This window comes from Billgrantia zhangzhouensis (assembly GCF_021404465.1).
Taxonomy (GTDB): Bacteria; Pseudomonadota; Gammaproteobacteria; order Pseudomonadales; family Halomonadaceae; genus Halomonas; species Halomonas zhangzhouensis.
Genome location: NZ_JABFTT010000009.1, coordinates 164,566 through 218,837 on the forward strand (window position 1 = coordinate 164,566; position 54,272 = coordinate 218,837).

The following is a 54,272-nucleotide window of genomic DNA, read 5'->3' on the forward strand; positions in this document are numbered from 1 at the left end:
TATCTGGTCAATGACCCCTTTCTCATGGGCGCAAACCAGTACCTTTCTGACAAAAGGAGAGGTAGGCGAGTGAAACAATCTTATCTTCATTCTTGAGACCTCTAAATCTTTGTTGTCGATAGGGCTAGCCATATTTCTGATGTTGCAGCAGGTTGGGATCCTCGCGTAGCCGGTCCACAAGCAGTTCTCCAGCGAAGTAGACATGTTCGTGCATCAAGGCGGCGGCTCGTTCACCGTCACCAAGTCGCAGTGCCTTGACGATGCGGCGGTGATCGTCATGGGAACGATAGATTACGTCGAAGTCATCCCACAGGATTACCCTGTCTGAGACCAATGGCACGTTGTGAGATCTGTCCACAAAGTCTTTTAAAAGCGGGTTGTGAGCGGATTCCATGATGGTTTCATGGAAATCGACATTCATCTTGCGATATTCAGGAAGAGCGTCGGGAACCAGCTCTCCTGCGGATAGGATCCTGTCGCCAATTTCTACTAGCTCGTCAAGCCGATCCAAAGTGCTGGCGGCTAATCCGGTCCTGGCAGCGACACGGCATGCTAACGCTTCCAGAGACGAGCGTACTTCAAAAACCCCCCTTATGTTATCCACGGAAAATTGCTTGACCCGGTATCCTCGGTTGGATTCATAGTCGAGCAGGCCGTCCTGGGCAAGGCTTGCCAGTGCCGCGCGCACGGGTGTCCTCGAAAGGCCAAGAACGCTTGAGAGATGATCTTGATGTACGCGTTCACCGGGGCACAGATGCCCTGTCAGGATCATCTCTCGAAGCGCATCCTTAGCCGCATCGGCGACAGTCCCTCCATTCTCGCTCATCGCCGAGCCTCCCCTGTCTGCTGTGTCGTCAGCATGAATCATGCTCCATACCATCTTTTCGTGCAACCCAGGGAAAGCCAGAATTTATCCAAAAATATCGCTAAAGGCCAAATTTTCACGAAATATCTTGACGTATCCGGGTTAATTTATCCAATCTTGGATGTAGACACCTGACGGAGGAAACGCTAGTGATCAATGTGGCTCTCGTGACAGGCGCCAGTGGCGGTATCGGCAAGGCAGTGTGTGAGCGGCTGGCAAGGGATGGATATCGGGTCGTGGCGACCGATCTGTCCGAAGCCGCGGCCGTCGCCTTGGCAGCTCGGCTGCCTGGCGAGGGACACGTGGGCTATGCACTGGATGTTACGGATGATGGTGGTATCGCATCGCTCCTGACAAAGGTCGAGGAGCAGCACGGCCCGATAAGGGCCTTGGTCGCTGCGGCGGGGATCTTGCTGCTCGACGATGACGGACAGAGGCGACCCATAACACAGATTTCGAATGAGGAATGGCAGAAGACGCAGGAGGTGAACAGCAGTGGCACCTTCTACTTGATGCGCGCCTTTCTGCGTCTGAGAGGCGTGCAACGGTTAGAGGGAGCCAGGTTCATCGCCTTTTCTTCTGTGGCGGCACAGCTTGGCGGATATCGCTCGAGTGCTGCTTACATCGCCAGCAAGAGTGCCGTCCTTGGCCTGGTCAAGGCGGGGGCTCGGGAGGGGGCCGAGATGGGTGTGCTGGTCAATGCGGTGGCACCCGGCTTGATAGACGCTCCCATGCTGCGTCTTTCCCTTGATCCTTCTGCTGATCAGGAAGTGCAAAAGACAATTCCGCAGGGACGTATCGGTACACCAGAGGACGTCGCCGGGGCGGTATCGTTTCTTGCGAGTCTCGACAGTGCCTATACCACCGGCAGTGTTATCGACGTCAATGGTGGCTACAGGATGCAATGATGACTAGGCTGGCAAATCATATAAGTTACGCACTTGCCGTGGTGGCAGCACTCTCACTGGGTTTGATGATGCTGCATGTAACGGCGGATGTAATAGGAAAGCATTTTTTTAATAGCCCTATACCGGGGACTACAGAGGTGGTTGCCAGCTATTACATGGTGGCGGTAGTCTTCTTGCCCTTGGCGTGGGTTGAAGTCCGCGAAGGTTCCATCGTCGTAGAACTTCTATATGGGTTGTTCCCGTTGGCGGCAAAGAAAGTACTTCTTGCTGTCGCAACGACTCTTTCTGCATTCTTCTACGGTGGCCTGGCCTGGCTTTCGTGGGCCCCAGCACTGCATGCATGGAAGATTGGTGAAGTGGTGGAAGGAGCTTGGCGAGTCGTTATTTGGCCTACCAAGTTTTTACTTCCTCTAGGCCTGGCACTCGCTTGCCTGGTAATGACCATTCGCTTGATAGATATTTTTCGAGGAAGTTATCAGCCTATCGAAACGTCGCAAGCGGAGGAATAATAAAATGGATCGTCTCGAAATAGGTTTCATGGGGATAATTGCGACGCTGGTCATGATCGGTTTTCGAGTTCCGATCGCGGTTGCAATGGGGGTGGCGTCATTCGCTGGTATCTATTTCATGATGGGGATCATGCCAGCCATAGGCATCAGCAGGGCGATTCCTTATGACCTTATAGGAAACTGGAACCTTTCCGCTGTCCCGATGTTTCTCCTGATGGGCTACATCGCGTCATCTGCGGGATTGAGCAACGGCCTGTTCAAAGCTGCAAGGGTGTTTCTGAATCGAGTACCTGGAGGACTCGCGACTGCGAGTGTAGCATCGAGTGCAATGTTTGCATCAGCCAGTGGGTCGAGTGTGGCAACGGCAGCAGCATTTTCACGAATTGCCATTCCTGAAATGCTGAAAGCCGGTTATGCCCCTTCCTTAGCCGCTGGATCGGTTGCGGCTGCAGGAACCTTGGGCTCGCTGATTCCGCCTAGTGTGCTGTTGATCGTCTATGGGATTACGATGGGTGTATCGATCAACACGTTGTTTATGGCGGCGGTTATTCCAGGCATACTGTCAGGGCTTGTGTTTACAATTATGATAACGGTCCGATGTATGTTGAACCCTAGCTTGGCTCCAAGGGTTGAGGAGAAAACTACCTGGGGACAAAAGCTGAATCTATTGCGGGATATATGGCCGCTTCCAGTGCTGATTGTCGGGGTGCTTGGTGGAATTTTTAGCGGTATATTTACAGCGACTGAAGCCGGTGCGATAGGTGCCTTCCTAGCCTGTATAATAGCGCTATTCCGTCGCGCACTTACTACTGATGTCCTAAAGAGAGCCGTGATTGATACGGCAATAGGAACGGCTTCAATATTTATTATAGTTATGTCAGCAGCCCTTTTTTCCAGCTTTATTGCTTTGTCAACCTTGCCTAACTGGGTAACAGCGCAACTCGCTGGTTTTGATGCCATCTGGGTAATAATATTAATTTGCCTTCTCTACATAGTCCTTGGATGTTTTCTTGAAAGCATTTCAATTATACTTTTGACAGTGCCAGTTCTTGCCCCGCTGCTGATTGGGATGGATATCAATTTGATCTGGTTTGGGGTGTTGGTTATTAAGTTGCTGGAAACGGGGCTTATTACTCCCCCTGTCGGAATGAATGTGTACATAATTAGATCAAGCCTTGGGAGCTCAATGCCATTGGGGACGATTTTCTCAGGTGTCTCGTGGTTCATCCTTGCAGATGCCTTCACCATAGTGCTACTTGTTGCTTTTCCTGTGTTAACGCTTTGGCTGCCAGGAATTGCAGGCTGAGTGGCGCTGTAACTCAGCAATAAAAACAATGCAGTATTTTGTGGCTCATTATAACCAGGAGGCAATAATGAAAAAGATGGCTTGTACTGCTGTGGCACTGGCTGGCGTAGTAGCCCTCCCTGCATTGGGGAATACCTACATCGCTACAAACTGGATGTCACCTGTCCATATCCTTAACGAACAACCATACCAGCGGTTTTCCGAAGATATATCGGAAAGCACCAATGGTGAAATGTCTTTCGAAGTTTATTCCAGTGGATCTCTTGTGCCTGCCCGAACAACCATGCAGGGCATCAGGGACGGAGTGGCACAGTTGGGTGTTGTATATCCTGGCTATACGCCATCTGAACTGCCTGTGAATAACGTGCTGAATGATCTGGTATTTACGTCTGATGACGCCTTGGCTGCCGCTATTGCCTACACGGATATCGGTATCAATAATGAGTTCGTGAGAGAGGAATGGAATGACAATGGAGGGATTTTCGTAGGAGGCTACTCGACTCCTGTTTACCATTTCATCTGCATGGATCCGATTCGCAGCGTAGAGGATGCACGAGGAAAGAGGATCCGCACGGCCGGTGGGGCCCAGACTGACTGGGTGAGAAAACTTGGGGGTGTCCCGGTATCCGTTCCGATTGGGGATGTCTATTCAGGCCTGAGCCGCGGATCAATCGATTGTACTCTTTCGGATCCTACCAACCTGGATAAGGGGAACAAGTTCTGGGAGGTTGCGGAAAGTGTCACCACCTTACCGATGGGGGTGGTGATGGGAGCGACTTACGTCATGAACCCCTCGTTCTGGCAGGGCCTGAATGAAGAGCAAAAGCACACCCTCCTTGATCATCTGGCCTTGGGCATTGCACGTACCCAGGCCACCTATGCTGCCGATGTGGAAGCGGCACTCGAAGGATCTCGCGAGCGGGGCCTTGAAATTCTTTCCCCCGATGAAGACCTCATCGAGGCGCTTGCCGAATTCCAAGCAGGGTTTGTTGATGCGCTTCCCCAAAAGGCCATGGAGGAGCGGGGGGTAGACAACCCTTCCTCTCTCATAGACGAATTCATCGCCAAGCAGGCAGAGTGGAGCGAGCTTCTTGATACTGTCGATCGTACCGACCCTGAAGCCATTGCCCAACTCATTCGCGATGAAATCTATAGTGAGCTTGATCTCGCCAGTTTCGGCCATTGATGTAGCAGGGCCGGCATCATGCTGGCCCTTTATTTTAATCTAGGGGGAAAGCATGTCCATGCCAGGAACAGCAATTGTAACTGGAGGCGGCGCCGGTATTGGGCGAGCTATTTCATTGCGACTATCACGATCTGGTTACAAAGTCATTGTGGTGGACCTGAAAGAGGATATGGCAAACGAAACAGTTCAGCTTGTTGAAGAAGCAGGAGGGCAAGGCGATGCATATGTTCTAGATATAACCGACGGTCGTGAGGTAGAGAAATTTTTTCTTTCCGTTTCGCAAGTGGAGTGCCTTGTCAACAATGCAGGTTCCTTTAGTGTCAAACCATTCACCGAGCTGACTGTTGACGACTTCAGATCCATGTATGAAGTCAATCTGGTTGCCATGTTTGATCTGACCCAAAAGGCTGCCTTCCGAATGCCTGAGGGTGGGGCGATAATCAATATTGCCTCACGCGCCATGCTGGGCGCCAAGCAATATATACATTACTCATCCTCAAAGGCAGCTGTCGTTGGATTTACCAAATCCTTGGCTCTTGAACTGGCCGATAAAGGGATAACGGTGAATGCTGTGGCGCCAGGGGTCATAGAGACGGATATGCTCAAGTCGCGATCGGATACTGATCTGGACGCTCTGAGGAGCATACAGCCAATGGGCAAGCTGGGGTCGGTGGATGACATTGCTGGCGCTGTGAACTTTCTCTCCTCCGACGAAGCCAGGTTCATAACGGGGCAAGTGTTACTTGTGGACGGTGGTCGTTCTCTTGGCGGCGCTACAAGCATATAAGGAGGCTTCGATGATTAACAAGAATCAAGTTGCCATTGTTACCGGTGCAGCATCTGGCATCGGCAGATCGACTGCATTTCTCCTAGCCAATAAAGGAAATATTGTCATTTCAATTGATCGTGACGAGAAGGGGCTGGAGTTCTTGAGAAGGTCATGCGCTTCGAAGATCTTCAGCCTGGTGGCAGATTTGACGGACCCTGACCTGGAAGTCAAGGTTGCTGACGCCTTGCATGCTACAGGCGGAGATCTGTCAGTTCTTGTCAATAATGCAGGGATAGGAGGCGGGAACTGTGTTTCCAGGACTACGGACGAATCGCTCAGGAATTTCTTTGAGATAAATGTTGTATCGCTTTTCAGGCTGAGTCGTCTGGCTGTCACTGAAATGAGGAAACGGTCGTCTGGCGCCATCGTCAATGTGGCTTCCATCTTTGCGGAAGTAGGCGCAACTCATAGTTCCGCCTATTCTTCTTCCAAGGGAGCCGTGGCGTCGTTGACCAGGCAGATGGCCACCGACTATGGCCCCAGTGGAATTCGTGTCAACGCCGTCGCTCCCGGCCTGATCGAGACGCCTCTGACCAAGGAGCGTATTCGTACTGAGCGCTGGCGTCACCAAATCTTTGTCGAGCAGTCGCCACTGCGTCGTGTCGGTCAACCCGATGAGATCGCGCGAGCCATTGCCTTCCTGGCCAGCGAGGATGCCAGCTTCATCAATGGTGAGGTTCTACGCGTCGATGGCGGCTGGGGAATGGGACGATATCCAAGGCCGGAGGCGGAGCTGTGAGCAAGTACCAGGACTCTCCCGACAGTGAATATGATCTGGTAGTGATCGGATCAGGAGCAGCAGGTATGACTGCGGCTCTGGCCGCTCACTGTGGTGGTATGAAAGTTGCCATTTTCGAGAAAGATTCGCACTTTGGTGGATCGACGGCCGTATCAGGTGGGGCTATATGGATACCGGATAATCCCAAGATGCGTGCGGCTGGAATGAATGACAACCGCGATGAAGCCTATGACTATATTGCCAATGAGACCGGTGAACTGCTGAAGCCTGGTATGGTCAGAGCCTTTCTGGAAGCAGGGCCTGAAATGGTGGGCTTCATGGAGGAGAAGACTCACCTGAAATTTGAACATAGAGCATTTTCACCCGATTACCACTCCGACCGACCTGGAGCGGCGCTTGGAGGCAGGGTATTGGATGCCAAGACTTTTGATGGTCGTCTCTTGAAGAATAAATTCACACTTCTTAAACCGCCAATTAGTGACTTTACTCTCTTTGGTGGCATGATGCTCAACCGTTTTGATATCGGTCACTTCATGAACATGACGAGAAGGCCGGCATCGGCATGGCATGCCTTTAAACTTTTTGTAAGGTATGCCCGAGACCGATTGTTTTATTCTCGTGGCACTCGGCTCGTGTTGGGTCAGGCGGTCGCAGGCCGGCTGGCCTACTCAGCTATCGAGAAAGATATTCCAATATTCACGGAAGTGGCACTGGCTTCTCTCAAGGTTGAGGACGGTGGGGTTGTTGGGTTCAATACTAATGATGGCCGGGAAATTCTTGCCAGACATGCCGTGGTGCTTGCCACAGGGGGGTTCCCGGCAAATGACGATTTGAGAAAGATGGTCATGCCGCATATTCATGCTGGATCAAGGCATTACACCATGTCACCCAAGCCGGCGACTGGAGCTGCAATTACTGCTGCCGAGTCCATTGGCGCTCAATTCATCAAAACTAATAGGCATGCCGGATACTGGGCGCCCATATCATTGATACCAGATCGGCGAGGTGAACGGCCCTTTCCTCATCTTTTTTTGGATCGAGCCAAGCCGGGTGTCATTGCTGTGAATTCGGATGGTAGACGCTTTGTTAATGAAGCAGTGTCTTACCATGACTTTGTGACGGGTATGATCGAAGAAGGGGTACATGAAGCCTGGTTGGTGTGTGATCATCAAACTCTTCGAAAGTATGGGCTGGGGCCGGTCCGACCCTTCCCTGCCCCATTCAAGGGACACTTGCGTACCGGTTATTTGAAAAAAGGAGCATCACTCAAAGAGCTGGCCGAGGTGACAGGTATATCTTCAGAATGCTTCATTGAGACTGTCCATCGTTTCAACAATGATGCTCGCGTCGGGACGGACCAGGAGTTCGGCAAGGGCTCTACGGACTATCAAACCTATCTGGGCGATCCTGAGCATAGGCCTAACCCTTGCCTAAAGCCTCTTGAAAAACCCCCATTCTATGCGATCAGAATATATCCGGGGGATATTGGCACTACCATGGGGCTAGCAACCGACGAAAAGGGACGTGTTCTGGATAAGAAAGATAATGTCATCCCCGGGCTCTATGCTTGTGGCAATGATATGAACTCCATCATGGCGGGCGCTTATCCCAGTGCAGGTATTACTTTAGGGCCGGCACTAACATTTGGCTATATCGTGGGTCGCTATGCAGCAGAAGCCGCAGGGGCATCAAAAAATTTGTCAAAGAGTGATAATTCATGAGCCATTTAAGCAGCCCGCTTATGCTTGGAACCCTCAAGCTCCCCAATCGCATTGCTATCTCTCCAATGTGCCAGTACAGCGCTGTCGATGGTATCGCCCAACCATGGCACACTATGCATCTTGGTTCGATGGCAATATCAGGTGCTGGCCTTGTAATTGCCGAAGCGACTGGCGTCACTCCAGAAGGACGTATCAGCCCCCACTGCCTGGGTCTTTACACTGACGAGCAAGAATCTGCACTGACTCGTTTGGTGGCCGATATTCGTAGTTACAGCGCCACACCCTTGGGGATCCAGCTTGGCCATGCTGGGCGAAAGGCATCGGCTGAAGGATTCGATTCCGGCGCCCCCGCCATGCCAGATGTCGGTGGGTGGCAGCCGGTAGGGCCATCCGCCTTCCCCATACAAAATGATTGGCCTGTTCCCAAGCCTCTCAATAGCGCAGATATCGAACAAATTGTTGAAGCTTTCGTCTCTGCAGCTAGGCGGGCCGACCGAGCGGGATTCGATCTCGTAGAGTTACATGGGGCACATGGATACCTACTCAGCTCCTTTCTATCACCCGTCGCTAACCAACGCACCGACTGCTTCGGAGGTTCGCTTGAAAACAGAATGCGGCTGCCGCTTCGTATTGCGCAGGCGGTACGAGAGGCGCTACCAATGCATAAACCTCTTGGCATGAGGATCAACGGGACGGATCATGTAGAAGATGGTATTACTATCGAAGAGGCCGGAATCCTGGCTGCTGCTTTACGAGATATCGGTTGCGACTATGTTAGTGTTTCTTCGGGTGGTAATTCTCATGCGCAAAAAATTCCTTCAACTGTGCCGGGATATCAGGTTAGTTATGCAAGTGATATCCGTAAGTCATCAGGGATAGCAACTATGACTGTTGGAATGATTCTAGAACCACAGCAGGCTGAGGACATTGTTTCGACAGCATCATCTGACATGATAGCGATTGCTAGGGCGGCACTTGATAACCCTCGCTGGCCAATGCATGCACTGACAGAACTTGGCATGACGCCTGAATATCCAAAACCCTACTGGCGTTCAGGCCCAGAAATATGGCGTGGGTACAAGTGGGTTCATCGAAATTGAAGCGCCCACCGAAGACTCCGAGCGCACCGGCGCCAACGTCGTGCGCGGCATGACCGAGCAACTGCTGGTAGCCAGCGTGGACACTGCGCTGATGGCCCAGAACGTGGCCATCGCTGCCGAGTCCGAGGGTCTCGGTATCTGCTACATCGGCGGCATTCGTAATAACCCGCAGGCCATCAGCGACTTGTTGCACCTGCCCGAACACGTCTATCCGGTATTCGGCATATGCCTCGGCTACCCGGCCGCCGATCCGAACGTCAAGCCGCGCCTGCCAGTGGAAGCGATCCTCAAGGAGGACTATTACACCGACGATAGCGAGTTGGTGGCCGCCTTCGATGACGCCATGCAGGACTATTTACAGTGAGCGTCGCGGCGGCACCAAGGATTCCAACTGGTCGAAGAACCTGACCCCGCTGTTCGACAGCAAGCTGCGCGCCCACATGCGTGAGTTCCTCATCCGACAGGGTTTCGAGATGAAGTGAGCCAATCTGCCGCTGCTGCTCAATCAGCCTCGCTGCAGCGGCAGATACGGAACTGCCGGTACCGATATAGACCGAGGGAAGGGCATCGAACATGTCGCGGGCGGTGCGCCCGGTTGGCCGGCAGGAGGCCAAGCAGCATCCATTCAAGCAGCAGACGCCGGTAGGTAGCTCAATGCCCTGCCGGGCGCGGCACGCGCAGCCCTAGCTTGTGCGCCACTTCGAAGGTGACGAAGATAGGGCCGATCAGCAGAAAGACCACATCTTCGATGAACGATGGTTTCTTGCCTTCCACCTTATGCCCCCACACCTGTAACGCCCATGCCGCCACCCAGGTGATCAGCGAGATCCAGAACAGCGACCACCCCGCGTTGAGGATAGCGAGAATGCCCAGCACGGAAAGGGCGAACCAGGCCACCATCATCAAGAACACGCCGAATGAGAGGCGCAGATAGACCAGGCCGGCCAGCACGCCCAGCAGAGTGGCGCCATTGACCCACTCGGCTGCGCCGGGCTCCAGCCCTAGCCAGCGTCCAATCGGCACCAGCCACAGCAGGCCCAGGGTGGAGAAGAAGATGGCCGGCACACAGACGATGTGTACCCACTGGTTTACCGGGTGGCGGTGGCTCTCGCCGTAGGCGTCGAGAAATTGCTGCAGGTTACGCATGGTCATGCCCTCGTTGTTCTTGGTAGGTCAGGGTCACGTTCATGCTAGGCGCGCCAGTGGGTACTGGCTTGTATGTAACTGCTACCGGGCGGGCCAGCGATCACTCAATCCAGCGGTGGGGTGGTGCCCTCAGTCAGCATCAGGCGCAAGCGCGTGCGTCTGCGTTCAAGATCCGCGATCTGCCGCTCTATGGATGCGAGCCGTTTGCGCTGGATCTCGGTCGTATCGGGGCAAGACATCGCGCCTTCGATCATTCGCATGCAATCAGGAAAGCTTTGTATTTCCGCCAGGCTGAAACCTGTCGCGATCAGGCGCTGAATCTGCTTGACCTGCTCGATCGCCGTGGCTGGGAAAACCCGATAACCATTACTGGCGCGAGAAGAAGCGAGCAGGCCATGCCCGTCGTAATGGCGGATCGAGCGTACGCTCGCCCCCGTTTCTCGAGCGAGCGTGCCGATCGACAACATCTTCTGTGGAGCGGGCTTGTTCATATCGCAACAGCATAGCACGGGTGCCGCTTGACTCTTACGCCAGTGTAAGGGTTGAGACTGGGGCTCTCACCCCTCAGGAGTTCCCGTTATGCTTGCAAGCAAAACGCTAGAGATTGTCTGCCGGCTGGTCCTGACCGGCATCCTGCTTACCCTCTCCACTGCGTTGTTCGCGGAAACGAAGCACTATAGCGTCACCGCGCCGGATGGCGTCACGATTGCCGTTCAGGAGACAGGTAATGCGGATGGTCACCCAGTCATCTTTCTCCACGGCCTGTTTGGCAGTCACCTGAACTGGGAAGCGCAGGTGAGTAGGCCGGAGCTACAGCACTACCGCCTGATCACCTACGACCTCCGCGGGCATGGCCTTTCCAGCAAGCCTTCCAGCGCTGAGGCCTATAGTGACGGACGCCGCTGGGCGGATGACCTGGCAGCCGTGATCGAGGCCTTGGACGTTCACGATCCCGTACTTGTCGGATGGTCGCTGGGCGCTGCCGTCATCACGAACTACCTGGCCGCCTACGGGGACGACAAGATCGCGGGCGCAATGTACGTTGGCGGTGTGATAGAGCTGCATCCGGACCAGATAGCGTCGCATCCGGAGGTATATCGTGACCTCAGCTCGCCGGACCTGAGGACACGCCTGGATGCCGAGCGATCGTTCCTGTCGCTGTGCTTCGAGATACAGCCTGACATCGTCACCTTCCAGCGTCTGCTCGCCAACGCGGCCCTGGCCTCGCCGGAGATGCAAACTGCCGTGCCTTCGATGACTATCTCCGCTGCTGAAGGCTTGGGCGCGGCGCGTAAGCCGATTTTGCTTCTCTACGGGGCGCGTGATGCACTAGTACGTCCTGAACCGTCCATTGCTCGAGCGGTGGCTCTGAATTCACTCATCCGCAGCACGCTGTACGCTGAATCGGGCCATGCGCCTTTCCTTGAGGAAGCCGATCGCTTCAACCTCGATCTGGCCGCTTTTGTTGACGCAGTGACGCAGCTCTGAGCCACACTATTGGCAACCGGCGGCCACCTGGCCGTCGGTTGCGCACGTTTTTCACCAACACGAATCCGAGGTGAAGCGATGACCCCCACCGAGCCCCGTATCACCCTGCAACCGCATGATCGCCGGGTGCAAGTCGTGATCGGCGACACCCTGCTTGCCGACACCACCCGTGCCCTTGAGCTACGCGAGCGTGGCTACCCGCCACGGCTTTATCTTCCCCGCGAAGACGTGAGCCTGGACCGGCTGACCCGTTCCGACACCGTGACCCACTGCCCGTTCAAGGGCGATGCCGCCTACTTTTCGTTTGGCGACCAGACCGATGTCGCGTGGAGCTACGAGCAGCCGCTGGAAGGTATGGAGACGATTGCGGAATACCTGGCATTCGATGACGACAAGGCGCTCGTGACGGAAAGCCGCTAGGCGGAAGGCCGCGGCAGCCTGGGCTATGCTTCAGCTCGTTGGACATTCCCCAGGGAGAGGTGAGCCATGGCCAAGCGTTTCAAGGTAGGCGATCACGTGAGCTGGAACTCCGAGGCGGGCCGGGTGAGCGGCAAGGTCATCCGCGTTCACACCCAGGATACGGAGTACAAGGGGCACAAGCGCCACGCCAGCGAAGACGAGCCGCAATACGAGATCAAGAGCGACAAGACAGATCATATCGCCATGCACAAGGACTCGGCGCTCACCAAGCTGGACGACTAGGCCTAGCCAGGAGCCCCGGCGGTATCAAACGATTAGCAAAAAGGCCGCTTTCGGGAAAAGCGGCCTTTTACATTAAGGCTTGCTTATCAAGCAGTCGGCATGACTATCCGGCGTGTTGATGGAATCCTCAATGTCGCACTCTAGGCGGCTCCCGACTCCCGGAAGTGATGCCAGGCATGATGGTAGAGCACGCCGGCATAGCCGTTGCGCTGAATGATCTTGAGGATCTTGGCGGGATTTTCTTCATCCAGGGCCTTGTGCAGTTTCGCTTGCTGCTCTTCGTCGAGGGCCTCATACCAGTGGTAGGGCGTACCCTGGGCATTGCTATCCTCGGCCTTGCGCATCAGGTCCATTTCGATACGTCCGCCATGTCGATACAGAATATCGTAGCCCTCCTGCAGTTGGGACGATGGCACGTCGCACGGTTTTTCGAGACCTTCCAGCACGTTGTAGTAGTAATAGCTCAGCGGTTGCATGTGGCTCCTCCAGCGGTATGCTGTTGCTTGTCTCTACCAACCTGCTTTTCTACCCTCATCCTGCCTGAGGCAAGGCGGCGGGCTCAACGGAAAAAATGTAAGCTTTCCGCGCACCCCTGCGGAACCATGATGAGGCCGCTCTGCCAATCTCATCAGGATCTCTGCAACGCACGATCTTAGCCGCCGAACTTCTCGTTTTCGCCCAGGTTCGGCGTGGCGTCCTTCTTGACGTTGGCCTTGGCGAACTCATAGAGCTGGAACACCTTGCTCTTCTTGGCCTTCCAGTGCTCGCCCATGGTCACCTTGATTTCCAGCAGGGCGAGGTCGGGGTCGTCCTTGCCGTCGGGAAACCAGGCCGCAACGAACGGGTTCCAGTATTTCTCGATCAGCTCACGGTCGACGCTCAGGTTGGCCTTGCCCGAGAGCGAGACGTACACCCCCTCTTCCTGGTCAGAGAAGCTGAGGCAGACGTCGTGGTCGCGGTTAGTTTCGGAAACCTTCTCGGCACTGCGCCGGGTGAAGAACCACAGCGTGCCGTCGTATTCATCCTGGACAAGGTGCATCGGCCGGGCACGGGGCATGTCGCCATCCAGCGTGACCAGCATGCCGACCTGAATCTCCTTGATCATCTTCCATATCTTCTGCTTGTGCTCAGGGCTGGACATGGCTTCAACCTCCTGTCGAAAACGGTGCGGCGATAGGCGTCACGCCGACAATGCCGAACATGACGAGATCAGCCTAGTTACCCTGAGCCAGCCCGGCAAATGACCTGGCGAGGGCTATACATCGAACATGTATTCAGCTCAAAGAGTGAGCCAAATAGCTCGGCTATTCGGCTCACCAAGACATGCTGGCAGGAATGTGCTTGGCTTTACTTTTAGCCCAGGCACCTCCATATCCTCGTCAATATCATCCATCCCGGAGCCCCGTCATGTCCGATTTCCTGCATCTGGCCTGTCCTCACTGCCTGGCCATCAATCGCGTGGCCACGGCGCGCCTGGCCGCCTCGCGCTGCGGCAAGTGCAAGCAGCCAATGTTCACCGCCGCACCTCTGGAACTCTCCAGCGCCAACTACGCGGCGCTGACCGAGCGTAGCGAGCTGCCGGTAGTGGTGGACTTTTGGGCCGGCTGGTGCGGGCCCTGCAAGATGATGGCGCCGATCTTTGCCCAGGCCGCCGCCGAACTGGAGCCGCGCATTCGCTTCGCCAAGCTCGACACCGAGGCGGAACCGGCCCTGGCCGGTCGCTTCGGCATTCGCAGCATTCCCATGCTGATCGTCTTCAAGGAAGGGCGTGAGATCGCCCGCCAGGCCGGGCTGATGCAGGCGGGACAGCTCAAGCGCTGGCTCGAGCCGCATCTCATCTAGGCCAGACCAGGGCCTTGGTTGACCCGTGAGCTGAATGATATGACAATCGGCTCATACTGTGAGCCGAATAGTTGGATTATTCGGCTCACCCGTTATTCAGGGTACCGCCATGAATGCTTCCATCACGACGCCAACCTGGATCTGGCAGCAGCCCGACTGGCCCGTTTTCCATTGGCGGGCCGACGTGATCCAGCCTCGCCTTCAGGAAGCCTGGCGATCTCTCGGTATGCTGTTGGGGAGGGTTGGCTCCCTCCCGGCCGACAAAGATCCGGCAGTAATGCTGGATACGCTGTTGCAGAACATCATTACCTCCTCGGCCATCGAAGGAGAGCGTTTGAATGCCGCCTCGGTTCGCTCCTCCCTGGCGCGACGCCTCGGTGTGGAGGGTGTAGCCACGGCTGTTTCATCGCGTTCGGAAGGCCTGGCCGACATGATGATGGATGCCATCGGCTCGCCGGATACGGCACTGACTCGCGAGCGGCTCTTCCAGTGGCATCGTTGGCTATTCCCTGATGCCGATGCCTCGTTGGTCAGGCTGCGGGTAGGGGTATGGCGGGGCGAGGAGCTGATGCAGGTCGTCTCCGGTCGCCTCGACAAGCCCAAGGTGCACTTCGAAGCCCCGCCTCGCATAGTGCTAGAGGACGAAATGGCTGCCTTCCTGACGTGGTTCGACGCGAGCCGCCACGACCCGACCCTGGACCCCCTGCTGCGTGCCGGTATTGCCCACTTCTGGTTCGTTACCCTGCATCCCTTCGAGGATGGTAACGGCCGCCTGGCCCGCGCCATTGCCGATCGAGCCTTGGCCCAGGCCGATCGACAAAGCATTCGCCTCTATACCATGTCCGCCGCGATCCTGGCCGAGCGGCAGGACTACTATCGGGTGCTCGAAAACAGCCAGCGTGGCACGACGGATCTCAGCGACTGGCTGGCCTGGTTTCTCGATATTCTGTTGCAAACCTTGGAAGATGCCCTCGCCGGCATCGCGCGTACCCTGGCCAAGACCCGTTTCTGGCAACGATTCGCCGAAGCCGGCCTGTTGCCGGAACAGGTCAAGGTGCTCAATCGGTTGCTGGATGGCGGAGAGCGGGGCTTCGAGGGTGGTATCAGTGCTGCTCAGTATCAGAAGGTCGCCAAGGTCAGTAAGGCCACCGCGACCCGCCATCTTTCCGATCTACTGGCCAAGGGCTGCTTGGAGAAACTGCCGGGGGGAGGGCGCAGCACGCGCTACCGAGTGGTGGGCTCTGTCCCAAAAGGTGGTTAAGCCGCGTTGAATACTCCCTGACCCGGCCACCCATGGGCATCAGCGATCCAGCAATCCCTCGGCAAGCGCCTCGCCAAGTCGGTCCACGGCGGCGGCCAGCTTCTCGTCGATGACGTGCAGGTATTCCGTCCAGTCATCCACATGGTGCAGCTCCGCCTTGCCGTCCGAGATGCCGCGCAGCACCACCAGCGGAACATCGAAGCGGGTGCAGGCGCGCAGGCAGGCATAGCTCTCCATGTCCACCATCTCGGCGGCGATGGCGGCATAGGCCTCGCCCGAAACGATGTTAGCACCGGTGGAGAGCGTCGCTTCACGAATGCCGGGAATGCGTAGCGGCAGGGGAACGATTGCCGGCAGGTCGAGGAAAGGCGTGATCCCCTTCTCGAAGCCCAGCGGTGAGGCGTCCATGTCGCGGTAGGCAACGGACGTCGCCTGGTAGATCTCGGTCTGCTCGAGCGAGCGGCTGCCCGCCGAGCCCAGCGAGACCACCAATTCCGGTAGGCGTCCCTGCTGAGCAAGAGCGGCCAGAGCCGCGGTTAGCTCCACGGCCGCCTCCACCGGGCCGACACCGGTCATGGTTGGGGTAAAACGCTGCTTGAGATGCGGGCCGTATTCGGCCTCGGCCGCCATGGCGAAGAGCACTTGGGGGCCGCCCAGTGCCGTGAGCTTGGGTTCGCCAAGATCATCGGTTCGAGTATCAGAAGGTAAGGGATCGTGCATCGACGCTGCTTGCCTTGTCATCGGGAATTTAGTCCCAGTGTACTGGCTTGACGCAGTGGCTACAGCGATTGTCAATATCAATCAGTCTGGGTGTCGTCCATCTCGACATAGCATTAACATGTGCAAGAGAAAAGCCAATCAGCGCGGTAGCGGTGCAGGGACGATAAATGAGCGGCAATGAGGACTGGGCGTTACGTGCTCCACCATCCGCGAAGCTGGAGCGCATGGAGGCATTCTTCGGTGGATATGGCTTTGAGCCACACCGCCATGACACCTATGCCATTGGCCGGACGCTGGCCGGGGTGCACTGCTTTCATTATCGCAACAGCATGCGCCATAGTTTGCCGGGCGGCACCATCGTGCTACACCCGGACGAACTGCACGACGGTGAGGCGGGAACCGATGATGGATTCCGCTACCGTATCCTGTACATCGAGCCGGCCTTACTGCAGCGGGCTCTTGGCGGCAAGCCGTTGCCGTTCATACCCGAAGGCATCTCCCGTGATCCGCGGCTGTACGCGGCTACTCAGACCCTCATGCAAGGCATGGAGTGCCCAATCGATCCACTTGAGGAAGACGACGCCATCTATGACCTGGCCCAGGCATTGGCCCTGGTGGCAGGAGCACGGCGTGGGCGAAAGGCGCTGGATTATCAGGCCGCAGAGCGCGCTCGTGAATACATTCACAGTGCGATGGACCGCGCCATCACCCTCGAAGAACTCGAACAGGCCAGTGGACGTGATCGCTGGAGATTGTCGCGTGATTTTCGAGCGCTCTATGGCACCAGCCCCTACCGTTACCTGACCATGCGTCGCCTAGATCATGTGCGTGCATTGATCGTTACAGGGCAGACGCTAACGGATGCCTCCCTGATCGCCGGCTTCTCTGATCAGAGTCACATGACTCATCACTTCACCCGTGCGTACGGCATCCCGCCGGCGCGATGGCTGCGGATGTTACATCACCACTGATCTCCGCTGTCCCTGACCCTGCAGTAAACCTGCACGATCTTACAAGACCGCCTCGAATACCTCTCCCTAGACTCGACTCATCCCATTGCAGCAAGAACCACTTCGGTTGGACTCCGCATGCCCTTGTGGCGTGTCTGCGCGGGGCTTGGTCGGTTGCTGACCTGTTGAAAAACGGATTCGCACCCGCTTGCGGGTGTTTCACGCGGCGCCTGAATGGTTCGGCGCCACATAACCAAGAGAGGAAGGCGGGATGAACTTCATTACTAGCATCTCCACCATCGGCGGAACTGTAGGCGGAACCGTGGGCGGAACAGTCGGCGGCACCGTGGGAGGAACGGTTGGCGGCACTGTGGGAGGAACGGTTGGCGGCACTGTGGGAGGAACGGTCGGTGGCACTGTGGGCGGCACCTTTGCTGTCGGTGGCCTGCAGCTCAATGACCGCCTGACCAAGTAACCGGGCGAAGGCGGTGTCCGGCATCGTGACACCGCCTTCGGGTGACAGTCTCCACGGAACCACGGAGCGTGCCAGTTGAAAACCGCAGTTGAAACCGAAGCCTATGTCCTGTCCAAGGACGTAGTTCAGACCAGAGTCGGTGAGCGTTTCGCCACCTATCATCGACGACTCGGAGGCCTATTCTTTCTGGACGATGCCGCCCAGGAGCAGCTCCTAAGCTTCCAACAGCCACGCCAGGTGCCCATCAGCACTCTTTCCGGCGATGCCGACAACCGCACCGACGAGCTGATCCAACAGCTGATTGCACGCCGCATCCTTGTTCGACCGAGCGACCAACACACAACACTCACCATGCCCTCGACGCTGGAGAAGAAGGTCAACATCATTCAGCTTATCCTCGCTAACGCGTGCAATTTCGGTTGCACCTACTGCTTTGAAGGTGTGCAGGGCAAGGAAATGTCTGCTGAAGACGAATTCAACAAGGTCGACACCTCGCGCCTGATTGCTCGCGAAGGGATCAAGGTTAACATCGAGGATTCGATCTATGCGTCGAAGGAGCGCTTCGACCACCAGTACGACCCGAAGAACCGTTCGATGAAGCCCGCCGACGGCATCGCCTATGTCGAGTCGGCGCTCGCCGTGGCACGCTCCGCCGGCGTGTTTGAAGTGATGCTGCAGTTCTTCGGAGGCGAACCGCTGCTCAACTGGCGCACCATCGAAGCGGTGCTGGAGCGCTTCGGCAACGGCGAACGCGACGGCATGACGATTCATTACTCGACCGTCACCAACGGCTCGTTGATCACCGACGAAATAGCCGAAACCTTCGCTAGGTACCAGGTTGCTGTATGCGTTAGCTTCGATTCCCCAACCAGCCCAAGCCGGCCATTGAAGAATGGCGAGGACAGCACGCCGGTAGTGATGCAAGGACTGAGACTACTGCAAAAGTACGACAATCGCGTGGCAATTAATGCCGCGTTGACCTCGGCCACCTGGAGTGACTTCAACGAATCCATCGTCGACTTGGCGGTAGATGTCGGTGCACGGGAAATTGGGGTAGTAGTCGACTTCGATCCGACCTTCTATGCCAGCTTCGGCGCCGAGAACATCGTCGAACACCTATGGCAAGTGGTGGAGTATGGACGTAGCCACGGCGTGGTGCTCACCGGCTACTGGCACCAAATCTTTCAAGTGATGCTCGGCTTCGACAGTGTTAGTCATAGGGGCTTCAAAAACTGCTCGGCCAAGGGGGCGCAATTCAGTATCGAGCCCAATGGCTCGGTGTTTGCCTGCAAAGCCGGTTCTACGCTGTTGGGTGATATCCGCGACGGGGTAAACATCCTCGATTCAGAGCCCTATCTGGAGCACGCCAGCCTGCGGCGCGACAACCCGGAGTTCTGTCGCGGCTGCGAAATCGAGGGATTCTGTGGAGGACTGTGTCTGGGGCCTCTGGAGAAAAAATACGCGTCGGTCGGTGCCGTTGAGCCCTCGGCATGCGATTTCTACCGTGGCATTACTAGAAAGCACATCGAATCTCTCAAACCGTACGAAATTGCCACCTTCGACCTCCAACCTACCTGACCCGAGGGATACGTAGATGCATACCTCAATGGTGCAGCCTCAGAAGGTCTTCTCAGCCCATGTTGACTACATTCGCAAGGGTTACTGCGTAGTGGACATGCCAGTTATGTCGCGCGACGTTCAAGGTTCTTTCGAAAATATGCCGCGTGACGGCCACAGTCTCGGTCGTCTACGACAGATCCGCTTGTCGCAGTACATCGGTTTCTGGGATGAGAGCGAATGGGTTTTCGCCGTCCTGCCCCAGCGCAAGTACATCCAGTCAGCGCGCTACATCAAGCTCGAAGAAGCGGGTGGAATCCCTCGTCACCGCGAGCAATTGGAAGTCGATCCCTCGCCACTGATTGCTCGTGTGCTAGACAACCTGCCGATTGAGCTGAATGAGATGGTTCAGGTTAACGTCAACCAGATTCGCGTCACCGCCAACGCTCAATACCGGGGTGTGACAGTACCAGAGGGACCTCATCGCGATGGCCACGAGTACAGCGTCATCGCTGTCGTTCGCCGCGAGAATGTGATCGGCGGTGAGACCCAGGTGATCGATCCGCTGACCAACCAAGTGGTACATCGCCAGGTACTGGAAGCAAATCAGGCGATCATCATCGACGACGAGCGCTATATCCATTATGCCACCGACATTGAGCCGGCAACTGGAGAGTTGGGTTACCGTGACATCTGGGTGATTGAAATCAACCGATGGGAAAACCGTGCCTACGGTCGGGCACATGAACGCGAGGCGATGGCGAGTGGCAGCTAATGAGCGAAGTACAACCGAGCGCAGGTGACGAATTTGCACCACCATTTGGTAGCAGCAAAGCGGACACGCTGCGGCGAGTGGCTCCAGCGGCGATTGCGGTCGTGCCGGTCAGCATGCTATTCGGCGTGCTAGCCGTACGCACCGACTGGTCGCTGCTGGAAGTGGTTGCCATAAGCTTGCTGGGCTTCTCCGGCAGCGGGCAGTTCGCCTTGCTACCCCTTGTCGAATCCGGTGCCAGCTTTTTCACCATGCTCCTGGTCACTGCCTCAATCAACTGTCGCTACTTGCCAATCGCTTATACGTCGGCCACGCGCCTGCCGTCCGCGGTTGGCAAGCGAGCCTGCGTGGCCCACATGCTGGGCGACGAGGCTTATGCCACGGAGCACGAGCGAGATAGCGGCCCTCGCGTGTGTTGGATTCGTGTCACCATCTTCACTACATGGGTGATAGCCGGGTTACTCGGTGCGTTGCTAGGTCAAGTTATCCCGACTGCCTGGCTTGGAGCCGATATGAACCTTGGATACCCCGCCAGCGTGGTGCTGATGTATCTGTCGGTCTCGCAGTTGCGAGCCAGACTTTGGAGTAAAGAGCAGCAGCGACCGGCAGTATTGGCTGCAGCCGTGTTGAGCGCGGGCGTGGCACTTTTGCTCATCCAGTTATTCGGGCCGGTGTACTTCTGGATTCCGAGCGTTCTGCTCGCGACTTTCATTCTGGGGAGAGCGTGGTCATGAGCGAGTCCGTACTGGTGGCAATTGCGGCGCTATTCACCACCAGCTGTCTGGTTCGTATCGCGCCGACGTTCATCTCGTTGCGAATCAACCCAAGCACACAGCGCTATCTGGAACGACTGCTGCCGGCAGCAGTATTCATCAACTTCGCTGTCTACATTGCATACAGCGAGATAGCACGCGAGCCGGCTCCGGCATTGATATCCCTAGTGGTGGTCGGTGCCGTTGCCCTATTCAGTCTTTTGGGTCTGATTGGCACCGCCGTGCTGGGGGCCACGCTTTATTTTTTATTAATATATATTAATGGTTGATATATTATGGTGGCGTCCCTATGATTTTCCTGGTTAAATGCTTAGAAAGTGGACTTTACGCTCTTTTAGCATCCATCAGGGAGCCCTCCCACGGAAGTTCGCTTCTGCTCATCATATCGCCTTTGGGTCAAACTTCTACTTCACCTGACTAGTCAACTTTCATCAATAGAGGCGGTTAGGTGACGATTTTTTCCTTAAGTATTTACACGAGAGCTGGCTATGAAAATGGAATCCCTCAAGAAGCTCCACCAAAGTATGCGTGTGCTTGGTGTTGATATGCAGAAATTTCAGGTACGTTTAGGCGCGGCTGAGTTCGACTGTCTTTTCTCCACTCGTGACGACCCTTTTGTCCTTGCTTTGACATCACGTGGGCTAAATCCTCGTTTTTTTCGGTTTGTCGTGAACCGCGGCTACTGGATTCGTGACTATTTAGGAGATCTGTATGGACCCTTGGTTGAGGTGTTAAAAATTGATGGAAGCTCTGGGAAGCGTCTTGTTCCAAAGGACTTCCTTGTACAGCTAGATGCTGCTATCCCTCATGCTGCGACCCAGCTTTGGGTGCCTGAACCGCATGTGATCGTTCAGCTGAGAGCTGACTTAGAAGAAGCTGGCCGCCCCTACTTCGATACATGGATTTACTGGGACTCAGAATCAAATCGATCACCGCGCAAAGAAAACATGGTAAAGACACTGGAGGCGTTGGGTCCTGAAGCACTTGAGTATTCGAAGCGAATGAATGCATCCAGCAAGTGGAGTATGACCCCGACTAGCCGTACCTGGAAAAGTGAGCGGAGGAGCACATAAGATGCCGCCGTGAGGTCTGTCCACCATCTCGGCGGCGATGGCGGCATAGGCCTCGCCCGAGACGATGTTGGCCCCGGTGGAGAGCGTCGCCTCGGGAATGCCAGGAATGCGTAGTGGCAGGGGAACGATTGCCGGCAGGTCGAGAAAGGGCGTGGTGCCCTTTTCGAAGCCCTGCGGTGAGGCGTCCCTGCGGAGCAAGAGCGGCCAGGGCCGCGGTGAGCTCCACGGCCGCCTCCACCGGGCCGACACCGGTCATGGTCGGGGTAAAACGCTGCTTGAGATCGGGCCGTATTCGGCCTCGGCGGCCATCGCGAAGAGCACGTCGTGGCCGCCCAGTGCTGTCAATGTCGGCGGTATACGCCGTGCTGCGCTCATGCGTTCCATGGCCTCAGGCATCGCTATCGTTGCCGACTGTCTGAATGACCTCGAACCCCTCGAAGTTCGGCGGGCCCAGGTAGAGCCCCTCGCGCTTGCTCTGGCCGGCGTTGGCGTGGGCCTTGCGGAACGCCTCGGAGTGCGTCCAGGCCTCGAAATCCTCGCGCGAGCGCCACACGGTATGCGAGGCGTATAGCACGTGGTCTTCCTTCTCGGGGCCGCGCAGCATATGAAACTCGACGAAGCCGGGCAGGCCCTGCAGGTGGGTTTCCCGCTCCAGCCAGATCTGCTCGAACTCTTCCACTCGCTCGGGGTTGACCCGAAAACGATTCATGGCGATGAACACGATATTGCTCCTTGTGGTCAGCGACTGATGGTCACCGAACGACGATGACACCGACATCGGTAGTGGGCAAGGGATGAGCTGCTTTCCATACCATGGGGGTCAATCGTATGACTGCGGCTCCATCCTCCAGCCCTGCTCAGTAGCGAGCAAGCGATCGGTCAAGCCGAGGTTATCCAGAAAGACGTCATCATGCGACACCACGATCAGTGCGCCCTGGTAGCTGCGCAGCATGGCCTCCAGAGCCTGTGCCGAGGGCAAATCCAGGTGGTTGTTCGGCTCATCGAGTAACAGCAGCTGCGGTGGCGTGTCGGCGTAGAGCAGGCAAGCGAGAGCTGCCTTCAACCGTTCACCACCGCTCAGTGACCCACTTGGCGTCGCTATCTTCGGCGCATCGATCCCCAGTTGCGCCAAGCGCATGCGCAGGTCCGCCTCGGTCGCCGTGCGATTGGCCGAGCGTAACTGCTCGAGCACCGTCTTTTCCGGGGCCAGGTTCTCCAGTTGCTGGTCCAGATAGGCGCTCTCGGGCGTCACCTTGCAAACACCGGCCAAGGGCGTCACCTTGCCCGCCATCACGCGCAGCAAGGTGGATTTTCCACAGCCGTTGGGGCCGATGACACCCACGCGCTGCTGCCCGCTCACGATCAGGCTAGTAGAGCGGGTGGCTTGCGCGACGTAAGGCAGCTCCACGCCATCCAGTTCGGCCACGCGACTTTTTGCTGGCGGCGCAACGGGGAGGTCATGCAGGGCGATGGGCGCCTCATCTTCGACATGCTGAGCGGCATCTTTCACGCCCTGATTGAGCTGTGCCAGGCGGGCCGCCTGATGCCGGCGCAGTGCCCCCGAGGATGCTTCGCTGCGTTCTTTCTGCCCATCCAGAAGCAACTTGGCTTGATTGGCCTCCTTGCCTTGCCGATAGCCGCGTGCCTGGCGCCGCTGCTGTCGTTCCAGTTGCTTGCGCATCGCCCATGCCTCACGCTGGCGCTCGCGCTTACGCTCGGCCAGCGTCTCCAGGGCATTATGTCGCTCATGAGCCTTGGCCTCGGCATAAAAGGCGTAATTGCCCCCGTAGCTTTGCAGCCCCAGAGAAGAAAGCTCCACAATGCGCTCCATGGCGTTCAGTAGCTGCCTATCGTGACTGACCACGATCAGCCCGCGTGGCCAGCGTTGCAGCTGTTCGATCAGCGCCTGCCGATTCGGCCGGTCGAGATGGTTGCTTGGCTCATCGAGGATCAGAAAGTCGGCATTCGACAGCATGGCGCCTATCAGGGAAACCCGCATCGCCTCGCCGCCGCTAAGTACGCTGGCCGGTGAATCGGCGTCAAGGTGGCCCAAACCATTGGACTCCAGCTCCAGGCGCAGGCGCGACGGCAAGTCCCAGTCGTCTCCTACGGCATCGAAATCCTCCACTGCCGTACTGCCCGACTCGATGCGCGCCAGCGCATCCAGGGTATGCTTAACCCCCGCCAGCGTTGCCACTGTTGCAGCATCAGGATGGACCACTTGTTGGGCGAGATAGTGTACGTTGCCGGAGCGTCGACAGTGCCCGGAGGTGGGCGGTAACAATCCGGCCAGGATGCGTGCCAGCAAAGTCTTGCCCACGCCATTGCGACCAACCAGCCCCGTAGAACGCATGTCGAACTGCTCGTGGAGGCCGGAGAAAAGCACTCTGCCGTCGGGCAAAGCGTAAGAAACGTCGTGGAGTACGAGATGTCTATTCGTCATGCGCTATTCCTGCGATGCCAAGCACTCCCCCTGCGATAGGGGCCGGTGGAGACTGGCCGTCATAACAACGGCGGCATCAATGGCGCATTGGACGAACACCTCATATTGAAGGGATGGACCGCCGACTATACTGCATCCGCCCTCTATCCGAAAACCAAGTAGAAGAAAAACCGACCGGGAGAAGACACCGATGCACAAGGGAAGCTGCCTATGCGGGAAAGTGAAATACGAGTACCGCGGCGAGATCGATGAAGTCTCCATGTGCCACTGCAAACAGTGCCAGAAGGCCCAGGGCTCGGCCTTCGTTGCCGTGGCGCCCATCCGCTCGGCCGACTTTTCCATCACCCGAGGCGCGGAGTACCTCAAGGAGTATCGCGCTACGGCGGGCAAGGTGCGGGTGTTCTGCGCCGAGTGCGGCAGCCCGCTCTACAGTGCCCGCGACGACCTGCCCGAGGCCAAGCGACTACGGCTGGGCACGCTGGATATGCCGATAACGCCCAGCAAACGCTATCACGCCTGGGTCTCGTCCAAGGCCGAGTGGTTCGAGCTTGCCGATGAGCTGCCCAAGTTTCCCGAGTTTGCTCTTTGAATTAGCAGTATGCGAAGCTTTATCCGAGAGAAGTCTGGTTCAGTGAACGAAGGAAAACGCTACATGAAGCAGTATGCTGTTTTAGCCTACGACTACACCGACACCGAAGCACTGGATCGTCGTCTGGCCAATCGCGAAGCGCATTTGAACGGCCTTCGCCAGCTCGCCAAGCAAGGGAGTTTCCTCAGTGGCGGAGCAATACTGGATGAAGAAGGCAAGATGGTCGGCTCGAATGCCCACTTCCAGTTCGCAGATCGTCAGGCCTTTGATGCATGGCTTGCAACCGAGCCTTATATGCTCGGCCGTGTTTGGGAGCACGTCGACATTCGAGAGGTGCGGCTGTTCGATCCGCATGGGTAATTGTAATTACCCAGGCACCACACACCATCCTGAGTAGGCAGGTCCAGCCGTGCACAAGACTTGAAGAATGGCCGATAGGGCGAAGCGCAGGAGAAAACGCATAGCCTACCTGGGGGGAGCCTTGGCTTTGCTGCTGGCGCTGGTACTCACCGGCTTACTGGCCATGCAGGCCTGGCGACTGGCCGACAACCGTGCGATGGGGCAGGCCTGGGCATGGCTGCAATCCCAGGCGCCTGCTACCGTCGAAACGAGCCCGCCATGGTAGAGGGCCTACCCGCACTACTTCCGCTACACCATCGAGCGATCATCACCCGCGGCTCCCTGGAACAAGCCATCGAGATCGCCGTAACCCAAGACGGCCAACCGCGCTGGGTACAGTTCCAGCGCTGGAGCAACGCCAACCCTGAGAAGGCGTGGCGGCTCCAGCCCTTTGGCGGCTACCTGGACGACTTCCAAAACTTCGAAGGCTTCACCCTGCCCACCAAGGTCGAAGCGGGCAATCACTTCGGCATCGAAGCGTACTGCCCGTTCATCCGGGTGAGGGTGCGAAGGTGCGCTTTTCGGCCGTAGCGCTTCACCTAGCGTTGGGGCCGTTGACCCAGCGCATAGGAAAAGCCATGCTTCGGTGCTAGGCTGAAACGCAAAGATACATAACGATACGGATGTACGAATAGCATGGAGAGAGTCCGCATGAATTTTCTACTTATGGGCTTGCTCTGTGTCATCGACTCTTGGGCCGATAAAGGCATATGCCTTTAATGTAGATGGTGCTTTTAAAGAGTGGATTAGATGTAGACTAGGTTGTGTGATGTAGTTGAAAACTTGCTTCTTAATTGATGGTTTGTGTCGGATTGATTCTAACTATGGAGATGCTGCGGTGGAACTGAGGAAACTATTCATCAGAGGGCTTTTCGGGCATTTCAATCACACAATTAAGTTCAAGGAAGGGAATGTTACAATACTGACCGCCCCTAATGGCTATGGTAAAACTGTATGTTTGAAGGTTATAGATTCTATTTTTAATAGAAAACTGTCATTTTTGTGTGATCTCCAGTTTACTGCGATAGAGCTGGAAACCTCTGAAGGGGTTCTAACAATAGAAAAGGACATGGAGGAATCGCCTAATAAAATTACTCTAGGTCATGGCGATTTGGAGAAGTCGCATGAGTACCATCGCGATTATACTCTTTCAAAGAAAACGACTATCCATGCTATTGATACTAGCATTCCGTTCCTGCATAGGATTGGTCCAAGGGAGTGGGAAGACATAAGGACAGATGATATATATTCATTTGACGAGGTGATTGAAACTTTTTCAGAGTACTTGCCGGATGAGTTTACAGCGCAGAAATATCCGGAATGGTTTGTTGTATTTACTGATTCGCTCAAAGCGCATTTCATTCAAGATCAGCGGCTTATACAAAGAAAAGGCAGTGCGGATAGAAATCGGCGTAAAAGCTTTATAGATACTATTGAGAAGTATGCTGATGAATTGTCCGACCTTATCCGACAGTCTGGGTTTCGTTCTTCACATGTTTCGCAACAGCTTGATACAACGTTTCCCGAGCGCCTTCTTAGGAATGATAAATATTTTGTTCCTATGGAGGCGGAAAATTTAAAGCAGGAGCTGCAGAAGCTGCAAGGAATCAGGTCTGAACTATCGGCTTTTGACCTTTTGTCGTCAGCTCAGCATTTGCCTGCCCTGCATGTCTTAGATGAGATAAAGCCTGAAGATAAAAAAGTTTTGACTTTATATGTTCAGGATACGAAAGAGAAACTTTCTTCTTATGATGGAATATATAAGAAGATAGAGCTTTTTTCTAGGATATTAAACAGCAAAAGGCTTTCTTTTAAAAGAATAAAAATAAACTCAAGTAGAGGGTTTCAGTTCGAAACAGAAAGAGGTAGGCCTCTAGAGCTTACACAGCTTTCTTCAGGAGAGCAACATCAGGTGGTGTTGCTTTATGAGCTTATATTTAAAACAGAGAAAAATGTTTTAGTTTTGATAGATGAGCCAGAGATATCTTTACATGTTGCTTGGCAGAAGGAGTTCTTGAAAGACTTAAAAGAAATTATAAACATACAGAGTATGCCCGTGGTTGTTGCAACACATTCTCCTCAAATCATAGATGGGAATTGGGATCTGACTGTTGATTTGGAGGAAGGTGGACTAGCATGAGGCATTATATTGATGAGAATGATAAATTAAACGAAATAAGATTGCTTTTTAGACATCCTCTTTATAGAGATAAAGTTGTTGTAGTGGTCGAAGGTGAGACAGATGTAAGGCTTTTCAGGGGAATCTTAGAGTCTGAGACTGCAAAGATTGAAACTGTGGATGGAAAGTCCCCCTTGCTTAATCTGATGATTCAGCTAAGCGAAGAGTATCCTGAGAAAGTTTTGGGGATATGTGATGCAGACTATGATAATTTAAACGGGCTTGCTGATGAGCGAGCTAGAAACTCTGTCTACGTTACAGATCATCATGATGCGGAAGTTATGATGCTGATCTCTCCGGCTGCTGATGCGTTTATCAGCGAATATGCTTCTCATGGAAATATAGATACTGTACGAGAGCATTTAATACCTAATGCTTTTGATGCTGCATATGAGCTCGGTCTAATAAGGTGGGTTAATTGCAACGAGGGCTTGAATATTAACTTCAAGGGTTTGAATTTTAACGAATTTGTTTCAGTTGACTCGTTAAGTGTTTCAATTGATTTGGAGGTCTTGCTTGATGAGCTTATATTGCGCAGCAGGAATAAAAAAGAAATAGCTACGAAAGAGTACATAATTTCTAAGATAGATGAGTATAAGTCTAGTGATGCCTGCAAGCTCCAGGTCTGCTGCGGACATGATGTAGCAAACATAATTGCCATTTGTTTTCGTCAGGAAGAAATTTCTTTAGAAACCAATATGGACCATAAAAAAGTTGAGTCTGCGCTGAGGATAGGTTATCAAAGAGAGTATTTTGAGAAGCTTGAGTTGTATTCTAAAATAAAGGCAGTGACAGGATAAGGTTGGACGGTCATGTCAGAGCCGCAGGCATGAGCTGCGGCTCTGTACTTTATTGTTAGTGTGGAATGTTGGTGACAGAAGCGCGAGATTGCTAATTAATGCTCGTCAATTTTGTCCTGTTTTCAATGATTTTTGGTTCGTCAGTGTTTCCGGTCAATCCTAGGAGAAGATTGTTTACTTCATCTAAGGGGAGGGAGAGTTGCGTTGCAATTTCATTTTTTGTTATTTTTTCCAACCAGAGTTTTTCAAGTACTTTCCGCCATATGGCCGATTCTTCTCGGGAGGTGCCAACGGGTTCTCCAGAACGATAGCCGCGTCGTCCTAGTTCAATGCAAATGGATTTATATTGCCAATCGGTAAGTATCCCAAGCGTGTGAAGGCGATAAGCCATGGCCATGGCTGATACTCGCCACCTTCCCTTAAGCTTTATTACCATGTCTGTGTTAATGAATCGCGGTACTCTGGAGCATACATCCTCCCGAGGCATAAGGAAGGCTGAAGCAAACTGATTGGCCTCCTTCTCAGCTTCTCGTGAGCCACTTGCTCCGCCGTGGACATGTAATACCAAATGTCCTAGCTCATGAGCAGTATCAAAGATACTGTGCTCAGCAGTTTTAAAGTTATTGAGAAATATAAGAGGTGTTCCTTGCCTCCAAAATGAAAAAGCATCTACTGAAGCAGTGTTTTCTGTTAAAGATAAAAACCTTACACCTTGACTTTCAAGAAGGTGGATAAGGTTGCCGATAGGCTTAACTCCCAGCCCCCAATGTTGACGCAGGGCTTGAGCAGCGACTTCTGGGTTGGTTTCGTAACTTAGGTCGAGTAGGTTTGGAGTTGGTAGACTAAAACGTTCTTCTACCCAATTAATCAGCTGTAGGCCTAAGGCGCCAGCTGAAAGTGCTGCATCTCTCTCTTTTGCCGTCATTTTTGACAGGCTTCGAAAGCTTACCGAGTCAGCTTGAAGTATATCAGTGTCATCCTTATAAAAAAAACTAGAAGGATAGTTTAAAGTTTCAGCAAGACGTTCAACTGTAGAGTCGTCAGGCTGGTTGTAAGCCTTTTCAATTCTGGTGATGGTAACGGCAGTTGTTCCAGCCATTTCTGCTAGTGCTTTGGCAGAGAGACGCCTCCTCTTTCTAGCTAAAATTAGCCTGCTGTGGTTGAACATTCTTAACCCGCTCACTTCCGTGCAACAACTGGATCAAAATCGTCAACAATGTCATCGTCATCAATCAGGAGTGATACGCCGTCAAAGTCTGATCCGTCAGAAAGATAGATACGCTCTAGGTAATCACTGTAATTGGATCTGGTGACTGTTGGGCGTGATAGCTCAGCCGCGCCCTTGGGGTCAATCATCAAAAAATATGTAGAAAAATCGTCAATTGAGGTGACGCTGGATGATGTTCCGCCAAACATGTCTATAGTGAATTGGCATACGCGAGCAGCTCCGGCTCCTTTGGGGGATCTTGCCTGTGGTTGGACAGCGTCATTGGCGGCCAGCTTAACATTAGAGAAACCTACGCGTACCTTAAGGTTGTCATTACGGATGAACTCTATATTTTCGACTCGCTCACGAGACCATGAATCCCCGACAAACGCCCTACGTAGGGCAGCAACGCCATGTATGTAAGCGAGTAAGCCTGCAGCGTTGGCTGGATGATCTAAGGTCGCATCGGCACCTGCTGCCATCGCTTGGGTACGTACCAGCAGAAGCCCTTCTCTCGATAAGCCGAGCTCGACAAGACGATTGTCCACGCTTGGCTCATCCTTCAGTACTATGGGATGTGTTTTCTGCACAACCTATCCTCATGTTAATTTTTCTCTCCCTACTGTAGGGTAGAAAAAATTAACATGCAAGACTGGATTGTCTCTGTGGCATTGGCTCTAGTGCTGAAAGGAGGGCTTAGATAAGCAACCTCCCCAACCCACTCACTCTCACCACCTCCCTCGTCACCGCCTCATCCAGCATCCCGCGGCCCGTCTCCGCCAGCGTTAGCCAGTCCCTCGCGCGGGTGATGCCGGTGTAGACCAGCTCCCGGGTGAGGATGGGGTTGGGGGCATCGGGGAGCAGCAGGGCGGTGTGGGTGAATTCCGAGCCCTGGGACTTGTGCACCGTCATGGCGAACACGGTTTCCACCGCCTGCAGGCGGCTGGGCAGCACCCACTTGATGTTGCCGCTGCCGTCGCTGGTCGGGAAGGCGACACGCAGCAGGGTGCGGCCGGGTGTGTCGGTGGCACTGCGGGCCTCGGGCACGGCGAGGGTGATGCCGATATCGCCGTTCATCAGCCCCAGGCCGTAGTCGTTGCGGGTGACGAGCACCGGGCGGCCTTCGAACCAGCCCTGTTCCAGCTCCAGGTCGCTGGCCTTGAGCCAGCCGGCGCGGCGCAGCGCGTGGCCGATGCGCGGGTTCAGCCCTTCGATGCCCCAGGGGCCTTTCCTTAGCGCGCACAGCAGCTGAAAGTGGCCGTGGGCGGCGAGCACCTGGCGGGCCCAGTCGTCGTAGGGCTGGCGTTCGTCGCCTTCACCGAAGTAGGGCTGGGCGGGGCGGGCTGCCTGCATGACCTCTAGGTAGTGAGCGTAGCCGCGGGGCGAGGCGATGGGTTCGCCGCGTCGGTCGTGGCGGCCTGCGCCGCCGTTGATGAAACCGGCCGGGTTGCCATTCACCACCAGGCGATCCAGCGCCGGATCGTCGGCATCCGCCAGGGCGAGGCGGGCGATATCGGCGTAGCGTGACTTTCCATCAGTGCCGAAGATCTCGCGCACGGCGCGTTTCTTCTCTTTCTGCCCATGGTCTGAGCCGAGCGGGCGGTTGACCGCTTCGGCGAGCTGGCCAATGCCGCTCTTGGCATCGAAGCGGTGGCTTACCCGCAGCATGGCGATGGCCTGGTCGAGCGGCTGGCCGCCTTCGTCCTTGTAGCGTTCGGGAATCGGCGTGCCGGTCACCCGTTGCAGCCAGTCGCAGGTGGCCGGGGTGTAGTGGCCGCCTTCGGCGCGTTGGCACAGGTCGCCGAGCACGGCGCCGGCTTCCACCGAGGCGAGCTGGTCCTTGTCGCCGAGCAGGATCAGCCGGGCTTTGGGCGGCAGGGCGGTGAGCACGGCGGCCATCATCTCGATATCCACCATCGAGGCTTCGTCGATCACCAGGGCGTCCAGCGCCAGCGGGTTGCCGGCGTGGTGGCGGAAGTGGCGAGTATCCGGCCGTGAGCCCAGCAGGCGGTGCAGGGTCGTGACTTCCGTCGGGATGCTGTTGCGCAGGGTTGAGATATCCACACCCTGTTGGCCCACGGCGGCGGCCAGTTCCACCAGCGAGAGGTTCTGCACCTGCTTGGCGATGGATTCGTTGAGCCGGGCGGCGGCCTTGCCGGTGGGGGCGGCCAGGCGAATGCGCAGCGGGCGCGGGGTGGCGGAGCCTGCAGGTGCGGTTTCGCCCAGGGCCAGTGCCTGCAGTAGGGCAAGCAGCTTGACCACGGTGGTGGTCTTGCCGGTACCGGGGCCGCCGGTGATCACCGCGAAGCGCGAGCGGCTGGCGAGTGCACAGGCAGCCTGCTGCCAGTCGAGTTCATGTCCCGGAGTAAAGAGCGCGGCCAGCGCCCGGGCCAGGGTGACGGTATCGGCGTCTGTGTCGGTGGTGGCAGTAAGTCGGCTTCCGATCAGGCCGCGAATGTCCTGCTCGTACTGCCAGTAGCGGCGCAGGTAGAGCCGCACATTGCCGTCGCGCTCGCTGCGCACCAACGGGGTGTTGCCCGGTGGTTCGTTGCCGTCCGCCACCAGGGCGGGGTGGTGCAGGATGTCGCGCCAGGTAGCGAGATCCAGTTCGGTCAGCAGCTCGCTGGGCAGCGGCGGCGGGTCGCTGAGGTCGTCGCCTTCCGGCGGTAGCGAGAGCGCCAGGTCGGGGGCGGCGAGGGTCTGGGCGAGGTCGAGGCAAACATGGCCGCGACCGAGCTGATGGCTGGCAAGGGCAGCGGCGAGCAGCAGCAGAGGCGGGGCGTCGCTCACCTCGCGCTCGAAGAAGCTGGCCAGCGCGCGGTCCAGCGCGCGCAGCCAGCCGCGCTCCACCCAGCGGTCGAGCAGGGCGAACAGCGCCTGGTTGTCGTGGAGCGCGGCTTGCACGTTGCCCTGCGCGGCTTGGGGCGGTTCAGGTTCGGCGCCCTCGTCGGCTGCCTGGCTGCTGCCTGCTGATGCCTCCCCGAGATCAGCGAACAGGTCCGGGGTGGCGTCGTCGTGGTGCTTGCTGCGCTTGTTCATGCCGGCGCCTCCGTGGTGGTGCGGGTGCCTGCCGCTCGGGCGTCGCCCTGGAACAGCGCATCCAGCGCTTCGATCAGCTCCCGCGGGGGTCGCTCGGCGTGTACACCGCGGCTCTCCGCATTGGCGCCCCTGAGAAAGACGGTGAGCGAGCCGCCGATATGCCGGTCGTAATCGTAGCCCGGCAGGCGCGCCTTGAGCAGACGATGCAGGGCCAGCAGGTAGAGCGCGTACTGCAGGTCGTAGCGCTTGGCGGCCACCGCCTGACGCATGGCGTCCTGGCTGTAGGCACTGTCGTCCGGCCCCAGGTGGTTCGATTTCCAGTCGGCCACGTAGTAGCGCCCATCAAACTCGAACACCAGATCGATGAAGCCCTTGAGCATGCCGTTGAGGGTATCGGCATCCAGCGCGGGACGGGGCATGCTGGGGAGTGTGTAAGCACTTACGAGGGCGTCCAGCCGGCGGGTGTCGACCTGACGCGAAGCGAACCAGAACTCCATCTCCACCTGGTAGCTCGTCAGCGCTTCGAGTGTCAGGCTGCCCGCGCCGTTGGGCAGCGGCAGTGGGGCGGCGAGCAGGGTGCCTAACCAGGCATGCAGGGTATTCAGCCACGCCTGCCAGCCGCGCACCTGGCAGCGCCGCGCCAGGGTCTCTTCGCGGAGGGACGGATCGCGGGCCACACGGGCGAAGCCGTGTTCCCCCGCCCATTCGAGAATGCCGTGCAAGAAAGTACCGGGCCCGGGCCCCCTGGGAAACCGATGCAATGAATGATCTGCGCTCGGCCATACGGCGTTACTCTCTCGTTCGAGATGCTCATTTACAGACACGTAAACTCGTGTGCGAGCCCAGTCCGTCTCTCGCTCGAGAGTGCCTTGTCTGGCCGTCGCTCGATTGCGTTCATCAACGAGTGGTGACTTGTCGTGCGGCTCTTCGATCACTTCCAGCGCGGTGGCTTCCATGGCGGTGGCGGGTTCCGGCAAGCTGCCGCTACGCTGCGCTTCGCTGTCATAGGGGGTTGGCGGTAAGTCAGTCCTTACTGGGGCGCTTACCATTTCTCCCGAGAGGCGCAGCGCCGAGTAGCTGGCGATCCACCAGTGCTCGCGGGCGGGGCGTGCGGGCGTGCGCGCTTCGCCGAGGGTGGCCTCTCGTTCTGTCTGGGTGACGATCTGGGCGTGGGCCGGCGGCGCCGGGGCGATCTCGATGGCCGCACAGTCGCCCTTGAGCTGGGTAAGCGCGCTGGCGAAACCTGCCGGGCTCAGCGCTTCGCCGTTGGCCAGCAACTGGCCGATGGCGCTACCTTCGCCGCCCTTGAGCGGCGCCATGCCGAGCCAGGTGGCGTGGCGCGCGCGGGTCAGCGCCACGTAGAGCTTGCGCAGGTCCTCGCCCAGGCGCTCTCGGTCGACGGTGGCCAGGGTCTCCTCGTCGGCTTCCAGGCTGATGCGCAGGCGGCCTTCGGCGTCATGCCAGCGCAGCGGCGAGTCGTCCTTCTTCGTCGGGCGATGGCTACAGATGAAGGGCAGGAACACCAGCGGGTACTCCAGCCCCTTGGACTTGTGAATAGTGATGACCTGCACCAGGTCGGCGTCGCTCTCCAGGCGCAGTTTGTGGGTGTCGCCCTGGCCTTCCGGGTGCGCGATGGATTCGGCGAGAAAGCGAATCAGCGCGTGTTCGCCGTCGAGCTCCTGGCTGGCGTGCTGCAGCAGCTCCCCTAAATGAAGCAGGTCGGTAAGCGCTCTCTCACCGTCGCTGGCAGGCCCCCAGGCAAGTAGCCGCGTGGCGACGTCGAAGTCATGGATGATCTTGCGCACCAGCGGCAGCACGCCCTGGCGCTGCCACAGCCGGTGGTAATCGCGGAACTGCAGCACGCGGCCTTCCCAGGCCAGTTCATCCTCGTTCAACCTGTCCAGCGTGGCAATATCCAGCCCCAGCACGGAAGTGGCCAGGGCGGTACGTAGCAGCCTGTCGTCCTCAGGCGCCGCGCAGGCGCGCAGCCAGGCATCGAGCTGGGGGGCGACCGGCGAGGCGAACACCTTGTCCTTGTCGGAGAGATAGACGCTCTTTACCCCGCGCCGGGCCAGCGCCTGGCGGATCGCCCGCGCCTCGCCCAGGCCGTTGACCAGCACCGCCATATCGGAGGGCTTGAGCGGCTGTAATTCGCCCTGTTCGTTCTGGAAACCGGCACTGCCGCGCTGGCCCTCGTTGAGCAGCTCGACCATATAGGAGGCGCAGCGCTCGGCCATCACGCCGTGGTAGGCGGTCTTGGAGAGCGGCTCGTCGCTATCGAGCTGCCACAGGGTCATGGCCGGGAGTGGCTGGCCCTGGCGGGTGAGTGAGTCCTTGCGTCCTTTCGCTCCCACGCGATTGAAAGGCACTGGATTGCTGCCGTCGCCTTCCTTGAACAGGAAGGCGCCGGGCGGGTGCGCCTCGGCAAATTCGAAGCAGCGGTTCACCGACTCGACCATCTCGCGGCTGGAGCGGAAGTTGGTGCCCAGGGTGACGTGGCGGCCTTGGGTGTCGCGGCGGGCGCGCAAGTAGGTGTAGATGTCGGCACCGCGGAAGGCGTAGATCGCCTGTTTGGGGTCGCCGATCAAAAACACACCACACTCACGGCGGTTCTCGCGGATGCGGTACACGCAGTCGAAGATGCGGTACTGCACCGGGTCGGTGTCCTGGAATTCGTCGACCAGGGCGACCGGGAACTGGCGGCGGATCTGCGCGCCCAGTGCCTCGCAATTGGGGCCAGCCAGCGCCCGGTCGAGGTGCGTCAGCAGTTCGTTGGGGCCCATCTCGGCGCGGTGTTCCTGCTCGCGGTCGAGCCGCGCCCGGCACCAGTGCACGGCGTGGGTAAGCAGGTCGGCGTACGGGTCGGGCAGGGCGTGAAGTTCGTCCTGCAGCGCTTCCAGTGCGGCCAGCGCGGGGTGGCCCGGCGGCTCGCCCTTGAGCCAGATATCGGCCATGCCCTGGGGCGTGAGGCGCTTCCAGGCGGCATCGGTCAGGCCGGGCCAGGTGGCCTCGCCTTGGCACCATTCGCGTAGCGCGGCGAGCCAGTTGGCGCGGCTGCGGGCATTGAAGCTCTGGCCCTTGAAGGCCTTCTGCTGGGCGGCCTCTTCGAATAGCGCCTCGCACTCGTCCACCCATGCCGGCCAGGGCGCCTTGAGCTGGGCCAGGCGCTCGGCGGTCTCGCGGCTGGCGTTGGCGATCGTCTCGGCCGGGGGCGGGGCGTGCTTGTTCAGCGCCTCGGCTTCGGGCATCAGGCCGCGCACGGCAGCGTGCAGTTGCTCGGGCGTGCTCCAGTGGCGTACCACGCTGGCCAGTTCGTCGGTGTTCAGCGGGTAGTAGAAGCTGCGCCAGTAGTCGCGCACCACCTCGAGTTCCAGCTCGGTCTGGTCGTTTTCCAGGTCGAGCGAGAACAGGCTGCCGCTGTCGAAGGCATGCTCGCGCAGCATGCGGTAGCACCAGCTGTGGATGGTGGAGACGGCGGCCTCGTCCATCCATTCGGCGGCGAGCTGCAGGCGGCGGGCGCAGGCGGGCCAAGTGGCGGGGTCGTATTGGTCCCTGAGGGCGATGAGGAGCGGATCTTGTGGCGTCGGGGCTGATCCGGCGACAGGCCTCTGCGAGGGCGCTGTGAACCCATCCCTGGGCGCTACTTTTTCCTTCCCTGGAAAAAGACCCTCGCTACGGCCTGTCCCCGGCGCCCCTCTGACGTGTGCGCTCTCATCGTCAGTAGGCGCGGCTTCGGGCGCCTGTGAAGAGAGAAAGACATTAGCAGCTTCCACCAGCCGCGCGCGGATACGCTCGCGCAGCTCCTGAGTGGCGGCGTTGGTGAAGGTGACGACGAGAATTTCCGGCGGCGTCAGCGGGCGTTCGAAGGCGGCGTCGTCATCGGCCGAGCGGGCGCCGAGTACCAGGCGCACATAGAGCAGGGCGATGGTGAAGGTCTTGCCCGTGCCGGCGCTGGCTTCGATGAGGCGGCTGCCATGCAAGGGAAACTGGAGTGGATTGAGCTGTGTCGCGTCGCTCATTAGCTATCTCCCTTGACAGCGTAAGGGGCTTGCATATTTAGCTACCAGGCCACCCAGACCCTCCGTGCGGTCACTCTGGGCCACCACCAAGCCAAAAAGAGGAAGGGCAGCAGAAAGCGACATGGGCATCCTCAAAAACTCGGGCAAGCCCACATGGTGCACTAGGTGGCGGTTTTACTCTACTTGGTAGCTACCTATTGGCTTAGTCCACTATTTCAAAACCAGCCGCTGACAGAGGTGCTTTGAGACCGAGTTCTGGCCATAGCGTCATGGCACGCTGTGGCCAAAGCTTCTCGCGAAGGCTCCGCGTATTATGCGTGGCGCTGGATGAGGGCTTCGAGGTGTCGGCAACTGCTCTCGAGGACCGCATCCGATAGGTTCGTCACGCCAAGTAGTAGCCCACTTTTCGCCTTACCATTGTCATCGGCATACCAGATAGACAGTGGCGCAGGAGCGAGCCCCAGCGCCTCAGCAGCTTCTGCGATTTTTACATCATCGGCTTCGTCGGGCAGTGTCAGCAGTAGGGATAATCCTGCCATGGTGTTGGATGACAACGCTTGCCCCAGTTGTTGCAGCAAGGCATCGCGGCGCTGAGCATATAGCCTCTTCATGCGCCGTATATGGCGTAAGTAGTAGCCATCACGCATGAAAGCCGCAACGGCCAACTGGGTCGCTAACGATGAAGCTGGCGATAGTGCAGCGGCAACGTCTCCGAAAAGGTTCACCAGCGCCGACGGCACGACCATGAAACCGAGCCGCAGCGTGGGGCTGATGGTCTTGCTGAAGGTTCCGATATGGATGACGCGTCCATCGCCGTCCAGTGACGCCAGCGCTGGAGTGGCCTTGCCACCGAGCTTTAGTTCGCTGAGGTAGTCGTCTTCGATGACCCAGGCGTCTGCCGCAGCCGCCCATTGGAGCAGGGCGCACCGCCTGGACAGCGAGAGCGATACGCCCAGTGGTGCCTGTTGGCTGGCCGTAACAATGGCGAGAGACGCATCTGGAGCACGCCTTAACCCCTCAGCGACATCCAGTCCCTCTGTGTCGACCGAGATAGGGACCGGAATGTAGCCGGCCAGTGATACCGCTCGACTAGCCAGTGGGTAGCCGGGATCCTCTACCCAGACCTGTCGGTTACCAAGCTCAAGCGCGTGCAGGGCAAGGCCTAGTGCGCCGGCATAGCCGTTAGTGATGATGACCTGGTCGGCGGAACACGGTAGACCGCGAGCGACCGATAGATAGGCGGCGATTTCCTTTCGCAGCTCCCTTTCTCCCCGAGGATCGTGGTAGCGAGTGGCTTCCATGGCGGCAAGTCGTGCATAGCGAGTGATGGTGCGGGACCATACCTTGTAAGGAAACATGTCCGACGCCGGAACACCGACCTGAAAGGGTTTCGGCGAGCTGTCGAAATCACGGTAGAGCTCTGGCAGTGGCAGCCGAGTGGGAACCTCGTCAGGGTTGGTCTGGGCGGTGGGCAATGGGCTCGCGACGAAGGTTCCCGCGGCACCACGAGCGACTACCAGTTGGGCGTCGGCCAGCCGTTCATAGGCGGTTTTTACCGTGCCTCTGGCAACGCCCAACTGGGTGGCTAGATCGTGCCAGGAGGGGAGGCGTGCCCCCTCATAGAGATGCCCCTCGCGGATCGCGGTGGCAATGCTGTCGCGTATCTGCTCGGCCAGCGAACGTCGGTGGAGCCGATCGACAGCGATGCGGAGAGAGTTCATGGTCCGAGTCATGGTATACCGACTTTGTCAGTTCTTGGTACTTTTTTCTGTACTGTGCCACCCCCAGACTACTCTACTGCCAAACCACTCTCCACTGCTGCTGAAGCGGTATTCAGCTGCTGTTCAGGCCGACAAGGAACCTCAAGATGCCAACTCGAACACCTACGATCCGCTATGGATTGCTGCTGGCACTGTTGGTCAGTGGCCTTTGCACCACCTCCGTGTCAAGCGCCACCAGCGATACGCAGAGTGAGGAACAGGCCGTCGAGGCCTATGACCAGGAGGCTGACGGCGAGCGTCGCGCCAGGAGTGCAGGAGAGTCTCTGATCGGCCAGCCAGGACCCGAAGTCACGGTCACCACCCTGGATGGTGAACAGATTGCACTATCCGAACTGTATGGCGAAAAGCCCGTGTATCTGAAATTCTGGGCAACCTGGTGCGTACCTTGCCGTCAGCAGATGCCTGGTTTCCAGGAAATTTATGAAACGTACGGCGATGAGATACAGGTCATAGCGGTCAACACCGGTTTCAGCGATACCGTCGATGCCGCGCGTAAGTATCGCGAAGAGATGGGCCTTGGCATGCCGATCACGGTAGATGATGGCACCCTCGCCGAAGCACTCAATCTACGAGTCACGCCGCAGCATGTGCTCATCGACCGTAGTGGACATATTTCCTATATCGGGCATCGAGATGACCAGCAGTTCGAAGATGCTCTCCAGCGAGTCGTGCGGGGCAACGATGAGGGTGATAGTGCCACGCAAGGTGCCGATACCGCGAAGGTGCAAGCGCTGAACATTGGCGATAGCGTCGACGGACTCACGCTAAACACTCTCTCTGGCGATGTTGTTGAGTTGTTTGATGATGGCACTGACAACCCTCGTGGCATCGTATTCTTTGCCCCTTGGTGCGAGTGGTATCTGGAGGAAAGCCAGCCGGAAACGTCTCAAGCGTGTCGCCGCGTTCGTGAAACCGTGGATGGTCTGGCCAGGCAAGGTGACATCGACTGGATCGGGGTTTCATCCGGGCTCTGGGCATCACAAGAGGATCTTGAAGATTACCGCGACGCCAACGAAGTCAGTATTCCTCTTGCCCTTGATGCCAGTGGTAACTTCTATCGTGCCTTCGACGTCCAAGAGATTCCCACCGTCGTGTTGATTGACAGTAATGGCCATGTGGCCAAGCGCCTGGGTCCCCAGGATACGGCGTTGGCTGAAGCAGTACAGAGCATCGCTGCCAAGTGATACCAGACGATTTCCGATGCTGACCACCATTCAACGGAGAAGCCCATCCCTGATGGGCCTGTTGTCTATGCCAACCATTATGATGCGCGGTCTCGTCGCGGTTCGTCTGCTGGCGTTGATCTCTGTAGTAAGCGTACTGAGCTTGATACCACCAGGCGCGGCCGTGGCACAAGGCTCCGCCGAGGGCCAAAGCGATGTGATGATTCGGACATCGCTTATGGCAGAGAGTGCTCGTCCGGCAGCGGGAGAGCAGACAACGCTTGCCGTCGTCATGCAACCTCAGGATGGTTGGCACGGCTACTGGAAACAGCCCGGGAGCGTGGGGCTTGCATCACAGTTTGACTGGCAACTGCCCGATGGAGTGACGGTAGGAGAGCCGGCATATCCGGTCCCCGAGACGCTGCTCATCGATGACTTGATGAACCATGTTTACGAACACCCGTACGCCATTCTGGTGCCGCTGAATGTACCGGACCACCTGGGCGAGGGGACGACGATTCCTGTCCGGCTCGACCTTCAATATCTGGCCTGTCGAGAAGATGCCTGCATTCCCGAAAGGGCGACGCTATCGACGCAACTGTCTGTCGGTGATGGCGCGGCATCGCCCCGTCACCAATCGGACTTTGATCATTGGCGCCAGGCCTTGCCGCGACCTTTGGGCGCACGAGCCACCTACGAGCATACGGGCGACCGCATTCGCATCGCCATTCCCTTGCCAGCCAGCGTCAAGCTGGATCAACCGCACCTGTTTGTCGCTAATGATGAAGCCGTCGATCCGGCCGCCCGGCAGAATTTCAGCCGCCAGGGGGATGAGCTTATCGTCGAGACGGCGGCGGGAGTGACATTGCCAGAGCCTCTCGAGGCGGTAGTGACACTTGCTGGGGGCACGGGATTGGCCTTCCAGGCGGATGCGGGTTCTGTACCTGCGCCGGATGTTAATGGGTATGTCACCAATGACAGCGCTGAAGAAAAGCGTACGAGTGGCACCGTTGGCGTAATACTGACGGCGCTGTTCGGAGCCATTGCCGGCGGGATACTGCTCAATGTCATGCCGTGCGTATTTCCGATTCTGAGCCTCAAGGTACTGAGCCTGGCAAGATTGTCCGGCGGCCCTCGTGAAGCGAGGCGAGAAGCCCTTGCCTATACGGCAGGCGTCGTCGGGGTATGCATTCTGCTCGGGGCGGGGATACTTGCCTTGCGTGCCGCTGGGGCTCAGGTTGGCTGGGCCTTTCAGCTCCAGGAGCCTCGTGTCATTGTCGGCTTGACGCTTCTGATTACGGCAATTGCCTTCAATCTGGCGGGTTTGTTCGAACTTGGCGGGTTCAATGGCGGGGCTCAGTTGGCCGAGAAGGGCGGCGCCACTGGGGCTTTCTGGACCGGAGTACTGGCAGCCTTCGTGGCAACTCCCTGTTCGGGGCCGTTCATGGCAACGGCACTGGGTACCGCAATATTGTTGCCACCGCTGGCAGCACTGACGATTTTCGCGGGGCTGGGGTTGGGCATTGCGCTACCTTTTCTGATCCTCGGCTACTTTCCTGCACTCAGTCGCAAGCTACCGCGTCCTGGGCCATGGATGCAGAGCGTCAGGCACGCCTTGGCCATTCCGATGTTCGTAACCGCGTTGGCGCTGCTCTGGGTGCTGGGACAGCAGCTATCCAGTGATGGCGTGGTCGCCACCCTGGCCGTAGTCATGCTACTGGCGGCAGGGCTCTGGTTGACAGGCCTGCGCCAACGTAGCGGAAAACGCGGGTCTTGGGGACCGTCAGTTTGTACTGCCGTGGTGGCGCTGAGCGCTGGATGGTTCATTCCAGCGGCGTTTCCACAGAGCTCTGATTCACAGCTTCTGGGCGCTGCCGATGAATCTCGTCAGTTATTGAGTTTCGATGAAATTCGTCTCGATGAGTTACGTGAACAGAACACACCGTTATTCGTGTATTTCACGGCGGACTGGTGCGTGACCTGCAAGGTGAATGAAAAGAGTGCCATTGATCGCCAGACGACACGTGATGCTTTTCAACAGGCTGGCGTGACCACCATGGTGGGAGACTGGACCAATGGGGATCCCGCCATTACGGCCTTTCTCAATCGCCATGACAGAACCGGCGTGCCTCTTTATCTGTGGTATGCGCCAGGGGCTGAGAAACCCAAAATGTTACCGCAATTGCTCACTCCGACATTGCTCGCTGATCTAGTCACCGAATGAAAGTCGGTGAGCGGCTTATGTTTATCGACGCAGGATGGGTGAGATTGCTTGTTTTCCATTGCCTTTCACGGCCAGATGCACCGGGGCAAGCAGGCGCTCGGTCAGCTCGGCGAAGCCGCCGACGTTGTGGCGGGCTTCATATAGCGCAGTGAAGCTGGGCCAGCGGTGGGCGAGGTAGGCGTTGCGGCCCGCTTCGCCGACGTTGAAGTCGTCGCCGTTGTAGGTGCTGGCGGCGGCGCGCCAGGCGTCGCTGTCGCGCTCCGTTTCGGGCGTTCCCAACTTGCTCAGCCAGACGAAGGCGGTGTCGCAGGCTAGCGGCAGCGGCATCTGCATGCCGGCCTGCCAGGTGCGGACGATCTCGCGCAAGTGCCCACGGGCGACTTCCGGGTCGAGGGGCGGAAGGGTGACGTGGCCGGCCTTGGAAAGCAGCAGTGTGGTCATTGGTTTGTCGTTCAGGTGCCCGGCCAGGTGTGCGACCCAGTGGCGCAGGAGGTGCGACCAGCGGTACTTGCCTTTCTTTACCAGGCTGCTGCTGGTGAGCACCAGGCGGCAGCGCTCGCCCGATTCGCTCACGCGCAGTTCGTCGAGCCAATCCTCAATAGGCGGGGCGCCAGGCACGCTGAGCTGCACCGGCTCGGGCTCCTCGACGGCATGGGGCCACGTTTCCAGAGCTTCTTCATAGGCTTCGAATAGCGCCTCCATCGGTTCGGTGAGCTGTTCGCGCATGCGCTCGCCGAAGGCGCCCATGGCCAGCACGCCTTGGCCCTGCAGGCGGTCGAGGGTGTCGAGCATGGCGGGCATGCGCTCGCGGCCTTCGTCCATGGCGCTGCGCTGCTCGCGAATCAGCAGGTCTTGCAACTGCCAGTTGCCGAGGCCATCCAGGGCGAAGGGCTCGTGGTCGAGGCTGACGATGTCTTCACGTTCCAGAAACACCTTGAGGCGGGTGGTGAAGAAGGCGCGGGCCGGGTCGCGCAGGAAGTTGCCGAGCTGGGCCAGCGTCAGAGGAGTTTCATGTGTGAACTCCTTGAGCTCTTCGGCCGCTACCATCTCGCCGTGTGCCTTGCCATGAATTTCGCGCCATTCGTGGGCGTAGGTGAACAGCCGCCGGGCGGCCACGTCTCGCTCGGCCTGCTGCGCCTCGGTAGGGAAGTAAGTGCGGCTGAACGGCTGCAGTGGGTGCTCGCTAGTGAGGGCTTCAAGCAGGTCGCTGTCGTCGCTTGTGCGCCAGCCGGCCTTGAGATGGTCGCGCAGCTGGCCGACCAGCACCGAGGGCGGTTTCTCGCTGTTGTCGACGATGCTGCGACCCACCCAACTGACGTAGAGCTGCTCGCGGGCGGAGAGCAGCGCCTCGAGGAACAGGTAGCGGTCATCCTCGCGGCGCGAGCGGTCGCCGGGGCGGTAGTCGCCGTTCATCAGGTCGAAGTCCATCGGCGGGTGGCTGCGCGGGTAGTCGCCATCGTTCATGCCCAGCAGGCACACCCGCTTGAAGGGGATGGCGCGCATCGGCATCAGGGTGGCGAAGTTCACCGCGCCGGCCAGGAAGCGTTGCGACAGGCTCGGTTCGTCGATCTGGGCCAGCCAGTGCTCGCGCACCACGGAAAGCGGAAGCTCGCGGGTCAGTCCAGCCTCCTCGGCGCTCTCCTGCCAGGCCTGCAGCGATTGTTCGAGCTGGGCCAGCATCAGGCTGTCATCGGGGGCCTCGGCGAGAAAGCTCGCTTCCAGCAAAGTGCGCAGGCGCTGCATCCAGCCGCTCATGTCGGTGGGCTCGCGCAGGCTGCGCCACTGTATTTCCAGTGTTTCCAGCAGTGCGGCCAATGGCCCGGCTAGTGCCGCCTCCAGGCCGCCGATGTCGTCGAAGGGTTCGATACCCTGCCACGGGCCGCTGGCGGCCTCGCCCACGGCGTAGCCCAGCAGCAGCCGGCGCAGGCCGAAGGCCCAGGTGTTCTGCTCCATGCCCTGTGGCAGGTCGAGGCTGCCGCGCTGGCTGGCGTTGAGCCCCCAGCGGATGCCGGCGCCCTCGATCCAGCGGCGCAGGGTGGGTACGTCGTCCTCATTGAGCCCGAAGCGTGCGCGCAGGGCGGGCACGTCGAGCAGGTCGAGCAGGTCGCTCACCGAGAGGCGCAGCTCCGGCAGGCGCAGCAGTTTTTCCAGCGCGATCAGCAGCGGCAGGCGGTGGCGGCTGCCCTGGTCGGAGAGGGTGAAGGGAATGTAGCGCGGGTCGTCGCGCTCGATCTGTCCAAAAACTGCCTGCACATGGGGCGCGTAGTGGTCGATGTCCGGTACCATCACGATCACGTCGCGGGGTTTGAGGTTCGGGTCGGCGCTGAAGGCGGCGAGCAACTGGTCGTGCAGGATTTCCACTTCGCGCTGGGGGCTGTGGGCGGCGTGGAAGACGATGGAGTCGTCGCGGCTCGGGTCCACCGCCGGCCAGGTCTCGCGGGTCTCGTGCAGCGGGCGCAGCTCGCGGATGTCGTCCTGTAGCTGCTGCAGCAGCCGGCCGTTGCCTTCGCGCACGAAGGGCTCGAACAGATCGATGCGCAGCGAGTCGGCCTGGAACAGCGCCTCGTACTGCTGGGCGTCGTCGTGTTCGTCGATCAGGCGCAGGTAGTCGCGGCCCTGCTTGCCCCAGGCGGCGAGCAGCGGCTGGGCGTGCAAGTGCAGGCTCTCCGCTCCCTCGCCACTGGTGTCGCCAACGCCGAGTACATCGAGCCGCTCGGGCATGCCGGCCTTGCGCCGCTGGCGGTAGCGCTGGGCCCGGAGCAGGTCCTTGTGTTCGATGATATCGGCCCAGTAGTGCTGGCAGGGGTTGTGCACGCACAGCACCACCTGGCAGCAGCGGGCGATGGCGGCCAAGGCTTCCAGCGCTTGCTGGGGCAGCGAGGAGATGCCGAACACCATTACCCGGCGCGGCAGGCCGGGAGGGCATTCACTGCCGTGAAGCTCGCGGGCGGCGGTGAGAAAGCGTCGGTGCACCATGGCGCGGCTGGAGGCCACGCCGTCGTCGCCTATATCTTGGGCGACGCTTTTCACCACGGCCCGCCACAGGGCCGGCTGCCAGCGCTGGGCGTCATCGATGGGGCGGGCTTCGCCGCGGGCGGAGATCAGTACATCCTCGCCGCGAGCCCAGGCCTCGAGCCAGTCGGCGCGGTACACCTGGTACTGGTCGAACAGGTCGGCCAGGCGCTCGGCGAGCTGGTGGTGCTTGCGCAGGTCGCTGTCGCCATCCAGAAAGCGGCGCAGCGGGGTGAACTCATCGCGCGGCATCAGTTCCGGCAGCAGGCGCAGCAGCCGCCACAGCAGGCGCGACTTGTCGAAGGGCGAGGTGGCTGGCACCGCGTTGGCATCGCCTTCCACATGGTTGAGCACCGCACGGTAGGCCTGCCACAGGAAGCGCGCCGGCAGGGTGACGTCCAGCGCGGCGGCGATGCCGCTGCCGCCGTCGGCCTCGTCGGCGGCCAGCGCCAGCTTCATCCACTGGCCAATGCCGTTGCTCTGCACCAGGATCGTCTCGTTCTCCAGCGGAGCGAGCGGGTGGCGCTTCATCCACTCCACCGCCACGCCGCGCAGGTCCTCCAGGCGGTTGCCGTGAACGACCATGAAGCCGGGGGGGAGGTCATTCTGATGGGAGTGATCGAGCACGGTCATCGACTGTCCTTGGCGGCGGCAACGTCTCCCGCTATGTTGCCGGAAATCGGCACCCGACACACGTCCAGGCCCTGCGCTTATAGATGGCTACCTGCGACCGTGAGGATCTTGTACTCATCATAGGCGTACTGGTCGGTCATGCCGCTGATGAAGTCCTGAAGCAGGCGGCAGCGGTAGTAAAACTCCCACAGAACTTCGTTCGCTTGTCCGTTGACCTTTTCGGTTGCCAGTCGGTAGGCCTTGACGTGCCGCTCGGCCAAACGGCCCGCAAGACGCTTGAGGTACGGTGAAGCGCTTTTGTCTTGGTCGAGCGTAGCATTGAACTCTTCAGCGCTGCACCTCAGCAAAGGGGAGTAAAGATCAATCAAGCCGAAAATGATGCGGTAGCCTTGAAGCTCCAGAGTTTCAACTTCTCGGTTGCTGAAGACTTCCTTTCGCGCGACCCCTTTGAGGGTTTCGATGGCTAAGGAGTTAAGGCTGTCATCCTCCATGAGAGCATGGTCGAAATGTCCTGCGTAAATACTCTCTATATTATCAATGAAGCGATCGGCGGCATGCTGAACAAGCGAGTGAATGAGGTTGACCCTTAGCCACAGGAAAAACTCGCTGCTTTTGTTGATGGGTGTTGCTTCTGCCCGTTGCGCGGCAAAATTGATTATCTCTTGGAAGCTTTGTGTGTTTTTTGATAGTGTAATGAAATTGGCCTCATTGATGTCGCCAAGAGCCTTGAATTCCTTCTCGAGTAGTTCTTTTATTTGTTTGATGTCGAGAATGCCTTTCTCTACAGCATCCTCTATATCGGCAAGGCCATATGAGATGTCATCTGCAGCTTCCATGATCCAGGTTACGGGGTGGCGGGAGCCCAGCGGCATACCTAACGCACTCCACAGCTCATGCACGAAATCTTCTTCAGAGAGATAAAACCCGGGTTTCTTTCTGAGGTAGGCGCCGTCTGCCTTTTTGTCGGGTTTCGGCTCGTACGCGGGGCGTACGTACTTGAGCAGGCTGGCCGTTTGAGTATAGGTCAAATTCAAGACCAGTAAATTGGCTACGAGTCGAATCGCCTGAGCGTTGCCCTCAAAGCTTTGTAAGTCGAGCAGCATCTTCTGCTCTAGCTCGGCATTCGACACATGATTGCCAATGAATTCTTTGATAGAAGTGAGGTTTTCGGTGAACCAGGAGTTGATGGCATGTTCACCGAAATGGCCAAACGGTGGGTTACCGATGTCATGGCTCAAACAAGCCATCTCGACGATGCTTTCAAGCGCACGTTCGAGTTGTTCAAGGCCATATTGCGCCGTCAAATCTTTATCGTTAAGCTTCTTGAATATGGTGCGAAGAATGAAGCGGCCTGTTTGTTGCACCTCAAGAGAGTGTGTAAGGCGGCTCCGGACGGTGGCATTTCTTTCGAGAGGAAAGACTTGTGTCTTTTGTTGAAGTCTTCGGATGGCCGGCGAGTTGATGATTCTTCCTCGGTCGCTTTCGAGCTGCCCAGTCAGATAGTCTAGGTAGCCATTGGTTGTCCAAGGCCTGTTGTTATTCGAACGTGCATAGGGTCTCTGTGCTGTTATCCTAGTCTTGAAATCGATGACTTCCTTCATCTTGTCCCCCACGCGTGTAATGTTCATTTTTCATAACATGCTGAAAGAAAATGCTCAAGCAGTCGCTGTCAATTGCACTCCCAATGTTTTCCGCAGACATGAGGAGCGATCTTGATTGGCGCTGCATGACGTGCGCGTGGGTCACCCCGAGCTGCACGACCCGGCCCTGGCCTCCTATCCACGTGGTCAGTCATTCGCTTCGCGTCTCAGGGCGGAAGGGGCGTGGGACATTCTCTACCACAGCGTCAGGCAGCTAGGGCATGAATGTGCGGCGGTGCTGCGCCCGCCGGCGCTGAGTATTCCCATTCAGAGCCCGCATCTCCGCTACGTGTGGGATGGCAAGGCGCAGGCTGTGACCATGTTTTCGAGATTGCCGAGCGATGCGGGGGTGGCAGTTCTCCCCTGGCCTTAGCGAACCAGACCCCGGTCAGTATTAGGGAAATGCCTATCATTTGATAATGCGTCTTGTTTGTTTCACTATGTGTCGCTAATGATGTCATCGCTACGTGATGCTTACCTACCCTATGGCGACTCCACGCGCACTGTTGAAGATGTTCCTTGGGGAGCGACCGCGTCTGGTCCAACGGATCAGCCGTATCGTCGATAACGAGGCCGAAGCCGAAGACTTGGCGCAAGAATCCTTCGTCAAGTTGTGGCGTCGCCAGCCGAAAGACGACGACTCCGTCGGGCTACTCTACCGTACCGCGCACAACCTGGCGCTCGACCATCTGCGTGCCCAGAAGGTGCGCCAACGTCATCAAGAGGGGGCTCAGGTAGAAGCGCAGGATGATGCGCACCCCAGCGCCGAGTCGATCGCCGCTACGCTGGAGCGCTGGGGCGATCTGGTGGCTGAGCTGGACGCATTGCCTGCGCGCACGCGCCGTATCTTTCTGCTCAATCGCGTTGAAGGCGAGACCTATGCCGCCATTGCCGAGCGTTTGGAGGTCTCGGTCAGCACCGTGGAGAAAGAGATGATGCGAGCGATGCGGGTATGCCGTCAGTGGCAACGCCGGCATGACGAGGAATGAGGGAATCTGGCCGCTGGGGCGTTATTAGAAAAGGCAACCACAAGTGCCGTGACAACGATGATCGTGCGATGAGGAGATGTACCAAGGTGGCGTTACCCTCCCAGGAAGCGCTCGACGATGAAGCCATGCAATGGTTTCTACGCCTGCGCGACCCCGCTGCCAGCGAGGCGGATCGGCGTGCCTTCGAGGCATGGCTGGCGCAGAGCGAGCGGCATGCCGAGGCCTACGCAGAGGCGGAGCAGCTATGGCAAGCGGTGGAAGCGCCGGCCAAGTGGCTCGCCGAGCGGGAGGCCAGTACTCGGCCATCATCGTCGTTACATCAAGCATGGCCGTGGGCTGCTGCGGCCTGTCTGCTCTTGACGTTGTTACTCGGCTTTGGTGCGTGGCGTGACCCCGGCGTGTTCGACAGGTGGATGGCAGACCTGGCCACTGCCCCAGGCCATACCCAGCAGGTGGTGCTGGAAGATGGCTCCCGGCTGTTTCTCGATGCCGATAGCGCCGTGGATATCGTAATGACGGATGGCAGGCGGCAGTTGTCGCTGCGCCGTGGTCGCCTCTGGGTGGATGTGGTCAGCGAATCCGAGCGCCCCTTTACGGTGTTGGCCGGCGAGGCGAAAGCCAAGGTGGTGGGCACGCGCTTTGCCGTAGAGCGTCACGCCGGCGACGTGCAAGTCTCCGTGGAGGAGGGGCGCGTTGCCGTCTCTCGTGGCCAGAGTGACGAAAGCACCGAGCGGGTGGTGCTGGGCGCCAATCAGGCGATCCAGCTCCACCGCGGTTTACCGCTAGGCATGCCCAGCGAGATCGATGCCAGGGGCCGGCTGGCCTGGGCTCGGGGCCAACTTCTTTTCGACCAGACCGCACTCGACGAGGTCGCCGTACAGCTTGAGCGCATGCTGCCAGGCCGAGTGGTCGTCAGCGGCGATGGGACGACGTCTTATCGGCTTTCCGGCAGTTTTCCCGCGCATGATCCCGACGCCATCCTCGGCGCCCTGGAAACGAGTCTGGGGATAACCGTCAGGCGGCTGCCGGGGATCACCTGGCTGGCGTTCCCGGCGCATCCCTCAAACCAAGATTCCCCTTCTCTCTAACGAGGACAACGAGGCCACTCATGGAAACAGTGCCCCCACTGGAACAGGCGGTCGTTCAGCCGCTCAGCAAGCGTCTCAAGCATGCCACCCGAGAGCAGCATGAGAGCGTCGACCGGTCGATCATGGCGTTACGTCCTTTCGACGACCTGGAAGGCTACGCCCGCTTCTTGAGGGTTCAACAGGGTTTTCAGCAGCGCTGCCTGCCCATCTATCGTCATCCACGGCTGGCTGACTGGATCTCCGACCTGACCTTGCGCTGCCGGTACGCTGCAGTGGTGCGCGACTGCCAGGACTTGGGTGTCGACGCCGAACAATGGCAAAAGGCAGATGGCGCGGCGCCGCTACGTGAGGCACTGCCCCATCTGCTGGGGTGGCTATATGTCAACGAAGGCTCCAACCTTGGGGCGGCCTTTCTGTTCAAGCGAGCCGCCGAGCTTGGGTTATCCGCCAGCCACGGTGCGCGACACCTGGCACCTAGTGATGAAGGCCGTGGTCTGCACTGGCGAAACTTCACGCAACAGCTGGATGCGATACCGCTGCCCGAAGCCGACATCGCGCAAGTGATTGGCGGTGCCAAGGAGGCCTTCGCCTGTGTCGAAGCGTTGGCGCGCCCGTTGGTTCGTTGAGGCACCAACCGCCCAGTCGGATCGAGAAAACAAGTGCCAAGGTTTCGTACGAGAGGTCGGCGAGCCAAACCGTTTTCGCATAAATCCTAGCGCCGGGTAGCCAACCCCGCCGCACATAGATGATCGAGCAGCTCTGCTACCAGTGGCAGGCTGCTTATTTGGCTGGCAGGTACCCAGCGCACCTCGGCGGCATCGTCGCCGGCTTGCAGGGCACCGCCGATGGGCGTGGCGGCAAAGTCATGCAGTTCGTAGACGAACTCATCGTCCAAGGCCAGTTGAGCCGTCCAGAGCTTCCGGCCCACCTCGACCCGCAACCCCGTCTCCTCGAACGCCTCGCGGGCGGCGGCGGCGCGCAGACTCTCGCCGGGCTCGACCTTGCCGCCGGGTACGGACCATAGGCCCGCTTCGGGCGGGTTTAGGCGCTTCACCATCAGGATGGCGCCATCCTCGCGCTGAATGACAGCGCAAGCGGCTTGTATCGTTTTCGGCATACGGCCCTCCGCTGATGAACGAGTCGCCCCGAACGTTAGCCTGCCACCCTAGCGTAACGCTGACACGCTCTCAGCTACATCGCGATTGCCACCGATTTGACCGAATCATTGAGGAATGCCTCAGCCTCGAACGTTTATTGAATGAGAAGCAAAATCATTCAATAAATCCTTGTGTTAAGGGGAACGTCACATGCAGCATGAGCAGCGTGAGAGACTGCCGGGGGGGAAAGGTCTCTATCGCAAGGTCGCGGAGGGAGTCGGCATCGTCGCGATGCTGGCGATTCTCGTGGTATGCATCGGGCTACGCGAGGCCCATGGGCAATCGGGAGGAAGCCGCGATGCGATGGATGCCCAGCCGTTGGCCCAGCAGCGCTATCGCTTCGATTTGCCCGAGCAGTCGTTGCTCTACTCACTGGGCGAATTCACCGCCATCACCAACATCTCGGTCCTGCGCCCGGATGACAGGGCCATCGGTGGCGTGGCGCCGGCCATCAGCGGCGAGATGACCGCCGATGAGGCCCTGCGAAGCCTGCTGAGTGGCACGGGGTTGGGTATCGAGTACCGCAACGGCCGCACCGCTGAAATCGTCGAGCCGCAACCGGCGACGATGACCACCGTTGGCGATCAGGTCGAGTTCAGTACCCTCACGGTTACCGCTAGTCGCCAGGATTGGACCTACCACGAACCGCGCTCGGTGAGCGTTATCAGCCGCGAGCAGATTGATCGCCTGCCGCCGCGCCATGCCGCCGACATGCTGATCGAGACGCCGGGGGTCTACAGCGCGGTGGATACCCAGGATCCCGCGCTGTCGGTGAATATTCGCGGCATGCAGGACTTCGGTCGCGTCAACACCATGATCGATGGCATGCGCCAGAACTTCAACGAGAACGCCCACCAGCAGCGCAATGGCAGTCTCTACGTCGATTCCGAGTTGCTCAGCGAGGTGGTGGTCTCCAAGGGGCCCACGTCCGATGTGCACGGCGCCGGCGCTATTGCCGGCAGCGCCAATTTCAGAACGTTGGACTATGACGACATCATCATGGACGGCAACGATGTCGGCGTGCGGCTGAGGGCCAATACCGGCCTGGGCAGCGAGGGCAACGGGGTCAAGTTTATCGGTAGTCTGGCAGCGGCGGGGCGCTTCGGCGATGGCCGCCTGGAATTGTTGGGGGCACGGAGCCGGCGCAGCCTGGGCGAGTACGCGCCGGGGCGTCGAGGGGAAAGCTTCGACTGGCTGATGGTCGGCGTGCAGGACGGCTTCGAGGAGCGCGACAATGAGCAAGTCGTCGACCGTGTCAAGTTCACCGACCAGACCCAGGAGTCCAACCTGTTCAAGGCGCGGCTCAATCTGACGCCGGACCAGGCGCTGCAGTTCACCTATCTGGATACCGATATCTCCTATAACAACGTCTCCGATCGCCGGGTCACCAACCCCAGCGACGGTAGCGTGCGCGATGGCGACGAGGCGTGGCAGCAGTACGGCAATGCCGAGGCGACCTCGCAGTCCATCGGCCTCGACTACACCTTCAACCCCGACTCTAGTTGGATCGACTTGGAGGCCAGGGTCTACCGCGTCTCCACCGATAACGAGCGCTATACCCGGGAAGGGCGGCCGGTAATCACCGACGGTATCAACATGACCGAGGAAGCATGGAGCACAGGACGATGCGACCAAGTGCCCTTTCCAGATAACTGGCAAAGTGAATGCGAGGCTGGGCTGGGTTCCAACGCAGTAACCAATATCACTACTTATGGCTTGGCGCTGGAGAATACCGCGCGCTTTGCATTGGGTCGCGTCGATGGCTTCCGCTTCAATCACGGTATCGAGTACTTTCAGGACCGTGGCGACTCCAATACTGAATATGACCGGCAAGGTACCGCCATCAGGATGGCGGAAAATACTCTGCAACCCAATGGAAAGCGCAGCATCGCCAGCGCCTTCGGCAATCTGGTATGGGAAAACGACACCTGGACACTGGGAGGAGGGCTGCGCTATGACTATTACCGGCTGAAAGGTGATACCCGTTTGCCGGGGGTGGAATGGAATTATTCCACACGACAAGAGCAGTTCGATGACTATTTTTCTCCCGATGAGCAACAGATGTTGCGAGATATGGGCCTGTATGATCGGTACTACAACCTGAATTGGTTCGCCCCAGGGTGGAAAGGCGAGTATGCCTATTACGAATATGAAGTTAACAATCGTGAAGACAAGCTGCTTCCCACCTTACAGGCAGCTTACCGTCCCACCAATTGGCTGGAACTGTTTGCCAGTTGGGGCGAGTCATGGCGACCGCCAGCGCTGACCGAATCTCTGATGGAGGGCAGCCACCCCGATGACCCCTTTGCCGTGATGTTCCCCAACCCCTATGCCGAATCCGAGACCTCGCGTAGTTGGGAGGTGGGCGTCAATACTGTCTTCCAGGATCTGCTGTTTGATAGTGATCGTCTGCTGAGCAAGTTGGCCTATTACGACACCCGAGTGGACAACTATCTGATTACCAGCACGGTCAATGTCATGCCCGGACGCACTGGGGGGTTGGGGAGTACCATGTTCGTCAATAACCAGGTGCCGATGAACTTTCGTGGCATCGAGCTGGAACTCGACTATGATGCCCGGCGATGGTACACCCGCCTCAACTACACCCATGTATTGGGAGGTGACCAGAACTTCTGCCAATACGCACGTCCTATGGGAAGTCACTATCCGCGCCACGATATGCCCGATGAGGAGGGCAACTATTCAGAACAGCACCACTGGGCGATCGAGAATGGCTATGACTCCTACGAGGATTATCTGGACCAGCAGATAAACTGTGCTGCGGGGGGAGCGGCCGCACAATTTGGCATGAACAGTGCGCGCAACGTGCCAATGGACCGTGGCAGTTGGGTAGTGGGCATGCGTCTGTTCGATGAGAAGCTGGATATGGGCACACGGCTCAACTATAGCGCCGAGGGCAAGCCGGAGGACTTCGATTACGCCATCTGGCCCAGCTACACCACCTGGGACCTGTACGCCAGCTACCGCGTCAACGATCACATGTTGCTGCGCGCCTCCATAGAGAATCTGCGCGATCAAAACTATGTGACCGGTTATTCGGATATCTTCTCCCGCACCTATGCGCCGGGGCGCACGGCGATGGCGGGAGTGGAATTGCAGTTCTGAGACCATGATGGGAAATCCTGTCACGGTCGAAGGATCATGTCGCCGTATCGCGGCATGGAAGACGGGGCATGCGACGCCATGCCCAGCGGGGCTCGGCGGATGGGCCGCCGAACCTCATTGACCAAGCAAGGCAAAAGGAGAATGCATCATGTCTGTTTCCGTTGAATACGATGAAAGCAACATTCCTCCTATCTTTCCTCCTCCCACTACTTTGGAGGAACTGCTAGTGGGATTCGAGGACTTCGGTGTTCCCGGCGAGCACCCCGATAATACCGGAGGGTTCTATACGGACGGCAATCCATCCGGACTGTCCGGCGACGTCTACGCATTTTCGATTGATGCGGGAGCGTTTGCCTTCTCGGCGGTCGGGGATCTCACCTATGATTTCTCCAGCCATACGCTGCACGGGACGCTGGAAGGGTTGACCCTAGGTGGTGGCCTGAACAGTGATGGTACAGTTGATAGCGACTTCATCACCTTCACCTTCGACGAGCCGCTGGTCGGCGATCTTGCCGATGGTCGTGAGAATGTGGTGCATGACGTGATCTGGGGTCTGATGAACGGCTCCGTGGTTGGCGCCGACGACAGTGCGGGGACTGGCACAAACGGCGGCCTGATCAATGCGCTAGAGGAGAATGGCCTCGACCCCAGCGATGTCCTCCTAGCCGATCTGGTGGGTGTCAGTGCGGCATCCAGCGACTTCGATCTGGCTCTGGCTGCGTGAGCGTCGCCACATAATAAAAAAGGTTCTACGCATTCTGGCGTGAAGGCGAAGTGATCTTAGGGAAAGGCAGGATAGAGAAACGGCGGTAAATCCGAGTAAGCTGATGTTCGCCAAAACGCCCAGCCTACGGATACCGCC

Annotated in this window: 51 protein-coding genes and 1 pseudogene (1 of these 52 running past the window's edge); 35 read left to right on the forward strand and 17 right to left on the reverse strand. The window is 58.1% G+C overall.

Going from position 1 to position 54,272, the window contains the following annotated elements; translation table 11 throughout:
- Both HOP51_RS13220 and HOP51_RS13225 read right to left on the reverse strand, forming a co-directional pair.
- Window positions 1-90 carry the 5' end (the start) of a glutathione S-transferase gene (locus tag HOP51_RS13220; protein WP_234274365.1) on the reverse strand. Its footprint begins 528 nt before the window's first position, so only the first 90 of its 618 coding nucleotides appear in the window; it begins with the start codon at window positions 88-90; the stop codon falls past the left edge of the window.
- 34 nt (window positions 91-124) lie between these two features.
- Window positions 125-826 (reverse strand): GntR family transcriptional regulator, encoded by a 702-nt coding sequence (locus tag HOP51_RS13225; protein WP_234274366.1) that lies wholly within the window; start codon window positions 824-826, stop codon window positions 125-127.
- Window positions 827-1,014: 188 nt separating this feature from the next.
- Here HOP51_RS13225 and HOP51_RS13230 point away from each other — a divergent pair, with 188 nt between their 5' ends.
- The 9 genes and pseudogenes from HOP51_RS13230 to HOP51_RS13270 all read left to right on the forward strand — a co-directional run.
- Entirely contained in the window at window positions 1,015-1,773 is a 759-nt protein-coding gene (locus HOP51_RS13230; RefSeq protein WP_234274367.1) for an SDR family NAD(P)-dependent oxidoreductase, read from the forward strand.
- A complete protein-coding gene (locus HOP51_RS13235) occupies window positions 1,773-2,282 on the forward strand; it encodes a TRAP transporter small permease subunit (RefSeq protein ID WP_234274368.1) in 510 nt (169 codons plus the stop codon). Before HOP51_RS13230 ends, HOP51_RS13235 begins: the two co-directional genes overlap by 1 nt.
- A 4-nt stretch (window positions 2,283-2,286) precedes the next feature.
- Window positions 2,287-3,588 (forward strand): TRAP transporter large permease, encoded by a 1,302-nt coding sequence (locus HOP51_RS13240; protein ID WP_234274369.1) that lies wholly within the window; start codon window positions 2,287-2,289, stop codon window positions 3,586-3,588.
- A 67-nt stretch (window positions 3,589-3,655) separates the two neighbouring features.
- Window positions 3,656-4,774, forward strand: coding sequence for a C4-dicarboxylate TRAP transporter substrate-binding protein (locus HOP51_RS13245; protein WP_234274370.1), 1,119 nt, complete (start codon window positions 3,656-3,658; stop codon window positions 4,772-4,774).
- Window positions 4,775-4,826: 52 nt separating this feature from the next.
- A complete protein-coding gene (locus tag HOP51_RS13250; protein ID WP_234274371.1) occupies window positions 4,827-5,561 on the forward strand; it encodes an SDR family NAD(P)-dependent oxidoreductase in 735 nt (244 codons plus the stop codon).
- Window positions 5,562-5,571: 10 nt separating this feature from the next.
- Complete coding sequence (locus HOP51_RS13255; RefSeq protein WP_234274372.1) at window positions 5,572-6,342, forward strand: SDR family NAD(P)-dependent oxidoreductase; 771 nt, start codon at window positions 5,572-5,574, stop codon at window positions 6,340-6,342.
- Window positions 6,339-8,063: an FAD-dependent oxidoreductase gene (locus tag HOP51_RS13260; RefSeq protein ID WP_234274373.1), complete on the forward strand. Its 1,725-nt coding sequence runs from the start codon at window positions 6,339-6,341 to the stop codon at window positions 8,061-8,063. Before HOP51_RS13255 ends, HOP51_RS13260 begins: the two co-directional genes overlap by 4 nt.
- On the forward strand, window positions 8,060-9,163 hold the full coding sequence (locus HOP51_RS13265; protein WP_407061804.1) for an NADH:flavin oxidoreductase/NADH oxidase: 1,104 nt from the start codon (window positions 8,060-8,062) through the stop codon (window positions 9,161-9,163). Before HOP51_RS13260 ends, HOP51_RS13265 begins: the two co-directional genes overlap by 4 nt.
- A 1-nt stretch (window position 9,164) precedes the next feature.
- Window positions 9,165-9,645, forward strand: a pseudogene (locus HOP51_RS13270) (nitroreductase family protein); the annotation flags it as partial.
- Window positions 9,646-9,814: 169 nt separating this feature from the next.
- On the opposite strand, the gene HOP51_RS13275 reads toward HOP51_RS13270, so the two are convergent.
- Together HOP51_RS13275 and HOP51_RS13280 are read right to left on the reverse strand one after the other, a co-directional pair.
- On the reverse strand, window positions 9,815-10,315 hold the full coding sequence (locus tag HOP51_RS13275; protein WP_234274374.1) for an Mpo1 family 2-hydroxy fatty acid dioxygenase: 501 nt from the start codon (window positions 10,313-10,315) through the stop codon (window positions 9,815-9,817).
- Between the two features lie 98 nt (window positions 10,316-10,413).
- On the reverse strand, window positions 10,414-10,800 hold the full coding sequence (locus tag HOP51_RS13280; protein WP_234274375.1) for a MerR family transcriptional regulator: 387 nt from the start codon (window positions 10,798-10,800) through the stop codon (window positions 10,414-10,416).
- A gap of 88 nt (window positions 10,801-10,888) precedes the next feature.
- Between HOP51_RS13280 and HOP51_RS13285 the strand changes: the two genes are divergently transcribed.
- The 3 genes from HOP51_RS13285 (at window position 10,889) to HOP51_RS13295 (ending at window position 12,499) form a co-directional block, all read left to right on the forward strand.
- Window positions 10,889-11,797 carry an alpha/beta fold hydrolase gene (locus tag HOP51_RS13285; protein ID WP_234274376.1) on the forward strand — a complete coding sequence of 303 codons (909 nt, stop codon included), beginning with the start codon at window positions 10,889-10,891 and terminating at the stop codon, window positions 11,795-11,797.
- Between the two features lie 78 nt (window positions 11,798-11,875).
- Window positions 11,876-12,217, forward strand: a complete 342-nt coding sequence (locus HOP51_RS13290) for a DUF427 domain-containing protein (protein ID WP_234274377.1) — start codon at window positions 11,876-11,878, stop codon at window positions 12,215-12,217.
- Window positions 12,218-12,283: 66 nt separating this feature from the next.
- The gene (locus HOP51_RS13295) at window positions 12,284-12,499 is read left to right on the forward strand and encodes a hypervirulence associated TUDOR domain-containing protein (protein ID WP_234274378.1); all 216 of its coding nucleotides are present in this window, start codon (window positions 12,284-12,286) and stop codon (window positions 12,497-12,499) included.
- 140 nt (window positions 12,500-12,639) lie between these two features.
- Here the strand turns inward: HOP51_RS13295 and HOP51_RS13300 are convergent, their stop codons facing one another.
- Window positions 12,640-12,975, reverse strand: coding sequence for a hypothetical protein (locus HOP51_RS13300; RefSeq protein WP_234274379.1), 336 nt, complete (start codon window positions 12,973-12,975; stop codon window positions 12,640-12,642).
- Window positions 12,976-13,151: 176 nt separating this feature from the next.
- On the reverse strand, window positions 13,152-13,640 hold the full coding sequence (locus HOP51_RS13305; protein ID WP_234274380.1) for a pyridoxamine 5'-phosphate oxidase family protein: 489 nt from the start codon (window positions 13,638-13,640) through the stop codon (window positions 13,152-13,154).
- A 266-nt stretch (window positions 13,641-13,906) separates the two neighbouring features.
- Here HOP51_RS13305 and trxC point away from each other — a divergent pair, with 266 nt between their 5' ends.
- The gene (trxC, locus tag HOP51_RS13310) at window positions 13,907-14,341 is read left to right on the forward strand and encodes a thioredoxin TrxC (protein ID WP_234274381.1); all 435 of its coding nucleotides are present in this window, start codon (window positions 13,907-13,909) and stop codon (window positions 14,339-14,341) included.
- 109 nt (window positions 14,342-14,450) lie between these two features.
- Entirely contained in the window at window positions 14,451-15,602 is a 1,152-nt protein-coding gene (locus HOP51_RS13315; protein WP_234274382.1) for a Fic family protein, read from the forward strand.
- A gap of 39 nt (window positions 15,603-15,641) precedes the next feature.
- Here HOP51_RS13315 and HOP51_RS13320 read toward each other — a convergent pair whose 3' ends face one another.
- Window positions 15,642-16,322 (reverse strand): 5'-methylthioadenosine/S-adenosylhomocysteine nucleosidase, encoded by a 681-nt coding sequence (locus HOP51_RS13320; RefSeq protein WP_234274383.1) that lies wholly within the window; start codon window positions 16,320-16,322, stop codon window positions 15,642-15,644.
- 167 nt (window positions 16,323-16,489) lie between these two features.
- On the opposite strand from HOP51_RS13320, the gene HOP51_RS13325 reads away from it, so the two are divergent.
- The 7 genes from HOP51_RS13325 (at window position 16,490) to HOP51_RS13355 (ending at window position 21,922) form a co-directional block, all read left to right on the forward strand.
- A complete protein-coding gene (locus HOP51_RS13325) occupies window positions 16,490-17,293 on the forward strand; it encodes an AraC family transcriptional regulator (RefSeq protein WP_234274384.1) in 804 nt (267 codons plus the stop codon).
- A gap of 250 nt (window positions 17,294-17,543) precedes the next feature.
- Window positions 17,544-17,747 carry a hypothetical protein gene (locus HOP51_RS13330; RefSeq protein ID WP_234274385.1) on the forward strand — a complete coding sequence of 68 codons (204 nt, stop codon included), beginning with the start codon at window positions 17,544-17,546 and terminating at the stop codon, window positions 17,745-17,747.
- Window positions 17,748-17,822: 75 nt separating this feature from the next.
- Window positions 17,823-19,325, forward strand: a complete 1,503-nt coding sequence (locus HOP51_RS13335; protein ID WP_234274386.1) for a radical SAM/SPASM domain-containing protein — start codon at window positions 17,823-17,825, stop codon at window positions 19,323-19,325.
- 16 nt (window positions 19,326-19,341) lie between these two features.
- On the forward strand, window positions 19,342-20,079 hold the full coding sequence (locus HOP51_RS13340; RefSeq protein WP_234274387.1) for a 2OG-Fe dioxygenase family protein: 738 nt from the start codon (window positions 19,342-19,344) through the stop codon (window positions 20,077-20,079).
- Window positions 20,079-20,810, forward strand: a complete 732-nt coding sequence (locus HOP51_RS13345) for an AzlC family ABC transporter permease (protein WP_234274388.1) — start codon at window positions 20,079-20,081, stop codon at window positions 20,808-20,810. Before HOP51_RS13340 ends, HOP51_RS13345 begins: the two co-directional genes overlap by 1 nt.
- Entirely contained in the window at window positions 20,807-21,118 is a 312-nt protein-coding gene (locus HOP51_RS13350; protein WP_234274389.1) for a hypothetical protein, read from the forward strand. The genes HOP51_RS13345 and HOP51_RS13350 overlap by 4 nt, the downstream gene beginning before the upstream one ends.
- Before the next feature lie 219 nt (window positions 21,119-21,337).
- Window positions 21,338-21,922, forward strand: coding sequence for a DUF6037 family protein (locus HOP51_RS13355; protein WP_234274390.1), 585 nt, complete (start codon window positions 21,338-21,340; stop codon window positions 21,920-21,922).
- Window positions 21,923-22,310: 388 nt separating this feature from the next.
- On the opposite strand, the gene HOP51_RS13360 is transcribed toward HOP51_RS13355, so the two are convergent.
- A complete protein-coding gene (locus HOP51_RS13360) occupies window positions 22,311-22,643 on the reverse strand; it encodes an antibiotic biosynthesis monooxygenase family protein (protein WP_234274391.1) in 333 nt (110 codons plus the stop codon).
- Window positions 22,644-22,742: 99 nt separating this feature from the next.
- Window positions 22,743-24,365, reverse strand: a complete 1,623-nt coding sequence (locus HOP51_RS13365; RefSeq protein WP_234274392.1) for an ABC-F family ATP-binding cassette domain-containing protein — start codon at window positions 24,363-24,365, stop codon at window positions 22,743-22,745.
- Between the two features lie 190 nt (window positions 24,366-24,555).
- Here HOP51_RS13365 and HOP51_RS13370 point away from each other — a divergent pair, with 190 nt between their 5' ends.
- From HOP51_RS13370 to HOP51_RS13395, 6 genes are all read left to right on the forward strand, one after another.
- Window positions 24,556-24,954 carry a GFA family protein gene (locus tag HOP51_RS13370; RefSeq protein WP_234274393.1) on the forward strand — a complete coding sequence of 133 codons (399 nt, stop codon included), beginning with the start codon at window positions 24,556-24,558 and terminating at the stop codon, window positions 24,952-24,954.
- Window positions 24,955-25,017: 63 nt separating this feature from the next.
- On the forward strand, window positions 25,018-25,314 hold the full coding sequence (locus HOP51_RS13375; protein ID WP_234274394.1) for a YciI family protein: 297 nt from the start codon (window positions 25,018-25,020) through the stop codon (window positions 25,312-25,314).
- 67 nt (window positions 25,315-25,381) lie between these two features.
- The gene (locus HOP51_RS13380; protein ID WP_234274395.1) at window positions 25,382-25,579 is read left to right on the forward strand and encodes a hypothetical protein; all 198 of its coding nucleotides are present in this window, start codon (window positions 25,382-25,384) and stop codon (window positions 25,577-25,579) included.
- The gene (locus HOP51_RS13385; RefSeq protein ID WP_234274396.1) at window positions 25,573-25,884 is read left to right on the forward strand and encodes a DUF6544 family protein; all 312 of its coding nucleotides are present in this window, start codon (window positions 25,573-25,575) and stop codon (window positions 25,882-25,884) included. The genes HOP51_RS13380 and HOP51_RS13385 overlap by 7 nt, the downstream gene beginning before the upstream one ends.
- A gap of 307 nt (window positions 25,885-26,191) precedes the next feature.
- Complete coding sequence (locus HOP51_RS13390) at window positions 26,192-27,493, forward strand: AAA family ATPase (protein WP_234274397.1); 1,302 nt, start codon at window positions 26,192-26,194, stop codon at window positions 27,491-27,493.
- Window positions 27,490-28,332: a DUF4435 domain-containing protein gene (locus HOP51_RS13395; protein WP_234274398.1), complete on the forward strand. Its 843-nt coding sequence runs from the start codon at window positions 27,490-27,492 to the stop codon at window positions 28,330-28,332. The genes HOP51_RS13390 and HOP51_RS13395 overlap by 4 nt, the downstream gene beginning before the upstream one ends.
- Window positions 28,333-28,423: 91 nt before the next feature.
- Here HOP51_RS13395 and HOP51_RS13400 read toward each other — a convergent pair whose 3' ends face one another.
- The 5 genes from HOP51_RS13400 to pdxR form a co-directional block, all read right to left on the reverse strand.
- Window positions 28,424-29,500, reverse strand: a complete 1,077-nt coding sequence (locus tag HOP51_RS13400) for a helix-turn-helix domain-containing protein (RefSeq protein WP_234274399.1) — start codon at window positions 29,498-29,500, stop codon at window positions 28,424-28,426.
- 11 nt (window positions 29,501-29,511) lie between these two features.
- Entirely contained in the window at window positions 29,512-30,087 is a 576-nt protein-coding gene (locus HOP51_RS13405) for a hypothetical protein (protein WP_234274400.1), read from the reverse strand.
- 148 nt (window positions 30,088-30,235) lie between these two features.
- The gene (recD, locus tag HOP51_RS13410; protein WP_234274401.1) at window positions 30,236-32,578 is read right to left on the reverse strand and encodes an exodeoxyribonuclease V subunit alpha; all 2,343 of its coding nucleotides are present in this window, start codon (window positions 32,576-32,578) and stop codon (window positions 30,236-30,238) included.
- Window positions 32,575-36,597: an exodeoxyribonuclease V subunit beta gene (recB, locus tag HOP51_RS13415; RefSeq protein WP_234274402.1), complete on the reverse strand. Its 4,023-nt coding sequence runs from the start codon at window positions 36,595-36,597 to the stop codon at window positions 32,575-32,577. Before recB ends, recD begins: the two co-directional genes overlap by 4 nt.
- Window positions 36,598-36,908: 311 nt before the next feature.
- Window positions 36,909-38,318: a MocR-like pyridoxine biosynthesis transcription factor PdxR gene (pdxR, locus tag HOP51_RS13420; RefSeq protein WP_234274403.1), complete on the reverse strand. Its 1,410-nt coding sequence runs from the start codon at window positions 38,316-38,318 to the stop codon at window positions 36,909-36,911.
- Between the two features lie 146 nt (window positions 38,319-38,464).
- Here pdxR and HOP51_RS13425 point away from each other — a divergent pair, with 146 nt between their 5' ends.
- Window positions 38,465-39,562, forward strand: coding sequence for a TlpA family protein disulfide reductase (locus HOP51_RS13425; protein ID WP_234274404.1), 1,098 nt, complete (start codon window positions 38,465-38,467; stop codon window positions 39,560-39,562).
- 16 nt (window positions 39,563-39,578) lie between these two features.
- Entirely contained in the window at window positions 39,579-41,765 is a 2,187-nt protein-coding gene (locus HOP51_RS13430; RefSeq protein WP_234274405.1) for a protein-disulfide reductase DsbD family protein, read from the forward strand.
- Window positions 41,766-41,786: 21 nt separating this feature from the next.
- Here the strand turns inward: HOP51_RS13430 and recC are convergent, their stop codons facing one another.
- Both recC and dgt read right to left on the reverse strand, forming a co-directional pair.
- Complete coding sequence (gene recC / locus HOP51_RS13435) at window positions 41,787-45,410, reverse strand: exodeoxyribonuclease V subunit gamma (protein ID WP_234274406.1); 3,624 nt, start codon at window positions 45,408-45,410, stop codon at window positions 41,787-41,789.
- Window positions 45,411-45,487: 77 nt separating this feature from the next.
- On the reverse strand, window positions 45,488-47,011 hold the full coding sequence (gene dgt / locus HOP51_RS13440) for a dGTPase (RefSeq protein WP_234274407.1): 1,524 nt from the start codon (window positions 47,009-47,011) through the stop codon (window positions 45,488-45,490).
- A 130-nt stretch (window positions 47,012-47,141) separates the two neighbouring features.
- Here dgt and HOP51_RS13445 point away from each other — a divergent pair, with 130 nt between their 5' ends.
- The 4 genes from HOP51_RS13445 (at window position 47,142) to HOP51_RS13460 (ending at window position 49,753) form a co-directional block, all read left to right on the forward strand.
- Window positions 47,142-47,423 (forward strand): RES family NAD+ phosphorylase, encoded by a 282-nt coding sequence (locus HOP51_RS13445; RefSeq protein ID WP_338073047.1) that lies wholly within the window; start codon window positions 47,142-47,144, stop codon window positions 47,421-47,423.
- 112 nt (window positions 47,424-47,535) lie between these two features.
- Entirely contained in the window at window positions 47,536-48,039 is a 504-nt protein-coding gene (locus HOP51_RS13450) for an RNA polymerase sigma factor (RefSeq protein ID WP_234274408.1), read from the forward strand.
- A gap of 86 nt (window positions 48,040-48,125) precedes the next feature.
- Window positions 48,126-49,127, forward strand: coding sequence for a FecR family protein (locus HOP51_RS13455; RefSeq protein ID WP_234274409.1), 1,002 nt, complete (start codon window positions 48,126-48,128; stop codon window positions 49,125-49,127).
- 20 nt (window positions 49,128-49,147) lie between these two features.
- Window positions 49,148-49,753 carry a biliverdin-producing heme oxygenase gene (locus HOP51_RS13460; RefSeq protein ID WP_234274410.1) on the forward strand — a complete coding sequence of 202 codons (606 nt, stop codon included), beginning with the start codon at window positions 49,148-49,150 and terminating at the stop codon, window positions 49,751-49,753.
- 86 nt (window positions 49,754-49,839) lie between these two features.
- Here HOP51_RS13460 and HOP51_RS13465 read toward each other — a convergent pair whose 3' ends face one another.
- Window positions 49,840-50,244 carry an NUDIX domain-containing protein gene (locus HOP51_RS13465; RefSeq protein ID WP_234274411.1) on the reverse strand — a complete coding sequence of 135 codons (405 nt, stop codon included), beginning with the start codon at window positions 50,242-50,244 and terminating at the stop codon, window positions 49,840-49,842.
- Window positions 50,245-50,434: 190 nt separating this feature from the next.
- Here HOP51_RS13465 and HOP51_RS13470 point away from each other — a divergent pair, with 190 nt between their 5' ends.
- Both HOP51_RS13470 and HOP51_RS13475 read left to right on the forward strand, forming a co-directional pair.
- Window positions 50,435-53,410: a TonB-dependent receptor gene (locus HOP51_RS13470; RefSeq protein ID WP_234274412.1), complete on the forward strand. Its 2,976-nt coding sequence runs from the start codon at window positions 50,435-50,437 to the stop codon at window positions 53,408-53,410.
- A 148-nt stretch (window positions 53,411-53,558) separates the two neighbouring features.
- Window positions 53,559-54,134 carry a heme acquisition protein HasA gene (locus tag HOP51_RS13475; RefSeq protein WP_234274413.1) on the forward strand — a complete coding sequence of 192 codons (576 nt, stop codon included), beginning with the start codon at window positions 53,559-53,561 and terminating at the stop codon, window positions 54,132-54,134.
- The last annotated feature ends 138 nt before the right edge of the window (window positions 54,135-54,272 follow it).

Excerpts from the sequence above, each read along its gene's own strand:
- HOP51_RS13225 (WP_234274366.1), bottom strand. The coding sequence starts at position 826 with ATGAGCGAGAATGGAGGGACTGTCGCCGATGCGGCTAAGGATGCGCTT.
- HOP51_RS13235 (WP_234274368.1), top strand. The coding sequence starts at position 1,773 with ATGACTAGGCTGGCAAATCATATAAGTTACGCACTTGCCGTGGTGGCA.
- HOP51_RS13240 (WP_234274369.1), top strand. The coding sequence starts at position 2,287 with ATGGATCGTCTCGAAATAGGTTTCATGGGGATAATTGCGACGCTGGTC.
- HOP51_RS13245 (WP_234274370.1), top strand. The coding sequence starts at position 3,656 with ATGAAAAAGATGGCTTGTACTGCTGTGGCACTGGCTGGCGTAGTAGCC.
- HOP51_RS13250 (WP_234274371.1), top strand. The coding sequence starts at position 4,827 with ATGTCCATGCCAGGAACAGCAATTGTAACTGGAGGCGGCGCCGGTATT.
- HOP51_RS13255 (WP_234274372.1), top strand. The coding sequence starts at position 5,572 with ATGATTAACAAGAATCAAGTTGCCATTGTTACCGGTGCAGCATCTGGC.
- HOP51_RS13265 (WP_407061804.1), top strand. The coding sequence starts at position 8,060 with ATGAGCCATTTAAGCAGCCCGCTTATGCTTGGAACCCTCAAGCTCCCC.
- HOP51_RS13275 (WP_234274374.1), bottom strand. The coding sequence starts at position 10,315 with ATGACCATGCGTAACCTGCAGCAATTTCTCGACGCCTACGGCGAGAGC.
- HOP51_RS13280 (WP_234274375.1), bottom strand. The coding sequence starts at position 10,800 with ATGAACAAGCCCGCTCCACAGAAGATGTTGTCGATCGGCACGCTCGCT.
- HOP51_RS13285 (WP_234274376.1), top strand. The coding sequence starts at position 10,889 with ATGCTTGCAAGCAAAACGCTAGAGATTGTCTGCCGGCTGGTCCTGACC.
- HOP51_RS13290 (WP_234274377.1), top strand. The coding sequence starts at position 11,876 with ATGACCCCCACCGAGCCCCGTATCACCCTGCAACCGCATGATCGCCGG.
- HOP51_RS13295 (WP_234274378.1), top strand. The coding sequence starts at position 12,284 with ATGGCCAAGCGTTTCAAGGTAGGCGATCACGTGAGCTGGAACTCCGAG.
- HOP51_RS13300 (WP_234274379.1), bottom strand. The coding sequence starts at position 12,975 with ATGCAACCGCTGAGCTATTACTACTACAACGTGCTGGAAGGTCTCGAA.
- HOP51_RS13305 (WP_234274380.1), bottom strand. The coding sequence starts at position 13,640 with ATGTCCAGCCCTGAGCACAAGCAGAAGATATGGAAGATGATCAAGGAG.
- trxC (WP_234274381.1), top strand. The coding sequence starts at position 13,907 with ATGTCCGATTTCCTGCATCTGGCCTGTCCTCACTGCCTGGCCATCAAT.
- HOP51_RS13315 (WP_234274382.1), top strand. The coding sequence starts at position 14,451 with ATGAATGCTTCCATCACGACGCCAACCTGGATCTGGCAGCAGCCCGAC.
- HOP51_RS13320 (WP_234274383.1), bottom strand. The coding sequence starts at position 16,322 with ATGCACGATCCCTTACCTTCTGATACTCGAACCGATGATCTTGGCGAA.
- HOP51_RS13325 (WP_234274384.1), top strand. The coding sequence starts at position 16,490 with ATGAGCGGCAATGAGGACTGGGCGTTACGTGCTCCACCATCCGCGAAG.
- HOP51_RS13330 (WP_234274385.1), top strand. The coding sequence starts at position 17,544 with ATGAACTTCATTACTAGCATCTCCACCATCGGCGGAACTGTAGGCGGA.
- HOP51_RS13340 (WP_234274387.1), top strand. The coding sequence starts at position 19,342 with ATGCATACCTCAATGGTGCAGCCTCAGAAGGTCTTCTCAGCCCATGTT.
- HOP51_RS13345 (WP_234274388.1), top strand. The coding sequence starts at position 20,079 with ATGAGCGAAGTACAACCGAGCGCAGGTGACGAATTTGCACCACCATTT.
- HOP51_RS13350 (WP_234274389.1), top strand. The coding sequence starts at position 20,807 with ATGAGCGAGTCCGTACTGGTGGCAATTGCGGCGCTATTCACCACCAGC.
- HOP51_RS13355 (WP_234274390.1), top strand. The coding sequence starts at position 21,338 with ATGAAAATGGAATCCCTCAAGAAGCTCCACCAAAGTATGCGTGTGCTT.
- HOP51_RS13365 (WP_234274392.1), bottom strand. The coding sequence starts at position 24,365 with ATGACGAATAGACATCTCGTACTCCACGACGTTTCTTACGCTTTGCCC.
- HOP51_RS13370 (WP_234274393.1), top strand. The coding sequence starts at position 24,556 with ATGCACAAGGGAAGCTGCCTATGCGGGAAAGTGAAATACGAGTACCGC.
- HOP51_RS13375 (WP_234274394.1), top strand. The coding sequence starts at position 25,018 with ATGAAGCAGTATGCTGTTTTAGCCTACGACTACACCGACACCGAAGCA.
- HOP51_RS13380 (WP_234274395.1), top strand. The coding sequence starts at position 25,382 with ATGGCCGATAGGGCGAAGCGCAGGAGAAAACGCATAGCCTACCTGGGG.
- HOP51_RS13385 (WP_234274396.1), top strand. The coding sequence starts at position 25,573 with ATGGTAGAGGGCCTACCCGCACTACTTCCGCTACACCATCGAGCGATC.
- HOP51_RS13395 (WP_234274398.1), top strand. The coding sequence starts at position 27,490 with ATGAGGCATTATATTGATGAGAATGATAAATTAAACGAAATAAGATTG.
- HOP51_RS13400 (WP_234274399.1), bottom strand. The coding sequence starts at position 29,500 with ATGTTCAACCACAGCAGGCTAATTTTAGCTAGAAAGAGGAGGCGTCTC.
- recD (WP_234274401.1), bottom strand. The coding sequence starts at position 32,578 with ATGAACAAGCGCAGCAAGCACCACGACGACGCCACCCCGGACCTGTTC.
- recB (WP_234274402.1), bottom strand. The coding sequence starts at position 36,597 with ATGAGCGACGCGACACAGCTCAATCCACTCCAGTTTCCCTTGCATGGC.
- pdxR (WP_234274403.1), bottom strand. The coding sequence starts at position 38,318 with ATGAACTCTCTCCGCATCGCTGTCGATCGGCTCCACCGACGTTCGCTG.
- HOP51_RS13425 (WP_234274404.1), top strand. The coding sequence starts at position 38,465 with ATGCCAACTCGAACACCTACGATCCGCTATGGATTGCTGCTGGCACTG.
- HOP51_RS13430 (WP_234274405.1), top strand. The coding sequence starts at position 39,579 with ATGCTGACCACCATTCAACGGAGAAGCCCATCCCTGATGGGCCTGTTG.
- recC (WP_234274406.1), bottom strand. The coding sequence starts at position 45,410 with ATGACCGTGCTCGATCACTCCCATCAGAATGACCTCCCCCCCGGCTTC.
- dgt (WP_234274407.1), bottom strand. The coding sequence starts at position 47,011 with ATGAAGGAAGTCATCGATTTCAAGACTAGGATAACAGCACAGAGACCC.
- HOP51_RS13450 (WP_234274408.1), top strand. The coding sequence starts at position 47,536 with ATGGCGACTCCACGCGCACTGTTGAAGATGTTCCTTGGGGAGCGACCG.
- HOP51_RS13460 (WP_234274410.1), top strand. The coding sequence starts at position 49,148 with ATGGAAACAGTGCCCCCACTGGAACAGGCGGTCGTTCAGCCGCTCAGC.
- HOP51_RS13465 (WP_234274411.1), bottom strand. The coding sequence starts at position 50,244 with ATGCCGAAAACGATACAAGCCGCTTGCGCTGTCATTCAGCGCGAGGAT.
- HOP51_RS13470 (WP_234274412.1), top strand. The coding sequence starts at position 50,435 with ATGCAGCATGAGCAGCGTGAGAGACTGCCGGGGGGGAAAGGTCTCTAT.
- HOP51_RS13475 (WP_234274413.1), top strand. The coding sequence starts at position 53,559 with ATGTCTGTTTCCGTTGAATACGATGAAAGCAACATTCCTCCTATCTTT.